This is a genomic window from Gandjariella thermophila (genome assembly GCF_005405885.1).
GTDB lineage: Bacteria > Actinomycetota > Actinomycetes > Mycobacteriales > Pseudonocardiaceae > Gandjariella > Gandjariella thermophila.
In genome coordinates this window covers 1-57671 of the sequence record NZ_BJFL01000017.1, presented here as the reverse complement: position 1 = coordinate 57671, position 57671 = coordinate 1, and the positions used below count along the sequence as shown (strand labels likewise).

Genomic DNA, 57671 nt, shown 5'->3' with positions numbered 1-57671 from the left:
CCGCTCGGCCATCCCGGTCAACAGCTCGACGTGCCCGCCGCGCCACTGGTAGATCGCCTGGTCGTCGTCGCCGACCACGGTGACGGTCGCGCCGAGCGCGGCCAGCCGCCGCACCACGGCGTCCTGGGCCGGGTTCAGGTCCTGGTACTCGTCCACCAGCACGTGGTCGATCCGCAACCGCTCGGCCAGCCGCCCACCCTCGGCAAGCTCGTCCACCGCGCGGGCGATCATCAGCCGGAAGGGCAGCAGCCGCATCTCGTTGAGCAGCCACTCGTAGCGGTCCAGCGCGGCGGCGAAATCCGGCGCCTCGGCACGCAGCCGCTCCGGGTCGATGCGCTCGTTGTGTACCACCTCCGCGCCGCGCAGGAACGCGGTCACCGCGGGCGCGGTGGCCACCTTGGCGGTGCGCGCCTGCAGCTCGACGATGCCCAGCCGGCGAGCCATCCGGTACAGCAGCGCCCACTCCCGGGCCTCGGTCAGCGCCTCGACCTGCTCGTACCGGCCGCCGAGCGACTGCAGTTCCTGCAACGCCCACCCGTGCATGGTGCCGACGAACATGCCCCGGCTGGTGGGCGGCAGCTCACCGAACCGCGTTGGGTCGTCCTCGGCGGCGCGCCTCTCGATGCGGTCCCGCAGCTCGCCGGCCGCCTTCTCGGTGAAGGTGAACGCCACCATCCGCTCCGGCTCGGCGCCCGCGTGCAGCAGCCGCACCGCGCGCCGCGCCAGCACCTCGGTCTTCCCGGAACCGGCGCAGGCGAGGATCTTCAACCGCGCGGCAGGGTTATCGACCGCACGCCGCTGATCCGGGTCGAGGGTGATCACAGCGCCGCGGGGTCGACCCGGAATCGGGCGACCAGCTCGTCGAACTCGGCGGGGTGCTCGTCCCGGTCCGCGACGGCCACCGCCCGGGCGGCGTGCAGTTGTCGCGCGCGGTCCACCCAGTCGGTGAGGTAGGCCAGCGGGACCCGCCGCGGGTCGGCGAGCGCGGCCGGATCGGCATTCGCCAGGCCGGTGAGGTCGCGCACGCCCCGGTCATGGAGGTAGCGGGCGCGGGCCCGGCGCAGTTGCGGGAAGTTCAGCGCCATCAGCGGCACGAGTTCGGGGGCCACGCCGTAGCACACCGCGCCCGCCGCGTCCCGGGCGGCCGCGGCAAGTTGCTCGCGTCCCAGCCGCCGGGCGGCCTGCTCGTACAGCCGGCACACCTGGGCCAGCCGGTCCACGCCCTGCTCGAAGTCACCGCGATACCTCGTCGGCAGGCCGCCCTCGCGCAGGTTCTCCTCGGCGAGCCAGCGCTCGATCGCGGTGGTCCAGCGGTCGCGCTGCTTCGCATCGGCGTACAGATCCGCCACCGCCCATCGCGCGATCTCGCGGTGATCAGCGCTGCCGGTGTGACGCAGCCGCTCGGCCACCTGGTGCACCAGCAACAGGTCGAAACCGGAGGCCGAGGCGACCTCGCCGAGCCCGGTGGCCCGCCACCCTCCGGGGATCTGCTCCACCAGTTCCCACCGCACCAGCAGGTGGAGCGCCTCGGCCAGCCGCGTGCCAATGTCGAGCACCCCGCCGAACACGTGGCCGCACAGGTACAGCGCCCGTGCCCGGGACTCGGCGTCCACGTGCTCGCCGAACAGCAACTCGTGCACCACCAGGGCCTGGTGCTTGCAGACCTGTTCCCGGTAGTACCGGCTGCCGGCGGGGCAGTCGCAGCGGCACCCGGTGATGCGGAGTCGCACGTCGTACTGGCGGCCCTTCGAGTCCACCACGGCATCGACGCCCTCGGCGGTGAGCTGGTGGTCGACCATGTGCACACCGTCCCGGCGGGCGCGCTCGTAGGCCCGCAGGTCCTCCATCAGGTCGTCGCGCAGGGTGCGGTCGAACGACACCTCGGCCGGGTCGCTGTGGTGCGCCAGCGTGCGCCGGAACGTGCCGACGATGTCGTCGCGCGTGGTCTCCCCGCGGGCGACGACCACCGCCAGGACGAACCGCATCAGACTCTCGAACCTGGCGGTCAGCCGGCTGTCCACGCGGCCGCCCCGGCCGGCCCGGATGGCGGTGAGCAGGTTCCCGACCTCCGCGACGTGCGCCCGCTCCACGAGCACGGTGGCGCGCCCGCCCGTGACCTGCCCTGGCCGGCCCGCCCGGCCCAGCATGTTCAGCACCTCGCCGGTGGGCAGCAGCACCGGCCGGTACCGGCCACGTACGGCCTCCCGCCGGAACACGTCGCGCACCACCACGGCCCCGGACGGCAGGTTCACTCCGGCCGCCAGCGTGGGCGTGCAGGCGATCACCCGGATCGTCCCGTCGCGGTATAACCGCTCGACATGCTGGCGCACCGGCCCGGGCAGGCCCGCGTGGTGGTAGGCGACGCCGCGTGGCAGCAGGTCCAGCACGGGATCGGACTCCTCCTCGAGCGCCGGCATCGTGCGCGCCGGCAACCCGAGCCGGTCGGCGAGCAGCGCGGCGGTGCGTTCCGCACCCGGTCGCGAACTGCAGAACACCAGCGCCTGATCCGGGCAGTCCCGCAGCAGGTTCAGCACGGCGTCGTCGAGATCGTCGACCACGCGGTCGCCCAGTTGCAGCCCGACCGGCCGGTCCGCCACCGTGCCCCGCACCACCGGCACCCCGAGCCATTCGGCGAGCTCGTCGGCGTTGTCCACCACCGCGGACAGCGCGAGCAGGCCGCGCGCCCCGTGGTCGGTCAGCAACTGGGCGAGCAGGCCCTCCACCAGCGGCCCGCGTTGCTCGTCGGCGAGCAGGTGCACCTCGTCGGCGACGACGATTCCCGGCCGCACGGGCTGGCTGCGGACCAGCGCCGCGAAGCTCTCGTAGGTCGCCACCACCAGGTCGGCCTGGTCGGGTCGCAGCGGATCGCGGTGGTCGCCGGTGAGCAGCCGCGCCCGGACGTGGCTGCCGTCGAGCATGCGCAGGAAGCCGTCGTAGATCTCCCTCGCGAGCGCCCGGTACGGCACCAGGTAGGCATGCAGCTCGTCCCCGCCACCACCGCGCAGCGCCCGGCGGATGGCCTCGTGGCCGATGTGGGACTTGCCTGTCGCGGTCGGCGCCACCACGAAGGCGCTGCGGCCGTCCAGTACCCCTAGCCTGTCGGCGCGCTCGACCAGCGGGAACGAAAGCGCTGAGATCGTCACAACCGCACTCATCGCCACGTGGCGGACATCCGTGACCGCGGTCACCCGACGTCGCCTCGGATCGATACGCGATCGAAATATGTGCGCGCAGGCGGCGGTGGCCGGGCAGCCGCAACGTCAGGGTTTGCGTGCGACCCCGGCCAGCATCGCGGACTCGTTGGGGCTGGCGAAGTCGACGATCGGGGTGTTCGGGCCGGTCTCCTCCGGATGCCAGGAGGCCGTCCAGGTGACGCCCGGGTCCAGGAGTTCGAAGTCGCCGAACAGCGCGCGGAACTCGGCGTGCGATCGCAGCACGTGCTTGGTGACGTTGCTGTCGTACAGCCGGATGATTTCGCCCAGCTGCTTCGCGATGCTCTCCGGCAGTCCCTCGTCGGTGATCTGCGAGAGCACCAGGTAGGAGCCGGAGGGCAGCAGGTCCCGGTACCGCGCGATGGCCCGGGGACCGATGTCCTCGCCGTCCGGGCCGGGCTGCTGGATGTGCAACACCGCCGTCACCAGCAGGGCCAGCGGTTCGTCGAGGTCGACCACGCCGGTGTCGGCGGCCAGTTCCCACAGCCGGTCGGGATCGCGCAGGTCGGCGTTGATGACCGCGTGCCGGCTGGGGTCGCCGTGCTGCTCCAGCAGAACCTGCGAGTGGGCCACGGCGACGGGTTCGTAGTCGGCGTAGACGACCCGGGAATCGGGCGCGACCTCGTCGGCCACCTGATGCACGTTGCCCATCGTGGGCACACCGGAACCGATGTCGACGAACTGCCGGACACCCCGCCGCACGAGATGCCGCACCGCACGGTGCAGGAAGGCGCGATTGGCTCGGGCGCAGTACAGCCCGGCCGGAAACACGGAAAGGACCTTCTTGCCGAACTCCCGATCGATGGCCCAGTTGGCGGTGCCGCCGAGATACCAGTCGTAGACCCTCGCCACGCTGGGACGTTCGAGGTCCACTCCCGGCGGGGCGGCCTCCTGCTCGGGCTCCTGCGCCATCTCGCCCTCCCCGATCTCACCGCCGATCGTATCCCAGCGCCCCTGGTCGTCGCCGGGTGTCCGGTCGGGGTGGGGCCGCCGGTTCGGGCAGCGACTCGGGCAGCCCGGACCGGGGGTAGAGGGCGTCGGTGTGGAACCGGGTGATCGCGTGAATCCGGTCACGGGCGATGGCGAGCACGATCAGCCCGGCGGGCATGGCCACGGGCCGGGTCGGGTCGCCGAGACAGGCGCCGAACGCGGGCTGGGTGTTGGCGCGCGCCGGGAGCACGGTCACCCGGCGCCGGCCGCGCGGCGGCGTGGGCCGGGGTCACCGCGGGCCTGGTCCGCGTCCTTGACATCGGCAGGACGGTCTACCATCCTGCCTGGAAAGCGCTTTCCAGACGAGACGGTGCCGATACCCGGTGCGGGCAAGCCGAACCGCGGCACCAGGAGGGTGGACCGATGGTGCGACCACCTGCGCGCCTGCTGGGTGCGGTGCTCGCCGGCAGCCTCGCCGTCGCGCTCGGCGCCTGCGCGCCGGGTTCCGGTGGCGAGGACAAGGCGGCGGCCCCGACCACGGTCAACTGGTCCGGTTTCCGGGGCAAGACGCTGACCTACGTGTACTTCACCGACGGCCCGGACGAGCAGGCGACGCGGGAGCGGATCGCCGCCTTCGAACAGGAGACCGGCGCGAAGGTCAACCTGCAACTGGTGCCGTTCTCCGACCTGGAGAAGACGCTGCAGGCTCGGGTGTCCGGCAGCAGCGTGCCCGAGGTGGCCCGGGTGCAGGACTGGCACCCGTACGCCGACGCGCTGGTCGACTTCACCCGTTACTTCGGCAAGGACTATCCGAACGAGTTCATCCCCGGCGAGGCGAAGGCGTCCGACGACGGCCAGGGGCACATGTACGCGGTGCCGAGCGACCTGACCATGAACGGCCCGTTGATCAACGTGGACGCGTTCAACCGCGCCGGAGTGCCCGTGCCGGCCGCGGGATCGACGTGGACCTGGGACCAGATGGTCGCCGACGCGAGGAAGGTGGCCGAGGCCAACCACATGGAATCCGCGCTGGCGATCGACAAGTCCGGGCACCGGGTCAGCACCGTGCTGAGCCAGTTCGGCACCACCATGATCGGCCAGAACGGCCAGGAGGCGTTGGATTCCGGCAAGGCGGCCAGGGCGCTCGGCGCGCTGACCGACCTGATGAAGTCCGGCGTGATGTCGAAGGACTTCTGGCTGGAGTCGGGCACCAGGTACAAGGGCGCCAACGACATGTTCCTCGCCCAGGCGGTGCCGGTGTACATCTCCGGTAACTGGCAGGTGGCGCAGTTCGCGAAGAACGCCAGGTTCACCTGGGCGGCGGTGCCCAACCCCTGCCAGGAGCGCTGCGGTGGATTCCCCGGCGGCAAGTACATGGTGGCGTTCAAGAACAGCGCCAACCCGGATCTCGCCGCCGCGTTCGTGCAGTGGATGAACCGCACGGAGAACCAGCGCGCGCTGGACCGGCAGTCCGGCTGGATGCCCACCCGCAAGGACCTCACGGCAACCGGGATCGACTACCCGCAGCGCGCGGCGGACATGAAGGTCTTCCTCGACGACGTCGCCAAGACACCGGAGGACACCTACGCCGCCGAGGCCAGCCCCGCGTTCACCGGGTCGGCCAGCTTCCTGGTGGCCGAGATCGCCAAGGTCACCGCCGGCCAGGAGGACGTGAACACCGCGGTGTCCAACGTCAAGCAGCAGGTGGCGAAGCTGGTCCGGGAGACGACCAGATGACGGCCGGGTCCGGTGGGCGGACCGGCCATGGTGAGCTGGCGCCGACCACCCGGCGACGGCGGCGCCGGCTGACCTCGCGCGCCGTCGCGCCGTACCTGTTCATCCTGCCGAACATGGTGGTCTTCGGCCTGTTCACCATCTGGCCGGCGCTCAACAGCTTCAACATCAGCCTGTACGACAGCGGCAACGGCCGGCGGTTCAACTGGGTGGGCACCGACAACTACCGGGAGATCCTCAGCGATCCCGAGTTCTGGGGGGTCGCCAGGCACACCGCGGTGTTCGTCGTCGGGTTCGTCGTCCTGGTGACCGTCGCCGCCACCGCGCTGGCGCTGCTGCTGAACGCCCAGGTTCGCGGGCGAGGGCTGTTCCGTGCGGCGTACTTCCTGCCGGTGCTGATCTCACCGGTGGTGGTCGGCCTGATCTGGAACTGGGCGCTGGAACGGCAGAACGGGCTGGTCAACACGGTGCTCGGCGCGATGGGCCTGGGCGCGCCGGGCTGGCTGCTCAACCCCAACCTGGCCATGGGAGTGACGATCTTCGTCGGCCTGTGGACCCACCTGGGCTTCTACGCGATGATCCTGCTCGCCGGCCTGCAGGGCATCGACCCCAGCCTGTACGACGCGGCCCGGATCGACGGCGCCGGCGCGTGGCAGCGGGTGCGCACGATCACCCTGCCGCTGCTCCGACCCACCACGCTGGTCGTGGTGGTGCTGGCGACCATCGCCGGCTTCCAGGCGTTCGACTTCATCTACACCCTGACCGGCGGCGGCCCGGTCGGCGCCACCACGCTGATCGTGCAGTACATCTACCTGAAGGCCTTCGAGTCGCCGATCCGGTACGGCTTGGCCAGCGCGGCCGGCGTGATCCTGTTCCTGACCGTGTTCGGCGTGACCCTGCTGAACTACGCGATCGGCCGCCGGCGGGAGGCGATCTGATGCGACCACCCGCCCACGGCACCCGGCGAGAGGCGGCTCCCTGATGCGTGCGTCAAGCCGCGTCAGCCAACGTGACCACGGTCGCGCGCGAACTCGCGAGAAGGGATGCACGGTGAGCACTCTGGCCAACGACGTGCCGGCCGACGCCGCGGGAGCGCGCCCGACCAGCGCGCGGGTGGGGCGTCCCGCGCGGCGACCGGGGCGGTGGACCTCGATCGGCGGCCGGCCGCCGTCCACCGGCATCGTGGTGCGCACCACCGTGCTGACCGCCGGTGCGCTGGCCGTGCTCGCTCCGGTGGTGTGGGCGCTGCTGAGCAGCTTCAAGTCCCCGGACGAGTTGGCCCGCCGGCCACCGACCCCGTTCCCGGCGCACCCCTCGTTCGGCAACTACGCGCAGGCGCTGACCTCGTTCGACTTCGGCCGCTACTTCCTGAACAGCGTGCTGGTCACCGCCGGCGCGACCGCGCTGACCCTGGCCATCAACGCGATGGCGGCCTACGCCCTGGCCAAGTACAACTTCCGCGGCCGGGACGCGCTGTTCGTGGTCACCCTGGCCACCATCATGATCCCGCTGCAGGTGATCTTCCTGCCGGTGTACCAGATGGTGTCCTCGCTGGGCCTGGTGAACAGCCTGTGGGGCATGATCATCCCGCCGGCCGCCACCCCCACCGGGGTGTTCCTGCTGCGCCAGTACATGCTGACGCTGCCGGACGAGACCATCGAGGCGGCCCGCATCGACGGCGCCGGCGAGTTCGCCATCTTCTGGCGGATCGTGCTGCCGCTGTGCCGACCGGCGCTCGCGGTGGTGGCCATCTTCTCGGTGATCTGGCGGTGGAATGACTTCCTGTGGCCGCTGATCGTCGCTCAGGACGAGTCGGTGTACACCCTGCCGGTGGCCCTGGCGCGCTTCTCCAGCCAGCTCGTCATCCCGTTCAACCTGGTGCTGGCGATGTCCGTGCTGTCGATCGCCCCGGTCGTGTTGATCTTCCTGGCGTTGCAGCGCCAGATCGTCAGCGGTATCGCGCAGACCGGGCTGAAGTGAGGGTTCATGCCGAACGACCATGCTCCGTCCACATCGGACGGCCTTCCTGCCGCGGTCACCGGCCGCACCACGCACGGGCTGGACGAGCGCGGGTTCGTCCGGGACTGGCTGGCCGGCCCGGCGTGGTCCGCGCCGTGCACCGACCTGGACCAGGTGCTGGGCGCCGGGGGCAGCCCGTGGGGGCCGGGCGGCCGGTGGACGCTGACCAACGGACCGGACGTGGCGCCGCTGAAGCGGCGGCTGTACGCGCGGCGACCGCTGGTCACCGATCAGCCTCTGCCCGATCCGGTGGAGGGTGGCGAACTGCGCTGGGTGGCGCCCGGCGGCGGGCGGGTGGACACCGGCCGGTGGGGCAGGGTGCACACCGGCGCGGACGGGCTGGTGGACTGGAGCCGGTTCTGCTACACGCCGGAGTACCGGCACGCGGTGGCCGGCACGGTGCTGGAGGTGGACCAGGCCGAGTGGCGCACCCTGGAACTGGCCTGCACCGGGCCGGGCGCGCTGTGGGTGGGTGACACGCTGGTCGCGCAGTTCGACGACGTCAGCTACATGGAGCCGGTGCGGCACCGGGTACCGGTCCGGCTGGAGTCCGGCACCACCCGGATCGTGCTGGCCACCTGGCAGGTGGCCTTCCGCGAGTGCCGGCACGTCGCCGCCCTGCGGGTGCTCGGGCTGCCGGTGCGGGTCGTGCTGCCCAGCCCGGGTGCCGACGAGTACGCCTCCGCCACCGCCGAGCAGATCCTCGACCGGGTCGGCTCGCCGCGCTGGGCGTTGACCGAGCCGGTGGCGGAACTGACCGGCCCGCCCGGGGCCGCGCTGGCCGTGGCGGTGGCCGGTCCCGGTTCCGGCCGCCGGGTCACCCGGCTCCGGCTGGACGCCACCGGCCGCGGCCGGATCCCGCTCGGTTCGTCCACCGTGGACGGTATGCCCGGCGACGCGGCCCTCGACGGGGACGCCACCGCCTCGATGCTCACCACCGGCGAGACCCGGCTTTCCGTGCGGGTGGACGACCCGCGCTGCCCGGTGTTCCGGACCCTGCACGTGGCCGTGCTGCCGCACAAGCGCCGTGAGGCACCGGTCGGCGACGATCCCGCCGCCTGGCGCGACGAACTGCTCCGGCACGTCGCCGCCGGCCAGCCGGGCGCGGCGCGGGCGCTCGCCGCGACCGCACTCGACCCGACCGCCCCGGTCCGGGCCGAGGACGTGGCTCCCGGACTGGCCATGGTGGACTCCCGCGCGGACTGCGCCGACTTCGAGGCCGTTGGGCTGCTGCACCTGTGGCACCGGCTGGCCGGTCGCGCCTGGCCCGAGGGGCTGCGCGAGCGGGTCGCCGAGTCGCTTTCCGGCCTGAAGTACTGGATCGACCAGCCGGGCCTGGACGCGATGTGTTACTTCACCGAGAACCACCAACTGGTCTGGCACACCGCGGAGATCCTCGCCGGGGAGGCATTCCCCGAGCGGGAGTTCCGCAACACCGGGTGGACCGGCGAGCGGCACGCCGAGCACGGGCGGGCGCTCGCCGGGGAGTGGCTGCGGCGCAAGCTCGCCGGCGGGTTCAGCGAGTTCGACTCCAACGCCTACCTCGCCATCGACTCGCTCGCCCTGGTGTCCCTGGTCGAGTACGCGGCGGACGAGCGGCTGGCGCGGCTGGCCGAGGCGTTGCTGGACAAGGCGTTGCTGTCGCTGGCGAGCAACTCGTGGCGCGGCGTGCACGGCGCGGCGCACGGCCGGTCCTACACCCAGACGCTGCGGTCCTCCCGCCTGGAGGAGACGGCCCCGATCATGTGGCTGCTGTGGGGTACCGGCGCGCTGAACGCGGCCGTGCTGCCGGCCACCGCACTGGCCACGGCGCGGGTGTACCGGCTGCCGCCGCTGGTGCGGGCGGTCGCCACCGAGCCGCCGGCCGAGTGGGACGGCCGCCAGGTGTACCGGGGGACCTACCGCGACCGGCACGACCTGCTGGACCGGCCGTACGCCTCGGACGTGCGCATCTGGCGCACCCCGGCGGCGATGCTGTCCAGCGTGCAGGACTACCGCTTCGGCCTGCCCGGGCTGCAGGAGCACATCTGGGGCGCGACGCTGGGCTCGGAGGTCCAGGTGTTCGCCACCCACCCGGCGGCGTCGGCGCACACCTCGTCGGCGCGGCCGAACGCGTGGGCTGGCCACCGGGTGTTGCCCCGCGCCCGCCAGCACCGGGACACCGTGCTGGTGCTGCACCGCTTCCCGCCGGACGATCCCGACCCGCGCACCCACCTGTGGTTCCCCGCGTCCGGAATGGACGAATGGGTCGTGGCCGGGCCATGGCTGGCCGGGCGGGTCGGCGACGGGTTCGTCGCGGTGGCCGCGCAGGGCGGGTTCGAGCCGGTCACCGCGGGGGAAACGGCGTGGCAGGAGTGGTGGCCGCGCGGTGACGGCCGGGCGTACGTGGCCACCGTCGCCGACGCCGGCCACGGCTTGGTCGGCGACCTGGCGGAGTTCGTGGCGTCCCTGGCCGAGCCGGAGTTCGGCCCCGGGCCCACGGTCGGTTGGATCACCCGGGACGGTAGGTCGCTGCGGCTGGACTGGAGCGGACCGTTCACCGTGGACGGTCGACCGGCCGACCTGGACGGGGACGGCCGGCCGGAGACGCCGCCGCACCTGGACAACCCCGCCTGCCGGGTGGAGTTCGGCGTCGCCCGGTTGGAGGCCCGGTGGGCCGGGCACGCGCTGGTCCTCGACCTGGCCGCCGGGTGCCGGGTCGAGCCGGCCAGCGGCGTGCCGAGCGGCTCCCGGCCGGCGCTCACATCGGCCGGGTGAGAACGGCTGAAATTTCGTGTCCTTCCGGCTTGAAAAGCGGTCCACCATCGCTGGAGAAAGAGGCAGGAGTCAACTCCGCGTGGTTTGACTCGCACGGTGCCCCTGCCACACTGTCGGCGGGTGCGGCGGAGCCGGGTTCTCCATTCGTCATGGAAATTGCCCGCGCGCGCCGAGCCGTCACAACCGAAACTCCACCGCGAAGATACGGCCGCCACCTGGAGGGACCACAAGAATGGCTGGACAGACGGACAACGCCGTCGTGATCGACGCCCCCATGGACGTGGTATGGGATATGACCAACGACGTCGAATCGTGGCCCAATCTGTTCACCGAGTACGCGAAGGCCGAAATCCTGGAGCGCCGTGGCGACACGATCCGGATGCGGCTGACGATGCACCCCGACGAGCAGGGCCGGGTGTGGAGTTGGGTTTCCGACCGCACACCCGACCCGGAGACCCGCACCGTGCGGGCGCACCGTGTGGAGACCGGACCGTTCGAGTACATGAACCTCAGGTGGGAGTACCGCGAGGTCGGGGACGGCGTGGAGCTGCGGTGGATGCAGGACTTCCAGATGAAGCCGGACGCGCCGTTCAATGACGAGCAGATGACCGAGCGCCTGAACCGCGCGACGCGCGAGCAGATGAGCGCCATCAAGAGTCGCATCGAGGCCGCGCACAAGGAGCGCGACGTGTCCGCCTGAGCACGGTCCCGGCCACGGCGAGGCAGCGTGGCCCGTCGCGGACGTCCCGGAAGTGCCTGTCCCGCACCGTGGGCCCAGCCCCCGGCACCGGTGCGCGACAGGCACTTTTTCGTGTCCCGGCGCGCCATGGTCACCGACTTCGCATATCGGATGGCTTCAGCGGTTTTCACTGCCGGCTAGACCGTGGCCGGGCAGAGTGGGTTCCCGAACGCAGCGCCGCGCCGGTCGCCTTCCGTGACCCATCCGAAAGGGAACTCGCATGCCAAAGCGTTCGATCAAGGTCGCGATGAGTGAGGTGACGCCGAGTCGCCGGCAGGGCGGGAAGACGCGAGCCTTGCTGACGCCGACCTCGGTCAGTGCCATCTCCGGCTTCATGGGAACGGTGACCCTGGAGGACGGGGAACGCGTCGCGGAGTGCTATCACCCGTACTCGGACAAGTTCCTTTTCGTCGTCCGCGGTTCGCTGCTGTTCCGCATTGACGGCGAGGAGGTCACCGCGGGGGAGAACGAGGCGCTGCTGATAACTCGGGGTCAGCGTCACTCTATCGAGAATGTCGGCACTACGCAGGCCTTTGTCGTCTACCAGATCACGCCGCTCGCGCCACGCCCGGAATGGGGACACGTCGACACGGAACCGGTTCCCTTCCCGGACGACGCGCCTCCGCGTGTGGGAGGTACCGAGTGAGTAGGAAGGCTGTCATCACCGGACTGGGCGTCCGTGCTCCCGGTGGAGTCGGGACCAAGGCGTTCTGGGACCTGATCAGTTCTGGGCGGACCGCGACCAGGATCATCTCCTCGTTCGACCCGTCCCAGTTCCGGTCCCGCATCGCCGCCGAGATCGACTTCGATGCGGAACTCGAGGGGTTCACCGCCGAGCAGGTGGACCGGCTGGACCGGGTGGTGCTGCTGGCGCTGGCGTCCGCGAAGGACGCACTGGCCGACAGCGGCCTCACGGTGGCGGACCTGGTTCCGGAGCGCACCGCGGTGAGCATGGGCAGCGCGGTCGGCTGCACCATCGGGCTGGACACCGAGTACGCGCGGGTGAGCGAGAACGGCCAGCACTGGCTGGTCAAGCACGAGCTCGCGGTGGATCACCTGTTCGAGTACCTGGTCCCGACGCCGCTGGCGGCCGAGGTCGCCTGGGCGGTCGGCGCGGAGGGTCCGGCGGCGGTGATCTCCACCGGCTGCACCTCCGGTCTGGACGCCGTCGGGTACGGCGCCGACCTGATCCGCGAGGGCAGCGCGGACGTCATGCTGGCCGGCGCATCGGACGCGCCCATCTCGCCGATCACCGTGGCCTGCTTCGATGCGATCCGGGCGACCTCGCCGGACAACGACCGCGCCGAAACGGCGTCGCGGCCGTTCGACCGGACCCGCAACGGCTTCGTGCTCGGCGAGGGAGCGGCCGTGTTCGTGCTCGAGGAGTTGGAGCACGCGCGGCGGCGCGGCGCGCACATCTACGCCGAGATCGCCGGGTTCGCCGCGCGGAGTAACGCCTACCATATGACCGGCCTGCGGCCGGACGGCCGGGAGATGGCCGAGGCGATCAGGTCGGCGATGGACCAGGCGCGGGTGGTCGGCGAGGACATCGACTACATCAACGCACACGGTTCCGGCACCAAGCAGAACGACCTGCACGAGACCACCGCCTTCAAGCGCAGCCTCGGTGACCTCGCCTACCGGATTCCGGTGAGCTCGATCAAGTCGATGATCGGGCACTCGCTCGGTGCGATCGGTTCCATCGAACTGGCCGCGTGCGCGCTGGCCATGGAGCACGGCGTGGTGCCGCCGACCGCGAACCTGCACGAGAAGGACCCGGCGTGCGACCTCGACTACGTGCCGCTGACCGCGCGCGAGCAGCGCACCGACACGGTGCTCAGCGTGGGCAGCGGCTTCGGCGGCTTCCAGAGCGCGGTGGTGTTGGCCCGACCGGCGAGGGACGAGCGATGAGCGGCGGCGCGCAGGACCAGCGACCGGTGGTGACCGGCCTGGGTGTGGTGGCACCGAACGGCGTCGGCGTCAAGGAGTTCTGGGCGGCGACGCTGGACGGCCGCAGCGGCATCGACTGGATCAGGCGGTTCGACGCCTCCGGCTACCCGGTGCGGATCGGCGGCGAGGTTCTCGACTTCGTCCCGAAGGAGCACATTCCGAGCCGGCTGCTGCCGCAGACCGACCGGATGACGCAGCACGCGCTCACCGCCGCCGGGTGGGCGCTGCAGGACGCGGGCGCCGACCCGGCCACGCTGGACGAGTACGAGATGGGTGTGGTCACCGCGAGTTCCGCCGGCGGTTTCGAGTTCGGCCAGCGCGAGCTGCAGAAGCTGTGGGGCCAGGGGGCGGAGTTCGTCAGCGCGTACCAGTCCTTCGCCTGGTTCTACGCGGTGAACACCGGGCAGATCTCCATCCGACACGGCATGCGCGGGCACAGCTCGGTGCTGGTCACCGAGCAGGCCGGCGGGCTGGACGCGGTCGCGCACGGGCGGCGCCTGCTGCGCAGGGGCGCGGTCCGGTTCATGGTCACCGGCGGGTTCGACGCGTCGCTGTGCCCGTGGGGCCTGGTCGCGCAGATCCCGCACACCCATCTGAGCAGGCGCGACGATCCTGAGCGCGGCTACCTGCCCTTCGACGCGGACGCGTGCGGGTACGTCGCGGGGGAGGGCGGCGCGATCCTCATCCTCGAGGATCGGCACGCCGCGCGCCGGCGCGGGGCGGGGCAGGAGTACGGCGAGGTCGCCGGCTACGCGGCCACCTTCGACCCGCCGCCCGGGTCCGTCCGTGGCCCGGCGCTGGCCAGGGCGATCCGCGGCGCGCTGGATGACGCCGGGATGAACCCCGGCGAGATCGACGTCGTGTTCGCGGACGCCTCGGGCGTGCCGGAACTCGACGCGGTCGAGGCGGCGGCGATCGCCGAGGTGTTCGGGCCCCGGAGCGTGCCGGTGACCGCGCCGAAGACCATGACCGGACGGCTGTACTCGGGCGGCGCCGCCCTCGACGCCGCCACCGCGCTGCTCGCCATGCGGGACGGCGTCATCCCGGCCACCACCGGTACCACCAACGTGGCCTCCGGCTACGACATCGACCTGGTGATCGGTCAGGCCAGGGAGACGCCGGTCCGGGCCGCACTCGTCGTGGCGCGCGGCTGCGGCGGCTTCAACTCGGCTCTGGTCCTGCGCCACACGGACTGAGCCGACCAGGCGCAATCCCATCCTGCCGGACAGACAAGGGAGTGAGCGATATGAGCGAGTTCACGATCGACGAGCTGGTGCGGCTCATGCGGATCTGCGCCGGGGAGACCGAGGGCATCGATCTGGACGGTGACATCACCGACATTCCGTTCGACGAACTCGGCTACGACTCCCTGGCGCTGCTCGAGGTGTTCAACCGGGTCAAGCACGAGTTCGGCGCGGAGATCCCCGAGGAGATGGTGGGTGAGCTGAAGACGCCCCGGATGGCGCTGACCGCCGTCCGGGATGCGCTCGCCGCCACCGCGGGGTGAGCGGGTCCGGACGTGCATGGACGAACCCGCCAGGCATCTCTGCGGGTTCGAGGAGAGTCCTCGACGCGCGATCGGCCGCACTGAACGACACGAAGGAGAGAACTTCGCGATGACCACGACCGAACCCGGCGCGACGAAGTCCGGACTGCCGAAGACCAACCTCCCGGACGAGTTGCACGCGCACCACCTGCTGCTGCTCGCCAGCGGTGGGCGGCTGATGCGGATCGTGCAGGTACTGGTGGAACTCGGCCTCGCCGACATGATCGGTGACGGCACCATGACGGCCGACGAGATCGCCGACAAGACCGGGATGCACGCGCCGTCGCTGTACCGGGTGCTCCGGGCCGCCGCGGCGGTGGGCATTCTCGTCGAGGAGCCGCTGAAGACATTCGGTCTGACCCCGCTGGGCAACGGTCTGCGGTCGAACCACCCGGACGGGATTTTCGCGCTGGTGAAGTACAGCATCATGGATCTCACCATGCGGCCGTACGCCGAGATCATGCACAGCGTGCGGACCGGGGAGCCGGCCTTCGAGAGCGCCTTCGGTGTGTCCTTCTACCAGTACCTGGAGGACAACCCGGAGATCAGCCGGTTCTTCGAGCGCTTCATGCGGCACTGGAGCCGCCAGACCATGCAGGAAGACGTGTGGCAGCAGTTGCGGCCGCAGCGGTTCAACCGGATCGCCGACCTCGGCGGCGGGGACGGCTTCTTCCTGTCCAACGTGCTTCGTGAGGCCCCCGACACCACCGGTTACCTGCTCGACCTGCCCGGTGCCGTCGCCGCGGCACCGCCGATCCTCGAGGAGCACGGCGTGGCCGACCGGGTGACCGTCATCCCCGGGGACTTCCTCACCGACGACATCCCCCAGGGCTGCGACGCGTACCTGTTCAAGGGCGTGATGCACAACCTGTCCAACGACAAGCTGGACCTCGTCCTGGGCAAGGTTCGCGACGCGCTGGACGGCAACCCGGAAGGGCGGCTACTGATCTTCGACCACGTGCTGGAGCCGCCGAACCAGTGGGACTTCGGCAAGTTCCTCGACGTGGACATGCTGGTCCTGTTCGGAGGGCACGAGCGGACCCTCGAGGAGTTCCGCGAGGCGTTCGACCGGTGCGGCTTCGAACTGCTCGCGGAGCCCACCGACCACTGGGCGCTGCTGGAGTGCCGCGTCAGGTGACCGGGCACAGACACGCCAACACCGTCCGATGAGGTAGGTCGTCGTGCGCAACGAGGCTTTCACAGCGGCGGGTAACGGCGCCGCAGAGTGGATCACGTGCGCCCGGTGCCGGCAGCTGGTCTTCCACCGGAAGTGGGCGCGTGCGCTCGGGGTGTGCCCGCAGTGCGGCAGTCATTCCCGCCTGAGCGCGCCGCAGCGGGTCGCGCAACTGCTCGACCCGGAATCCGCCGAGATCATCGAGTTCCCGGTGAACAGCACGGACCCGCTCGAGTTCGTTGACTCCAAGCCGTACCCGCAGCGGCTGGCGGCGGCCCGAGCGGCCACCGGGCTGCGGGAGGGGCTGGTGTGCGCGCGGGGCACGATCGGCGGCGAGGCCGTGATCGTCGCGGCGATGGACTTCAACTTCATGGGCGGCAGCCTCGGTGGGGCGACCGGGGAGCTGGTGACGCTGGCGGCCGACACCGCGCTCGCCGAACGCACCCCGCTGCTGATCGTGTCGGCGTCGGGTGGCGCCCGGATGCAGGAGGGGGCCATCGCGCTGATGCAGATGGCGAAGACCAGCCGCGCACTCGGCCGGCTCGACGAGGCGGGCGTGCTGACCATCTCGCTGGTCACCGACCCGACATTCGGTGGGGTCGCCGCGTCGTTCGCGTCGCTGTGCGACGTGACGATCGCCGAGCCGGGTGCGCGGATGGGCTTCGCCGGCCGCAGGGTCATCGAGCAGACCATCAAGGAGACCCTGCCGGCCGATTTCCAGACCGCGGAGTTCCTCTTCGCGCACGGTCTGATCGACGGCGTGCACCGGCGCGACCAGCTGCGGCCGGTGCTGGCGCGGCTGCTCAGGGCTGGCCGGTCCGATCGGCGCCGGCTGGCGCCGGCCGGTCCGGTTCGGCCCGACGTCGTCGTGGCGCCCGAGGAACTGCCCGAGCAGGAACCGTGGACGGCCGTGCAGCTGGCCCGCCGGCTGGAGCGACCCACCACCCTGGACTACCTCCGGTCGGTGTTCGACGACTTCGAGGAACTGCACGGCGACCGCGCGTCCGGCGACTGCCCGGCCATCGTGGGTGGCACCGCACTCCTGGAAGGGCGACCCGTGGTGGTGATCGGCCACCAGAAGGGTCACTCCGTCAACGAACTGTCCACACGCAACTTCGGCATGCCCACGCCGGCCGGATACCGCAAGGCCGCGCGGCTCATGCGGCTGGCCGGGAAGCTCGGGATCCCGCTCGTCACCTTCATCGACACCCCGGGAGCCTTCCCGGGGGCCGAGGCGGAGGAGCACGGCCAGTCGATCGCCATCGCGGAATGCATCCGCACCATGGCGGGCATACCGGTGCCGGCGGTCGCGATCGTCACCGGCGAGGGCGGCAGCGGCGGGGCGATCGCGCTCGGCGTGGCCAACACGGTGCTGGCGCTCTCCAACGCCATCTACTCGGTGATCAGCCCGGAGGGGTGTGCGGCGATCCTGTGGAATGACCCCGCCGCGGCGCGGCGGGCGGCGGCCGCACTCCGCGTCGACACCCCGAACCTGCTGCGTTTCGGCGTGGTCGACGGAGTCGTCCAGGAACCCGAACCGGGTGCCGACCGGGACCACCCGGGTACCGCCGACCGCGTCCGCGCGGCGCTGTCCGCGACGCTCCAGCAGTTGGCCGGCACGGATCCCGCCGAACTCGTCCGACAGCGGGAACGGCGGTTCCGGCGCTTCGGCGCCAACAGTCAGTCCCCTACCGGGGAAAGGTCCGTGAGCGAGGAGGCTATCGATGAGCGAACAGCCGTCAGTCGGGCTGGATGACCGGTTCGACGAGCGTTTCGAGCGGGACTTCGTCGGGGAGCGGTCCCGGGAGCTCGAGCACGCCCTGGACAGGGTGACCCGCGCGGTGTCGGAGGTGACCCGGTGCGCGCACCTGCCGAGCGCGCTGCGGGTCCGCGGCGGTGACCTGTCGGTGGAGATCGAGTGGCACAACCAGGCGCCGGTGGCCACGGTGACCGAGACCGCGCCGGCGCTGGCCGGGGCACCGGTCGCCACGCTGCCCACGAACGGTGGCGCCGCCGCCCGCACGGATGCGGAGCACACCGTGACGGCGCCCACGGTGGGCGTGTTCTACCGCGCCCCGGAGCCGGGGGCCGCGCCGTTCGTTGAGGTCGGCGACGAGGTCACCGCCGGCCAGCAGATCGGCATCGTCGAGGTCATGAAGCTCATGGTCCCGGTGGAGGCGGACCGGGCAGGGCGCGTGACGGCCGTGCTGCAGGAGAACAACACCGCCGTGGAGTACGGGACACCGCTGTTCCGGATCGCGCAGGAAGGCTGACGAGGCTGATCCGCCCGGCGGGCCGCTTTCGTGGCCAGCTCGTCTCAGGAGGTCCCATTGCTCAGGACGGTTCTGGTGGCGAACCGTGGAGAGATCGCGTTGCGGGTCGCGCGCGCCTGCCGGGAACTGGGTATCCGCGTCGTGGCCGTGTATTCGACGGAGGACCGGGATTCCGCGGTGGTCCGGTTCGCCGACCAGGCGGTGCACATCGGACCCGGCCCGGCGAGCGCCAGCTACCTGAACATGCCGGCGATCATCGAGGCCGCCCGGCAGGCCGGGGCGGACGCGATCCACCCCGGCTACGGGTTCCTCTCCGAGGACCCGGACTTCGCCGAGGTGTGCCAGAGCAACGGGCTGGTGTTCGTCGGCCCGCCGGCCAAGGTCATCGCGCAGCTGGGGGACAAGATCGCCGCCCGGTCGCTGATGGCCGCGGCCGACGTGCCGCTGCTGCCGGGCAGCATCGAGCCGCTGCGCAACGAGACCGAGGCGCGGGCCTGCGCCGAGGAGATCGGGTACCCGGTCATCATCAAGGCCGCCGCCGGCGGTGGCGGGCGGGGCATGCAGATCGTGCGGGACTCCGCCGACTTCCTCGCCGCGTACCGGGAGACCACGGCGCGGGCGCAGACCCTGTTCGGTGACAACCGCGTCTACGTCGAGCGGTACGTGGACCATCCGCGGCACGTCGAGGTTCAGGTGCTGTGCGACCAGCACGGCAACGCCGTTCACCTCGGCGAGCGGGACTGCACGGTGCAGCGCAGGCACCAGAAGCTCGTGGAGGAGACGCCGGCCCCGGGGCTTCCCGAGGAGGTGACCGCGCGGCTCGGGGAGACCGCGCTGCGCGGGGCCCGCGCGGTCGGCTACGTCGGCGCCGGAACCTTCGAGTTCCTCGTCGACGGCAACGGCAACTTTTCCTTCATGGAGGTCAACTGCCGCATCCAGGTCGAGCATCCGGTCACCGAGCTGACCACCGGCATCGACCTGGTGCAGCAGCAGTTGCGGATCGCCGGCGGCGAGCCGCTGGCGATCGGCCAGGCCGACGTCACGCCCCGCGGCGTGGCGATCGAGTGCCGGATCAACGCCGAGGACCCGGAACGGAACTTCGCCCCGGCGCCGGGAACACTGGAGGAGTTCGTGCCGGCGGGCGGCCCGTTCGTACGGGTCGACACGCACGGCTTCACCGGTTACCGCGTTCCGGGAACGTACGACTCGCTGCTGGCCAAGCTCGCCGTCTGGGCACCCACCCGGGACGAGGCGATCGCCAGGATGCGCCGCGCCCTCGGCGAGTTCCGGATCTCCGGTCCGGGGGTGCGCACCACCGCGGACTTCCTGGCGCAGGTGGTGTCCAGTGCGCCGTTCCGGAACGCCACGCACAGCACCGCACTGGTGGAACACATGCTCAACGGAACTGTCCGCTCCGGCGATGCGGCGAACGCGGACTGAACCATCTGTCCGGCCGGAAGAGAGGCGGAGATATGCAACCGGAGGTTACCGAGTCGGGCGGGCCCGGGGAGATCCTGCGGCAGGTGCTCGCGTTCTACGGATCGCGCGCGGTGATCAGCGCCGTGGAACTCGATCTGTTCACGGTCCTGGCCGAGGGGCCGCTGGACGCCACGGCGATCTGCGGGCGCGTCGGCCTGCATGCCCGTGGCGCGCGTGACTTCCTGGACACCCTCGTCTCCCTGGGCCTGCTGGCCCGGGACGGCGAGGCGTACCGCAACAGCGCGGGCGCCGACCAGTACCTGGACCGGCGCAAGGCCAGCTACCTCGGCGGATACGCGCTGATGGCCAACCACCTGCTGTTTCCGGTGTGGAGCAGGCTCACCGAGGCGCTGCGCACCGGCGCACCGCAGGTGCCGACCGGCGGCGGCTTCTTCGACGGGTACCGCAACGAGCACGAGGTGCGCAGCTTCCTCGGCGCCATGGACGCGATCAACGGAACGGTCGGCGACGACATCGCCCGCGAGTTCGACTGGGCCGAGTGCACGTCGTTCGTCGATCTCGGTGGCGCCCGGGGCAACCTGGCGGCACGGCTGGTCGCCGAGCACCCGCACCTGCGGGGAACCTGCTTCGACCTGCCGCAGATCGAGCCGTTCTTCCACGAGCACGTGGCGAAGCTGGGGATGGACGGTCGGATCACGTTCCACGTCGGCGATTTCTTCGTCGACGACCTGCCGCGCGCGGACGCGTTCATTCTCGGGCACATCCTGCACTACTACGACCAGGAGCAGCGCGAGGGCCTGCTGAAGAAGGTCTTCGACGCGACCAACACCGGCGGCGCGGTACTGATCTACGACCGGATGATCGACGACGACCGTCGCGGCGCGCCGCTGAGCCTGCTCGGCAGCCTGAACATGCTGCTGACTTCGGATGGCGGCCGGGAGTACACGCCGTCCGAGTGCCGGGGCTGGCTCACCGCGGCGGGATTCATGGCCGCCGGGACAGTCCCGGTCGGGGAGACCGACACGCTTGTCGTCGGCCGCAAGGTGCTGAACTGACCGCCGACCCCGGAAACGTTGCCCGATCCGGATATCACACGGGGAGAGAAGATGGCCACGATCTCGGCCGACCGCGAGGTTTTCACGCTGATCAACGTGTTCACCGTCGACCCGGAGAACCAGCAGCGGATGTACGACATCCTGTGCGAGGCCACCGACATCATCAAGGAGTTTCCCGGCTACCTTTCGGCCAACCTGCATCTGAGCCTGGACGGCACCAAGGTGATCAACTACGTCCAGTGGCGCAGCGAGGCGGACTTCAAGGCGATGCGTGACCACCCGGACGTGCAGCCGCACTTCGCGGAGTGCCGGGCGATCGCGCAGGTGAACCCGATCTTCTGCCGGGTCGAGTTCAGCCACGAAGCCCCCGCGGAGGCGTGAGCCTCGTTTCCGCACGAATCCGGAAGAACGAGGACGGTCTTCGGTCGCTGCCCGCCGAAGGCCGTTCTCTCCGCTGTGCCACGCTGTCGATATCGTGCGTGAGCCCGGTCGATCGTAGCCACGAGGTGGGGAGTACCAACACATGCGTCCGGAACGCCGGACCCCGGTGCCGAAGAACTCGTCGACGTCCGCCGAAACCCGATTGCTCGAAGCGTTTCTCGCCGCCACCGGGTTCGCGCTCGGTGCCGGGCTGTTCGAGATTCGGGTGGTCATACCGCAGTGGGCGGCCGTGCCGACGCCGAAGGAGTTGCCCGCGGCCATGGAACGTTCCGGCCACGTCGCGTCCGGCAAGGCGTTCTGGCCGTTTGTCGGGGCCACGGTACTGCCGCTGACCGCGGCCAACCTGGTCGCGGCGCTGCGCTGTCGGGGACCGCGCCGCCCGTGGTGGTTGGCCTCCTCGGCGACGATGGCCGCGACCACCGTCGCCACCGCCACCTACTACGTCCCCACCCTGCACAGGCTCATGGCCGCCGAGGAACTTCCCGAGGAGAAGGTGCGTGCCATGGTCCGCTGGCGCGTGCGGTTGGACTACGTGCGCCTCGCCGTCGGCATCGGTGGCTGGTTCGCGGGGTTGCGGGCGCTTTCCCGGTCGTGACGCCGAGCATCGGAAAGCGGGCCTGTCGCTGGGACAGGCCCGCTTTCGCGGTGATCCGCCGGGTCAGGTCTGCCCGCCGTCCACCACGATCTCCTGGCCGGTGATGCCCGCGGCGCCGTCCGAGGCGAGGAAGCCCACGGTCGCGGCCACCTCCTCGGGTGTCGCCAGCCGGCGCAGCGGCGTGTGGGCGATCACGTCCCGCACCGCCTCGCCGAACCCTCCGGTGGCGGCGAGGACCCGCTCGGTAGCGATGATGCCCGGTACCACCACGTTCACGGTGACGCCCTGCGGGCCGACCTGCCACGCCAGGCTGCGGGCCGCGCCGTGCAGCGCGGACTTCGACGCGCTGTAGGCCACCCGGCCGGCCATACCCAGCCGCACCACCGCGCTGGAGACCAGCACCACGCGTCCCCACCCGGCGGCGGCCATGTCCGCGACCGCGGCCTCGGTGAGCGCCAGGGTGCCCTCCACCGTGCCGCGCAGCGCGGTGCGCCAGCCGCTCTCCAGCAGCGCGCCCGCCTCGGGCCCGCCGATCAGGTTCTCCGGCCAGGCGACCGCGTTGTGTACCGCGACGGACACCGGGCCCAGCCGGTCGTGCACCCGGTCCAGGAGGCCGGCGACCGAATCCGGGTCCTCCAGGTCGAGCGGCAGCGCGGTCACCTCCGCGCCCGAGACGCGCAACTCCTCGACCAGGGCCCGTGCCCGGTCCTCACCCCGGTAGTAGGTGAGCGCGACCCGGTGGCCGGACGCCGCCACGGCCCTGGTGATCGCGCTGCCGATGCCACCGGCGCCCCCGGTCACCAATGCGGTCCTTGCCTGTTGCGCCATCAGTCTCCCCACTGAATGCAACGTTGCTGGTGCGCGTTCACCGGGTAGCCCACCGGGCTCACCGGAAGTCCGCCGCGTGGTCGACGGCCCACTCCGCGAAGGTGCGCGCGGGGCGGCCGGTCACCTCCTGCACGGTGGGAGTCACGGGACCCGGCTTCGCCACCGACGCCGCCAGATACTCCAGGATCATCTCGATGATGGGACCGGCCATGTGCGCGCTCATCTGCTCGCGCCACTGCTCGGGCGAGACCTCCTCGAAGCGGACGTCCCGCCCGATCGCCTCGCCGATCAGCCGTACCTGCTCGACCTGGGTGATCGCCTCCGGCCCGGTCAGCTCGTACTTCTTGCCCGCGTGGCCGTCCTCGAGCAGCGCGCGGGCGGCCACCGCGGCGATGTCGGCCTCGTGGATCAGCGCTCGCGCGGCGTCGCCGTAGGGCGCCCGGACGATCCCCGCGGCGCGGATCGACGGCGCCCACTTCCACAGGGTGTTCGTGGCGAACTCGTCGGGCCGCAGGAACGTCCACTCCAGCGTGGTGTCCTCGACGGCCCGCTCCACGGCGAGGTGGTGTTGGGCGCTCGGGTTGTGTTCGGCGTCCTCCTCGAGCACCGAACTGGAGGACAGCACCGCGACGCGTCGCACGCCGGCCCGCTGGATGAGGCCGACGACCTCGCGCGCGGTGTCGGGGATGGGGAACAGGTACACCCGGTCGACGTCCCGCAGCGCGTCCCGCAGCGCCGAGGGCTCGGTGAGATCGCCCGGCACGACCTCGACGTCCGCCGGAAGGTTGGCCGAGTCCGGGCGGCGGGTGATGGCGCGCACCCGCTCACCGGCGTTGCGCAGTTCCTCGACGACGTGCCGCCCGACGTGTCCCGTCGCTCCAGTCACCAGGATGGTCATCGCTGTTCCTTCTCTTCGCGACCTCGCCTCAGTAGGCCTGACCGACAAAGTTCCGGACCGTGCCGTCGTCCGTCAGTACACGGAGAATCGCGTCGGCGACATCCGCGCGGGAGATGCTCCATCCGTTGGGCACGTGCTGCCCGATGGCCAGCCGGTACCGTCCGGTGCGCGGGCCGTCGGTCATCCTGGCGGGCCGCAGGATCGTCCAGTCCAGCGAGCTTTCCCGGACGTCGTGCTCCATCCGCTTCAGGTCCTCGAACGGCGCCCTGAGAATCTGACCGAGGATGAGCTGGACCAGCCGCCGGGGCACGGTGTCCCCCCGCTCGGCGGTGTGCGCGGAGTTGCTCACCACGACCAGCCGCTTGACCCCGGTGGCCGTCATCGCCTGCATGATGCTGCGCGCGCCCGGCTGGCAGACCGGTGGTGCCTTGGGCGAGGTGCCACCAAGCGCGGAGGCGACGGCGTCACAGCCGCCGATCGCCGGCGCGACGGCCTCCGGATCGAAGATGTCGGTCTCGACCACGTCGAGGCGGTCGTCGCTGATCTGCACTCGTGACGCGTTCCGCACCACGCCGGTGACCCGGTGGCCGCTGTCCAGCGCCTGCCGGATCAGGTGGTGGCCGGTTCGGCCGCTGGCTCCGAAGACGGCGATTCGCATGAGCGTCTGCTCCCCTTCCGTGTGCGTACGACACGCGCAGCGGCCGGCGGGACCACGCCGTGGCCGGCCATGATCCCGCCGTGCGGAACCGCCGCGCCGGACGACCTCGCGGGCTCAGGCCGGAGCCGGCGAGTCCTGTGTGGACCTCTCGCGGGGAGCCGCGCCCCGGCCGGCCGGCTTCCGGATGGTGAGCAGCGCGACGAGCAGCGAGGCGGCCGCGATCCCGGCGGCCACCAGCAGGCCGCTGCCCCAGGCGTGCGCCAGCACGTCGGCGCCGGGCCGCGCCGAACTCGAGCCGATCCGGTGGACGAACACGGTGACCATCGCGGCGAGGCCGAACGACCCGCCGACCTGCTGGCAGGTGTTGAGAATGCCGGTGGCCATGCCGGTGTCCTGCGGCTTCACCCCGGCGATGCTGGTAACCGTGACGGTGACGATCATCCCACCGAAGCCCAGCGGCACCAGCAGCAGCGCGGGCAGCAGCCGGCCCGCGTAGGTGGAGTCCGCGGACATGAACGACGCGTACAGCAGTCCCGCCCCGAGCAGGATGGTGCCCGCCACCAGGATGGGCAGCGGCCCCACCCTGGCCAGCAGCCGGGAGGCCAGCTGCGCCGAGAGGATCACGCACATCGGCGCGGGCAGCAGCGCCAGCCCGGTGAGCAGCGGGTCGAAATGCAGCACCTCCTGGGCGAACTGGCTGAGGAAGTAGTAGAAGCCGATGATCACCGCGTTGTTCAGCAACTGCATGAGGTACGCGCCGGACCGGTTGCGGTTGGTGAACAGCCGCAGCGACATCAGCGGCTGCGGGTGGGTTGCCTGGATGGCCACGAACGCCGCGAGGAGTACGACGGCGACGCCGAAGGAGGTGAGCGTGGCCGCCGACGTCCATCCCCGGTCCGCCGCGCTGATCGCGCCGTTGACCAGCGCGGCGGACCCGATGGTGACGGTCAGCGCGCCGAAGATGTCCAGCTTCTTCGGCAGCCGAGGCGACTCGGAGAGGTAGATCGCCGCGCCGGCGAGCACCAGCGCGCCGAGCGGCACGTTGATGAAGAACACCCAGCGCCAGGAGATCAGCTGGGTGAGCAGGCCCCCGGCGATCACCCCGAGTGCCGATGCGGCGCCGGACACCGCGCCGAAGACGCCGAACGCGCGGTTGCGCGCCGGTCCCTCCGGGAAGTTGGTGGCGACCAGGGAGAAGGCGGTCGGGGACAGCAGGGCGGCACCCACGCCCTGGCCGACCCGGCTGGCGATGAGCCACGTCTGGCTCTGGGCGAGCCCGCCCAGCAGGGAGGACAGCACGAACAGGGCGGCCCCGATCTGGAAGATGCGGCGCCGGCCGTACAGGTCGCCCAGCCGGCCGCCGAGCAGCAGCAGCCCGCCGAACGGCAGCGTGTAGCCGTTGACCACCCACTGCAACGCCGTCGGCGTGAAGTGCAGGCCGCGCTGGATGCTCGGCACGGCCACCGTGATGATGGTGATGTCCAGCACCACCATCAGTTGGGCGCCGGCGAGGACCGCGAGCACGAGTCCCACGTTGCGTGGCGCGGCGGCCGGTTCGTCCTCTCTCGGCCTGGCCTGCGTCACGTCCGTCTCGGACATCGACCCTCCAGTCTGGTCGAAGATGCGAGCTTTAAGAGACGGTAGTGTCCCTTAACGTGACGCGAGCCTAGCTGTACCGTATTAGGTACGCAAGCGTCCCCTATGGGAGTGCGGGTGAACAGGAGATGAGCAGTGAGCAGCGTGCGCGCCGGCCGGGCGGGGCCCGCTCCCGCCGCCGTGGCGAGGCGCTGGAAGAGGCCATCCACGGCGCCGTGCTGGCGGAACTGATCGAGCGCGGCTACGCCGGCCTCACCATGGAACGGGTCGCCGAGCGGGCCCGGACCGGCAAGTCGTCGCTGTACCGGCGCTGGGAGTGCCTGGAGTCGCTGGTGCTCGACACGCTCGGCCACACACTGCCCAGTCTGGACAGTCCGGCGCCGGACACCGGAAGCCTGCGCGGCGACCTGACGTTCATGCTCAACCGGATGGCGCGGGTGCTGCACGAGCCGGCGGGGCAGGCGATGTACACGCTGGTCGCGGCGGGGGACCGGCAGCCGGCGATCGTCAGGGCCGTCGACGAGCGGCTGATCCAGCCCCGCATCGAGCTGCTGTGCCAGGGGTTCCGGCGCGCGGCCGAGCGCGGGGAGATCGAGCCCAGTGACGCCTGGCCGGTAATCGCCAGGGTGGGCCCGGCGCTGATCATCCAGGAGTTCCTGCTCACCGGGAAACCCACCGACGAGGACGGCATCGCGATGATCATCGACCACGTCATCCTGCCGGCGCTCGGGCGCCGGTAACGGCTACTTCAGCAGCCGCCGGACCTGCGCCCGCCAGGCGTCCACGTCGCCGCCGCGGTCGGCCAGCAGGGCGGTGAGGTCGTCGAAGTCGCGGTGCACGCTGTCCGGCAGCGCGTCGGCGGCGGCCTCCCACGCCGCCAACCGCGCCCGATCCGGGCGGCCCGGCAGCAGGTGCTCGCGGTAGTAGTCGTACATCGCCAGCATGACCGGATACCACGCCGGACCCTCGGTGGCGTCCAGCGAGGCACGGAACGCCACGTACCCGTCGTGCTCGGTGAGCAGCAGGTACTCCAGATAGTTGAGGGCGGCGAAGCGGTTGCCCGGCGTCCGCTCGGCGGTGGCCCGCAACAGGTCCCGTGCCCGTTCCGGGCGGCCGAGGCGGTGCAGCAGCATCGCGTAGCGCTTGCTGGCCCACGTGTAGCCGGGCTGGCGGGCCAGGACGTCCTCGTAGGCGCGGCACGCGTCCTCGACGCGGCCCCACTTCTCCAGGAACCACGCGTGGTGCGACCGTGCCCACGGGTCGTCCGACTCCGCGCCGCCGAGTGCATACCGGTACCACCGGTCGGCCTCGTCCATCCGCCCGAGGCGCTCCAGGACGTACGCGTAGTAGCTGGCCCCCGCGCTGCGCCCGGGATCATCGGCGAAGGCCCGTTCGAGGTGGGCGGCGGCGGTGTCGAAGTCGTAGAGCTTGCCGTAGCACTGGCCGAGGCCGAACCGGGCGTCCGGCGACTCGCCGCCGTCCAGCAGCCACTGGTAGACCTCGATCGCGGCGTGGTAGATGTCGTCCTCGCGCAGCCGGTCGGCGACGGCCATCACCTCCTCGCGCGGACGGTCACGGAAGCGGGCGAGTACGCCTTCGGCATCCTTGGCCTCGGCAAGTTGCATCAGCGTGGGCATGGTTCCTTCCTCCCCGTCGACGACTCCGGCCGCCCCGGCGCCAACCGCAGCACGACCGGGTGAAGCAGCGACGCGCAACTGGCCCGAAGCAGGCCGGCCAGCGAACGGATCGCCAGCGGGACACCGCCGCACAGCACGACAAGCTGCTCGAGGTTCGCGCCCTCGGCGGTCGGCTCGTCCAGGAGCGCGCAGAGCAGGGCCGCGCCCTCGTCGACGCGCAGCGGCACCGCGGCGACGGTGGTCGATCCCGGAAGATCCAGCCGCTCGGCCCGGGTCGTCACGATCACCGCGGACCGGTCGGACGCCGGCAGCAGCGGCTGGAGCTGGTCCGGCGACGCGGCGTCGTCGAACACGATGAGCAACCGGCGTTGGGCGGTGTTGGCGCGCCATAGCGCGGCGCGCGCGTCGGGGCCGTCGGGCAGGTGGTGCACCGGTGCGCCGATGGCCCGCAGGAAGCCGCCGAGCACGTCGTGCGGCTCGGCCGGCCGGCGACTACTGCCGCGCAGGTCGGTGAACAGCTGACCGTCGTCGAAGTGCGGGCGCAGCCGGTGCGCGGCGCGGATCGCCAGCGCCGTCTTCCCCATCCCGGGCCGACCCGTGATCACCAGCACCCGGCAGCTCCCGGTGCCGCGTCCCTCGCCGACCAGCGACCGCCCGCACCGGTCCAGCTCCTCGCCCCGGCCGACGAAGTCGGCGGGGGCGGCGGGCAGTTGCGCGGGCGGGTCGCCGAGCCGACGCGGCAGGTGGGACGGCGACGGAGCCCGGTCCGGCGCGGCGCTGGTGACCAGCAGTTCCTGGTGCAGCCGTTTCAGCGACGCGGAGGGCTCCACGCCGAGCTGCTCGTGGAGCAGCCCGCGCAGCCTGCGGTACTCGGCGATCGCTTCCGCGCGGCGGTCGCACCGGTCCAGGGCGACCATGAGCTGCCGGACGAATCCCTCGTGGGTGGGATGGGTCCGGGTGGTCTCCTTGAGTTCGCTGACCAGGTCACGGTGCTGCCCGAGCCGGAGCTGGGCCTCGAACTTCGTCTCCAGAACGTGCAGCCGCGCCTCCTCCAGCCGAACGACGTGCGCGGACAGTTGCGGTCCGGTGGACACGCCGGCCAGGGCGGCGCCCCGCCACAGCGCGAGGGCCTCCAGGCACCGGTCCGCGGCCCGCTCCGGGTCGTCCCGCCCGAGCGCGGCCCTGGCCTCCTGCGCCAGGCGGTCGAAGCGGTGCACGTCCACGGCGTCCGGCGGGATGCGCAACACGTAGCCCCGCTGCTCGGTCCGGAGCACCTCGCCCGAGTCGTCCTCGGACGCGCAGTTGGCGAGCAACTTGCGCAAGTTGTAGATGTGGGTGTGCAGCGTGGGTATCGCGCTGCCCGGCGGAGCGTCACCCCAGAGTTCGTCGACGATTTCGGGTACCTGGACGGGCGTGTTGCTGCGCAGTGCCAGCAACGCGACGAGCGCGCGTAACTTCTGCGCATTGGGAGTGATGTCCGTTCCCCCCCACATTATCTGAAGCGGGCCGAGTAGCCGAACTTCCTCACGCACGGTAGCCCCCAGCGGCTGGCAGGTGCGGACCGGTTCGTCGCGTGCCCTCGACGCCGGTCCTGCCACGTGCGGGAAGCTACCGGGTGTTGATAACGCGAGACAACAGGGCCAACCTCGGTTAAGTCAGCGGTCGCCTCTGGTACACGCGGAGTTCGTATGGCGGCCTATTACGGCGGTCGCGCCAACCCATATTCACTTGGTCCTCAAGGAGCGTGGCGGAGACTGGCATCGACCGCGCATGAACCAAGGGGCGAGCGAAGGGATACGGCGTGGGATTTCGAGCTCTCATGGTCAGGCGTATGAATCCCGAGGACGCCGAACTGGTGGCGAAGATCTTCGAGGAGCACGACCAGACGAGTCTACCGCGGGAAATCGGCGCCACCCGGCGCGTACTTTTTCGGTTCCACGATCTGTATATGCATTTGATCGAGGCCGATGAAAACATCATGAGCCGGCTCTACGAGGCGCGGAATCACCCGATCTTCCAGAGGACCGACGCGCAGCTTGCGAAGATTCTGACGCCGTACTCGCCGGAGACCGTCGACATGAGGGACTCGCGGGCGGAGATTTTCTACAACTGGGAAGCCCGCTGAGCGGGAGCACGGACTCCGTGCCCGCCCACCACCACCTTCGCATCGCCGCGAGCCCTGGAAAACCGTCGTCCTTCAGCGAAGGAGAGCTGCGACCGTGTCCGAGAGCGACCTGCCAACCCTGACCCGTGCCCGCCTGTTCCAGATGATGCAGGCGTACAAGGAAACCAGCCTCGTCAAGACGGGTATCGAGCTGGGTGTGTTCGACCACCTCGCGGCCGGCCCCATGGACGTCGAGGCGGTGAGCGACGCGTTCGGCGGTGACCCGCGGGGCACCAGGATCCTGCTCAACGCGCTCGCCGCGCTCCGGCTCGTCGGCACGGACGGGCGCCGTTACTGGCTGGCGCCCGGCGCGGACGAACTGCTGGTCCGGGAGAGCGCCGGCTACGCCGGCGACATGGTGCACGTCTTCGCCAGCGACTGGGAGTGGAACGCGCTCAACCGGTTCGCGGAGGCGGTGCGCAAGGGCGGCACCGTACTGGACGAGCACGCCGAGACCCCGGAGTACAAGTACTGGGAGGACTTCGCGGCCTATGCCCCGGTGGTCGCGAAGCCGACCGCCGACGTGCTCGCCGACGCGATCGGGCGGTGGGCCACCGGCCGCGAGCACCTCGACGTCCTCGACCTCGCCTGCGGGCACGGCGTCTACGGCTACACCGTCGCGGACCGGTACCCCCAGGCCACCGTCGCGTCGCTGGACTGGGAGAACGTGCTCGCGGTCGCGGCGTCGCACGCCGAGCGGATGGGCGTGCTGGACCGCACCCGGTTCATCACCGGCGACATGTTCGAGGTTTCCCTCGGCGGACCCTACGACCTCGTCCTGATCACCAACGTGCTGCACCACTTCTCGGAGGAGCGCGCGACCGAACTGCTCACCCGGGCGGCCTCGGTGGTCAAGCCGGACGGGCGGGTCGGCGTGGTCGGCTTTACCACCAGCGACGCGTTGCCCGCCGACGACCCGGCGCCCCACCTGTTCTCGGTGCTGATGCTGGCCTGGACGGCGGAGGGCGAGGTCCACTCCGAGGCCGCCTACGAGAAGATGTACCGGGCGGCCGGGCTCGAGCAGCCCACCATCCACACCGTGGCTGGCCTGCCCTTCCGCGTCCTGCTCGCCGGGCCGGCGTGAGTCCTGTTTGGAGTCTCTGCCGTGCTGACTTCGGAACTCCGTCCGGGTGGGCGCGAGACGGCGCCCACCCGGTTGGATGACGACGATCTGGAACTTCTCCTGCTGATCCGGCATTTCGAGCGGAACCTGCTGGACCTGTTCTCCGCCGGAAAGCTCAACGGAACGACGCACACCTGCATCGGTCAGGAGTACGTTCCGGTGGCACTCGCCAGGTTGCTCGACGACCGCGACTACGTCTTCAGCAACCATCGCGGTCACGGGCACTATCTGTCCCGGTTCCGCGATCCGGCCGGTCTCCTCGCCGAGATCATGGGCCGGGACGGCGCGGTGTGCCACGGCGTGGGCGGAAGCCAGCACATCTTCCGCGAGCGGTTCCTGTCCACCGGCGTGCAGGGCGAGAGCCTGCCCGTGGCGGTCGGGGTGGCACTGCATCTGAAAAGGCACGAGCCCGGAGCCCTCGCCGCCGTGTTCGTCGGTGACGGCACCTGGGGCGAGGGCAGCGTCTACGAGGCGCTGAACATGGCGCGACTGTGGCAGGTGCCGCTGCTGGTCGTGGTGGAACACAACGAGATCGCCCAATCCACGCCCACCACGCTGCAGATGGCCGGCACCATCGCGGCACGGGCGGCGGCGTTCGGGGTGGAACACCGGCGTGTCGAATCGGCGGACGTCAACGCCATCCGCGGGCTGGTGGCGCCGGCCGTCGAGCGGGTGCGGCAGGCGAACCGGCCGCTCGTTCTGGAGTTCGCGACCACCCGGATCGGCCCGCACAGCAAGGGCGACGACACGCGTACCGAGGAGGAGCTTCGTTCGGTGCGTGCCCGCGACTGGTATCTCGCCTACCAGAAGGTCTTCCCGGACCAGTTCGCCCGGCTCGACACCCGCCAGCGGGAAGCGATCGAGCGGATCACCCGTGATGTTGACGCCCGGACCCCGTCCAGGTGGGAAGGCTCATGCCCAGGTCAGAGCGAATCGTAGAGAACCTGAACGCGGCGTTGCACCGGCTGTTCGCCGAGGACGAGTTGGTCTACCTCATCGGAGAGGACCTGCTCGACCCCTACGGCGGCGCCTTCAAGGTGGCCAAGGGGCTGTCCAGCAAGTACCCGGACCGGGTGCTCACGACGCCGCTCAGTGAGAGCGGCTTCGTGGGGGTCGCCAACGGGCTGGCGCTGTGCGGGAACAAGGTCGTCACCGAGATCATGTTCGGTGACTTCGCCCTGCTGAGCTTCGACCAACTGTGCAACTTCGCGGCCAAGTCGGTCACGATGTACGGGTCGAGGCTGCCGCTGCGGCTCGTCGTCCGATGCCCGGTCGGCGGCCACCGCGGCTACGGGCCGACGCACAGCCAGTCGGTCCAGAAGCATTTCATCGGGGTGCCGAACCTGTGGCTCTACGAGATGACGCCGCTGCACGACAACGGCGCCGTCTTCGCCGAGATGCTGGCTCGCGAGGAACCCTGTGTGTTCTTCGAGGACAAGACGCTGTACGGGCAGCGCCGCTGGGTGGACGGTGACGACGACGTCTTCCGCTTCGACTTCCTCGGCGAGCGCGGTCAGTACGGCCGGGCCACTCCCGAGGACGTCGACCGGCCGGACTGCGTGGTGATCGCCACCGGCGGTACCGCACCGCTGGCCCTGGAGGCGGCCCGGCGCCTGTTCCTGGAGTCCGAGATCGCCTGCCACGTGCTGGTGCCCTACCGGCTCTACCCGTTCGACATCGACCCGATCAGCTCACTCCTCGAGCGGGCCGACCACATCGTGGTGGTGGAGGAGAGCGTCGCCGGCGGAACGTGGGGCGCGGAGGTCGCCCAGCACATCTACGGCCGGCTCTGGGACCGGCTCAACGACCGGATCCGGCTGGTCCACTCGGCACCGAGCATCATCCCCACGGCACCGCATCTGGAACGGCAGGTACTCGTGCAATCGGAGTCGGTCTACGCGACCGTGCGGGAGGCGATCCGTGACTGAGATCGTGGTGCCCAAGCTCAACAACAACGACGCCTCGTACGTGCTGGTGGAGTGGATGTTCGAGGACGGCCAGCAGGTGCCTGCCGGCGCCGCGGTCGCCCTGGTCGAGACGGCCAAGGCGGTCGAGGAACTGGTCGCGGAGAAGGGCGGCGTGCTGCACCGGGTGCGCCGGGCCGGAGAGGAATGTACCGACGGCGACCTCGTCGGGCACCTCTTCTCCGACGCGGCGGAACGCGACCGGTTCCTGGCGGACGCCGAGCGGAGCGCCCTCCCGGGGGACGCGTCGGCGGATCCCGTCATCACCGAGCCCGCCCGGGCGCTGATCGAGCGGCACGGGGTGGACCTGGACCGGGTCCGCGCGCTCGGCAAGCGGACGATTCGCCGCAGCGACGTGGAAGCGCTCCTGGCCGGCGCCGGCGCCGGCGACGAGGGCGTCCGGCGGCTGTCCCGCAACCAGGTCGCCATCGCCGACGTGGTGTCCGCCTCGCACCGGGAGATCCCGGCGGCGTTCGCCGCGATGAAGGTCGACGCGCGCGCGGCGCTGCACGTCCGGCGCGACGTGCTCGCCAGCGGCCGGGCCGGCTTCGACATCCTCGAACTGGTCATCGCGGCGGTGGCGCGGCTGCGCGCTGACTTCCCGGTGTGCTTCGCCTCCCTGCTGGAAGGGCACACCCTCGCCGTACCGGAACGGGCACACGTGGGCGTCACCGTCGACACCGGCAACGGCCTGTTCGTTCCGGTCGTCCACGACGCCGATCGGAAGACACCGGGTGAGATCGCGGGCATCCTCTCCGACTACCGGCGCAGGGCCGGCCGGGGGACGCTGCGCGAACAGGACATGGCCGACGGAAATATCTCCGTCTCGGTCACCGCCTACGCCGACGTGGTCCTGTCGGTTCCGGTGGTGCTGCCGCCGCAGGTGTGCATGCTCTCGCTGTGCGGTATCGAGCACGAGCTGCGCCGGGAACGAGGCGGCGAGATCGGTCAGCGGCCGGTGTTCACCTTGGGTATGTCCTACGACCACCGGGTCATCAACGGTCGTGACGCCGTGCTGTTCCTTCGGGCGGTCAAGGGGTTTCTGGAGAGCTCGCAACGGTTGGCCGAACTGGTCGGCGGCGAGGACTGAGTCGCCGGCCGCGTCCTCCCAGCGGACCGCGGGCTGCCCCGCAGCAGCGTCGATGCGGGTGTGGCCGCGGTGCCGGAGCCTTCGGCCGCGTGCGGATCGCGCGCCGGCCGGCTGAGGTGTGCCCTACGGTTCGGATGCGAGCACCCGGGCTGGTGGCGCGGGCGGTGTCGGGGCCGGCGTGCTGGCCAGCCCGGGATCGGAGGACAGCATGGCGCGGTGCAGCGCCTGGAGCGCGGCCGACGGCTCGATACCCAACTCGTCCATCATGCGCTGCCGGAGGCTGCGGAAGACGGTCAGCGCATCGGAGACGCGTCCGGCCCGGTAGAGCGCGATCATGTACTTGGCGTGCAGCGATTCGTGCAGGTGGTGCTCCACGACCAGGGAGGCCAGCTCGCTCAGCATCTCCCGGTGCCGTTCCAGCGCGAGGCATGCCTCCAGGCGCTGTTCTAGGGCGTAGAGACGCTGCTCCTCCAGGCGAGCGACGTGGGCCTGGATCGCGCGGCCGCTCTGCCAGTCCAGCGCGATCGGACCACGCCAGGTTTCCAGGGCACGCTGGAACAGTTCCGCGGCGCCGACGTGATCGTCGTTGTCGAGCGCGTCCCGACCCCTGTTCATCAGGTCCTCGAACTCGCAGACGTCGAGTTGGTGGCATCCGCCCCTGAGGATGTACCCGGCGGTGTCGGTGATGAGAATGTCCCGGGCGACCTGCGCGGTTTTCACGCCCAAGGCGTCAGCGATGAGCTTGCGTATCTGGAAGATGTAGGTCTGGAGGGTGTTGAGGGCCGTGCTCGGCGGGTTGGCCGCCCACAGTTCCTCGACCAGCACCGAGTTTGGCACCACCCGGTTCACCCGGAACAGCAGAAGCGCCAGAACCGCTCGTGGCTTGGGTGCGGTCGGTGTGATTCGGCGGCCACCACACTCTATTTCCAGTGGGCCGAGTATCCGGAAACTCAGGGATGAAGAACGGCAGGCGGATGCTGCCATTGTCATTTTCGCCATCCTCCTCGATCGCTACCATCGTTCGCGACCGCTCACTTTGACGAAGAACCTCTGTCGCAGGAACCCCTGCCGAAGTGGAAACGACCCCTCCCCAGTCACCCGCCGGGGCACCGTGGCGGCCCGCCCGCGCAGGCCGCCCGACCCCTCACACTGCCGCTGGAACATCGCGACGTCAGCCGGTATGTGATGGACGTCGCGACTTTTTCGGTAGCTCGATACTGTGTCATCCTGCGGTTGCGTGTTCGTAACTGAAATGTCGTCGTGACGGGTGACCATGCCGTTGTGCGTCGCTCCGCCCCTGGTTGTGGTCGTCCTCGGTCCGCCAGTCCTTGAGGCCTGGCGCGAGCGACGCTAATGGGACTCACTCCACGCTCACTAGAATAGACAGTGATTGCCGGCCGAGGCGGCCGAGGATGGTGGTGGGTAACGCGCGGGCCCGGCGCCGGGCGAGGCGCTGACCTGCGGATATCTCCGGGTAGTTAAAACCCGCCGAAAAATGGAACAGCGTGATCAACAGTTGACAGCTGAGCCTTGTTGTCTGAACGTTCAAAGTCTGGCAGCGTAGAATTAACGCCGACCATGTTTGAATGCTGTTCTCGGGGGAATGAGCCGCGCTCGGTGTGACCCTACCGGAACGGCGCGGTTCCGGGCGATACCCGTCGCTGAACCCTCACCCGGTCGGCGTCGCCGCCTGGTCGCCCTCGACCGCGCGTCCCCGGGCGAGCAGGAGTCGCCGGTGGCGAAGCGCCTCCAGCCCGGCGAGCGGATCGCCGGCCACGACCAGCAGATCGGCGCGGTAGCCCGGTGCGAGGCGCCCCACCTCGTCGCCGAGGCCGAGCGCGGCGGCGCTGGTCACCGTGGCCATCTCGATGATCCGGCCGGGCGGGAAGCCCAGGTACTCGTACAGTTCGAGGGCCCCGACGAAGTCGTCGAACACCGAGCCGGGCAGGCCGGCGTCGGTGCCGGTGATCAGCGGCACGCCGAGGGAGTCCAGCCAGGTCAGCCGGCCGTAGATGGCCCCGGCCCGGTCCGGGCCGAACTTCTCCACCATGGCGCGCCAGTTCCGGGAGGACGCCGCGCAGGCGTAGATGCCGCGCGCGGCCATCCGCCTGGCGACGTCCTCGCGCCGGTCCTGGCCCTCCGGACCCATCCACGTGCAGTGCTCGACGGTGGTCACGCCGGCGTCAACGGCCGAGGCGATCGCCTCGGTGCCGTGCGCGTGCGCCGCGACGCGCAGCCCGGCCCGCCCCGCCTCCTCGACGACCACGCGCAGGTCCTCGGTGCCGAACTGGGACTGCCACATCGGCGGGGAGTTCGGCGTCAACTGCCCGCCGGAGGCCATCACCTTGATCAGGTCGGCGCCCGCCTCGGCGGTGCGCCACACCCGCTCCCGGATCTCCGACTCGCCGGTCACCACACCGCCGAGGAACCAGCAGTGGCCGTCGCGGATGGTCAGCGGCGCTCCGGAGGTGAGCAGCCGGGGACCAGTGACCTCGCCGCGGTTGATCGTGTCGCGCAGCCGGGCCGCCAGCCCGCCGCGGTCACCCAGGTCCCGGGCGGTGGTGACGCCGCAGCGCAGCAGATCCCGGGCGCGCTCGGCCATCGCCGGCAGCAGCGTCTCGTCGTCGCTGGCCCGCAAGGTGCCCACCGGGTCACTGCCGGCGTCGAAGGCGAGGTGCACGTGGCAGTTGATCAGACCGGGCAGCACGGCGCAGCCGGGAAAGTCGTGGCGCCGCGCGCCGGGACCGGCCCGGTGCTCGACCTCGGCGCGCGGCCCGACCTCGGTGATGGTGTCGCCGTCGACCAGCACGGCGCCGTCCGGAATGCGCTCCCCGTGCGGGCCGGGAAGCACCTGGTCGGTGATGATCAGTTGGCGCATGCGGCACCCCCGATCGGCTCCAGCCGGAACACGGCGATCTCCGCGGTGTGCCGGCGGATCCGCTCGACCGGCGCGTCCGACGGGAACGGCCACAGCGTCGAGGGGCGGCCCAGCGCGGCCAGGTAGGTCGCGACCGCGGCGGCCGCCTCGTCACCCTCGACGAGGGTGGCCCGGCGATCGGGCTGCTCGTCGCGCTCGACGGAGCAGCGCCCGGCCGCGAGCAGGTTGCGGACCCAGTCCCGCCGCCGGTTCGGCGCCGCGACGTAGTGCCGGCCGTCGACCTGGGTCACCGCGATCGGCCACGGCCGCGGTTCGCCGGTGACCCGGCCCGGCGCGCTGAGCACCCGGAGCACGTGCCGGCCCTCCTGGTAGGGGGCATGCTCGCCGCCGCGGATCCGTTCGATCATGTGGGCGTTGCGTTCCCGCGGTGTCATCTGCTCGAAGGAGGTCATGAAGCTCCGTCCTGGAGTTGCCGTGCCTGCAGTGCCCTGGACAGGGCAAGGAGTTGCTCGACGTCGGCCTCCGGGGCCGCGGTCGCCGGCGCGGCGACCAGCACGGCGGCCGACGAGGTGGGGCGCACCCCGGAACGCTGGCGGCGCACCGCCTCGGTGAGCTTGCGGATCTGCTCCTGCCGCGGTTCCTCGGCGCTGAACGCGACGTCCGCCAGGTGCGGGCTGAGCTGGACCAGGCCGTCGCGGATCTCGACCACCCGGCGCCAGAACCGGCGGTGCACCCGCCAGAGCGCGAACCGGTCCCGCCGTGGCCCATAGGGACCGTGCAGCGCGTCCTGCGGGTACACCTCGTGGAACAGTTCCCACAGCGGCGCCAACTCCCGGTAGACCCGCCGGTGGTCGGACCACGCCCGGATCGCGGCGGCGCGGGTGAGCACCGCCGGGTAGATCACGCCGAGCATGAACAGCAGGCCACCGAGCACCAGCGCGAGCGCGGCGGCACCGGTCGCCGAGGCGGGAACCGCGCCGCCGGCGAAGCGGACCACCACGAACCCCACGCGGACCGCGCTGGCCAGCGCCGAGACGCCGAGCCCGACCGACGCGGTGCGCAGCCCCCACCGCATCCTGGGGTCCGACTCGTCGGCGTACTGCCAGGCCCACCGGCCGGTCTGGACCAGCACGTAGAGGAAGTACAGCCCGCCGAGGCCGTAGAACGCGGCGACGCCGGGCACCCGCATGTCGGCGCTGGCGAAGGTGTGGTCGCGCAGGCCGGGCGGCGTGGCGAACATCGCGGCGGTCAGCGCGACCGCGGCGGCCGCCAGCGGCAGGATCTCCCGGCGGGCGCGGCCGCGCGCGGCGGGGCCGAACCCGGCGAACAGGAAGAACAGCATCAGGCACCACAGCGCGATGTACTGCACCAGGTTCTGCACCAGCTTCAGCACACCGGGGGCGACCGAACCGTGCCCGGCGGCGTCCGCCGCGGCCCACTGCAGGCCCAGCCCGACGGCCGCGAACGCCAGGCAGGCGGTCACCGCGCGGGTGGCGAGATCGTGCGGTGCCCGGACGAGCCGGGGCACGCGCCACGCCAGCGCCGCGAGCAGCGCCGCGACGCTCGCCGCCTGCAGCACGATCACAGCCAGTCCTGCCGGTCGCCGAGGGCCCGCTGGGCGCGCTTGGCACGCGGCGTGTGCGCGGTGTCGGGCACGTAACCGGCGACGGCGGCCGACTCCAGCAGCATCGTCGCCACCGTCTCCGCCTCGCGCTCGTGCTCGGTGTCGTAGGAGGTGCGGCGCAGCGCCCGGCGGATCAGCTCGGGCGGGATGTCCGGCATGAGTTCCCGCCACACCGCGTCGTCGTCCTCGTCGGAGGGATGGTCGGCGAGCAGGTGCCCGAGTTCGTGGGCGATGATGTGCTCCTGGTGCAGCCGGGTGGTCTCCGCCTGGTAGAGGACGTAGTCGGCGGACGGGGTGTTCAGCCACAGGCCGAACGGCCCGGGCACCTCCAGCGGGTAGGCGAGGAGCCGGATCGGCTTGCCCCGCCGCTCGCTCAGCCGCGCGCAGACGTCGGCCATGTCGGTCGGGCCTTCGATGTGCAACGCGGCCAGCTCACGGCGCAGGCGGCGCCGTAATCGTGACTCGGTGGCTCGTCGACGCAGGGACTGCCCGAGGCGGCTCACGGTCGGTGTCCTCCGGTCTGGTCGGTCATGGGGATCGCCGTCGCGGATCGGCGCCCGGCTCAGTCCGGGTCGTCGTCCCCCGGGGTGTCCTGGCGGCTCGCCTCGAAGTCGATGTAGGCGAGCACGCTGCGGATCTGGCTCGGGGAGAGCTGACTCGCACGATACGCGATCTTGCGAACGTTCTTCTCGCCGAGGGAGGCCAGGATCTCGAACTGGCGGTTGAGCTCCCGGCCCCGCTCGGAGTCGCTGAAGTAGTCCAGCGGAACGCCGAAGAACTCGGCGAGCGCCTTCACCACCGCGTGGCTGGGCTCGCTCTCGCCATTGAGCAGCGCGTACAGGTAGCTCTTGGACAGCTTGTGCCCGCGCTGGGTCACCTGCTCGGCGACCTCGCGGGGGGAGTACCTCGTCCCGTCCTCGCGCCGGACACCGTCGAAGAGGCGGCGAAGCTGCGTCGCGAACGTCTCACCGCCGTCGGTCATGTCTTGCTGGGAACCGGACACTGCGCCACCCCTCACGGCTCCGGACCGTCCACTATGACGGACTGTCTCGCCTTTGATGTCCACCGTAGTTGACAGATGGTCCAGTGAAGCATACCTTGACGATACGTAGTCCACTATAACGGACTGGGTCAGCCGGCATGGCGGCCCGGCCGGACCCGCCCCGGGGAGAAGAGCGAAGGGGTCTGGACGCGCCGCCCGGCGGCTGGGGGTCGCCGGGCGGCGTGCCCGGCCAAATGTCTCATCGACGCGGTGACCGCGGGTGACCGGTCCCCGCCGAGCATGCCATGTGCGAGCACCTGGCCGGCGTGATCGCCGCGCTCCGGCGGACGCGTGAGCGCGACCCGCGAGGCGGCCGGCGCCATGGGGATGACTACCCACATGGGTACGCAGGACGGCGGCGCCCGATCCGGTGCAGGGTGGGACCTCCTACCGTGGTCCTACCCTGCCCGGGGCTTCATACCCTGCCCGCATGGGTGCTATGGGCCCTGCTGGGTGTCCGTACCACCCGGACGACCAGGGTTGCGGCGACGACCGCGAGATCTGGCGCGGGCTGGCCGTGTTCGTCGCGCACCATCCGGTGCTGGCGCCCACGGTGCGGCCGATCGACGCCGAGACGCTGGGGCTCGCCCGCGGGTGGATGGCGCACACCGTGCGAGAACTCCGTGCGTTCGCCGACGCGCTGGAGGCACGCGCCTCGCAGGGCGACCCGGCGACTCCGGGCAGCGCCAAGGCCGTGGCGCTGTCGGTGGTGATGATGTGCCGGGCGTTCATCCGCAACTGGGCCGACGCCCGCTGGAGCACCCCGGCCCAGGTGCTCGACTTCAACCGCGACGTGGACATGCTGCGGCGGATGCTGGACGGGCTGGCCAGCCGCGAGTTGCCGTCCTGACCAGCCCGTCCCGCGCTCAGTCAGGGCAGCCGGGTACCGGGGTGGGCACGCAGTTGGTGGGCAGGTTGCCGGTCACGGTGGTGTCCGTCAGCGTGGTGCTGGCGCCGGCATTGTCCAGGCCTCCGGGCGCGTTGGTGGCGCTGTTGTCGCGCACCACGGTGTTGGTCAGCGTGGTCGTGCCGCCGCCGGTGGTGGCCACGCCGCCGCCCACGCCCGTGGGCCCGGAGGCGGTGTTGTTGGCGACGGTGCTGTCGCTGATCTCCAGGGTGCCGTCACTGGCGATGCCGCCGCCCTTCTCGCCGGCGGTGTTGTTCGAGACGACGCTGTGCCGGACGGTGAGGCTGCCGTCGCTGGCGATCCCACCGCCGTTGATGCCGGCGCTGTTGGCCGCGACGGTGGAGAACAACACCGTGGTGGTCGCCCCGCTGGCGGTGCCGATGCCGCCGGAGAAGTCGGCGGTGTTCCGCGTGACCGTGCTGTTGACCACGGTGAGCGTGCCGAAGTTGCGGATGCCGCCGCCGAAATCGCCGGTGGCGTCGCCGTGGCTGACGGTGAGGTGGTTCAGCGTCAGCGTGCCGCTGGTGTCCACGTCGAAGATCCGGAACGCGGACGCCGAGGGGGACCTGGTGACGGTCGCGTTGTTGCCGAAGATCGAGATGGGTGCGGTGACGGTCGGCAGTGGGCCGCTGCTGTCGTCGAGGACGTAGACGCAGTTCGGAGCCAGGCTGAGCGTGTCACCCGTGGGTGAGGCGTTGGCCGCGGTGATCGCGCTGACCAGGTCGTCGGCACTGCACGGCACCGGTGTCTGCGCGCTCGCCACGCCGGGCACGGCGGCGAGGCCGATGGTGACGGCGGCCGCGGTGAGCGCGGCGCGCACGGCAGTGATGGGTCGCACGGTGGTGTCCTTTCCGAGGTGAACGGAAAATTCCGCTGGCTCGGCCCCGCCGCCCGTGGCCATCGCTCACTGTATTTGGCCACATACTGTCCGTGGCGGTGAGCCGGCGGCGCCGGTCGGGTGGTCTTTGCGCCGCTGTCACTGCCGGTGTCGCCTGGCCGTGGCGGGCGGGGAAGCTCCGCCCCGGATGTCGAGTCGGGGCAGGCTCGGTCGTCATCCTCTTCGGCGGCGCGCCGGGCGCCGAGTTGGGAGGGACGTCGTGCGGTACATGCTGCTGATCTACGGCTGCGAGCGGCCGAAACCCGGCGATCCCGGGTTCGAGGACGCGTTGCGGCGGGTGAACGCGTTCGCCGAGGAGGATGCTGGCCGCGCTGGTGCGTGCGCTGGGCGACTTCGAGTTGGCCGAGGGCGCGCTGCGGGACGCCTGCGCGCAGGCGCTGCGCCGGTGGCCGCAGGCGCGGGTGCCCGACGATCCCGTCGCGTGGCTGCTGACCGTCGCCCGGAACCGGGCGATCGACCGCGGCCCCCGCTCAGTGTGCAACCTGTTCTCGCGCGGTCGCTGCTGGTGCCGGCGAGGACAGGGCGCTGATCGGGAATCGGGGCTCGCCCCCGCCCGTCCAAAACTGTAACGTGTTCTCGTCCTGTCGTGACGAGCCCCGAGGACGGTGCCGCGTGACCGGTCAGCTAAGCAAGGAGACGGCCGCCGCCACAACCCCGACGTTCGACCTGACCAACCCCGCCACTGGGGAACTGGTCGGCACCTACCCGGTGCACACCGCCGAGGACGTGGCGGAGGTGGTGGCCCGCTCGCGCGAGGCGGCACGGTGGTGGGCCGGGCTGGGGTCCGCCGAACGCCGGCGCCGCCTGATCGCCTGGACCAGGTGGCTCGCCGAGCACTCCGACGAGATGTGCGAACTCGGCTTCCAGGAGACTGGCAAGCCGCGCGGCGACGTCCAGTTCGAACTGGTGGCCTCGCTAGAGGACATCAAGTGGGCGGCGAAGAACGCCGAGCGCGTGCTGAAGCCCCGCAGGGTCGGCCCGGGCGCGGCGATGATGAACTTCGCGGCACGGCTGGAGTACCTGCCGCTCGGCGTCGCCGGCATCATCACGCCGTGGAACTTCCCGCTGTACACCCCGTTCTGTGGCATGGCCTACGCCCTCGCCGCCGGTAACGGCGTGGTCGTCAAGCCCAGCGAACTGAGCACGGCCACCGGCGTGTACGCGGTCGAGTCGTTCGCCAGGGCCAATCCCGACGCGCCGGACGGCCTGGTCGGTTGGGTCAGCGGGTTCGGCGAAACGGGCGCCGCGCTGTGCCGCTCCGGGGTGGACAAGATCGCGTTCACCGGATCAGTGCCGACCGGCCGGCGGGTGATGGCCGCCTGCGCGGATAACCTGGTGCCGGTGCTGCTGGAACTCGGCGGGAAGGACGCGGCGGTCGTCGCGGCGGACGCCGACCTCGACGCGGCGGCGGACGCCGTGGTGTGGGGCGGCTACTGGCACGCCGGGCAGGCATGTGTCGGCGTGGAACGGGTGTACGTCGTCGAGGCCGTGCGGGACGCGTTCCTGCGCCGGGTGCGGGAACGCGTCGAGAAGCTCACCGTCGGGCTGGACGAGTTGAGCGACTACGGCCCGATGACGATGCCGGGCCAGATCGAGATCGTGCGCCGGCACGTGACCGATGCGCTCGAGCGCGGCGGCACCGCGCTGGTGGGCGGGCTGGAGTCGATCAAGCCGCCGTACATCTATCCGATCGTGCTGGTGGACGTGCCGGAGGAGTCGTCCGCGGTGCGCGAGGAAACCTTCGGTCCTGTCCTCGTGATCAACACCGTGCCGGACACCGACGAGGCGGTGCGCCGCGCCAACGCCACCAACTTCGGGTTGGCGTCGTCGGTGTTCTCGGCGGCGCATGGTCCGGAGATCGCGGCCAAGCTACGTGCCGGCGGTACGACGATCAACTCGGTGATGACGTTCGTGGGTATCCCATCGCTGCCGTTCGGCGGCGTGGGGGACAGCGGATTCGGCCGGTTCCACGGCGACGACGGCCTGCGCGAGTTCAGCCGGCCCAAGGCCACCACCCGGAAGCGGTTCTCGATAGGCAAGGAGATGCAGGCGTTTCCCCGCACCAGGGAGCAGTTCACGACCGTGCGCAGGGTCCTCAAGCTGAGGTTCGCCCGCCGCTGGAACTGACGCCGAGCGGTCGACACCCGGCCGGCGCCGTTCAGAGCACGCCCGGCTGATCCGTGCCGTGCACGCGGCGACGATCCGCACCCGCTGGCAAAGCGGCGTGGGCACTGCGGTCGGCTCAGTGCCACACTCGTTCCGGCCCGGCACCGCTCTGGACCATGGAGGGGACATGGCACTGACCGACCGCAAGCCCACCGGGTTGCTGCGCGGGCTGCTGCGCGCCCCCATCTGGCTGTACCGGGCGCGGTTGGGCTGGGTTGCCGGCCACCGGCTGCTCTACATCGCCCACCGCGGCCGGCGCACCGGCGCGCGCCGCGAGGTCGTCGTCGAGGTGGTCCGCTACCGGCGGGAGGTTCCCGAGGTCGTCGTGGTGGCCGCCTGGGGAAAGAACCCTGACTGGTACCGGAACCTGCGGGTGGCGCCGGCCCTCGAGGTCCGGATCGGCGCACAGCGCTGGCAGCGGCCACACCACCGGTTCCTGGACGACGCCGAGACGCTGCGGGTGCTGCACACCTACCAGCGTGCGCACCCGCACGCGTGGAAACGCATCGCGCCGGTGCTGGGCTTTCCCAGGGACCTCGCGGACCCGCGCTGGTCCGAGGTCGTCGGCTCGGTCCGGGCGATCGCCTTCACGCCGCAGCGCGCCTCAGGCGACGTCCACCACGGGTGACCCGCGGCGCTCAGGAGGTTTGCGGGTTGGGCACCGGGAGTTTCGTGTAGTTGACCTGGCCGGTCTGCTCGAGCATCTGGATGTGCATCCGGATGAATCCGCCCGCGACGTCGGCGAAGGAGCGCACCAGGGAGTTCTGCGTGTCCGCGCGGACCTTCGCGATCAGGACGAGTGCCTCGCCGTGCGCCTGGCGCAGCGTGTTCGTGTAGTCGTTCTCGAACTCCTTGCCGTTCTCGGTCTTCATCCGGTCGATGCCGACCTGCATGTCCGGGGCGGGCTCGTTCGGCAGTTGCAGGCCGAGCTTCTGCGCCACGTCGAGGTCCCGCTGGTTAAGGTCGATGTGCTGGTTGATGATCATTTGGGCAGCCTGCCTGATGCGCGGATCGGACGAGCGCTGTAAGGCCATCTGCGACGTGGTGATCTCCCGCAGGCTGGTCTGCCGCACGAGCGTCAGCAGCTTCTTGTCGGCCGCGCTGAGCGGGCCGAACGGCGACGGGCTCAGGCTCAGGTCGGCGGCCGGCACCGCCGCCTGCTGGGAGGCGCCGCCGGGCTGCGCGTTGTTCCGCGGGGCCGCGCCGGTGCCACATGCGGCGCTCGAGCACGCGACGACGAGTGCGCAGATCGCGGCCAGGGTGATGCGGATGGTTCGGGAATTCACTGCCGTCCCCTCATTTCGGGATTTCCGTGACGCCTCCTCGTTGTGGCCGGCCGATCGAGGGATACGCGAGGCACCGGTCGGCGGTTCAACGCCCACCACGGAAACCAGTGATAATCCCGTTCTTCCGTTGTCGCGGGACTGTTCGGCTTGGTCCGGAATGCTCCGGTCGTCGGGAATCACCCGCGGCCGCCGAGCGAAGCCCCGGCGGCTGCCGGCAGGGCGCCGGCTAGCCGGGGCTTCTCGGCCATGCGGCCACCAGACGGAGATCGGCTATTCGCCGGCGTAGGCCCTCTCCAGGGCGGCGATGTCGAACTTGCTCATCGAGAGCATCGCCCGGGTGGTGCGGGCTGCCTTCTCCGGGTCCGGGTCGCTGATCATGTCGATCAGCACGGTCGGGACGACCTGCCAGGACAGCCCGAACTTGTCCTTCAGCCAGCCGCACGGGCCCTCCTGCCCACCCTCGGACAGCCGGCTCCAGTAGTAGTCCACCTCGTCCTGGTCCGCGCACGGGATCTGGAACGAGATGGCCTCGTCGAAGGTGAACTGCGGACCGCCGTTCAGGCCGACGAACTTCTGGCCGTTGATCTCGAACTCGACCACCATCACCGAGCCGGCCGGTCCGGGGCCCGCCTCGGTGTAGCGGCCGACCCGGAGGATCTTGGAGTCGGGGAAGATGCTGGTGTAGTGGTTCGCCGCCGCCTCGGCCTGCCCGTCGAACCACAGGCAGGTGGTGAGCGCCTTGTCGGTCATGGCTTCTCCTCACGCGTAGGCCGTCCATCCTCCCGTACCGACCGTCCGCGCGCCGGAAACTCATCGGAGGCCCGCCGACCCCGGCTACAGCGGGATGTTGCCGTGCGCGCCGCGGCCCTGCGGGGCGCCGGCGAGCGCCCGGGCGAGCGCCGCGCGCGTGTGCGTCGGGTCGACGACCTGGTCGACCACGCCGATGGCGACGGCCCGGCGCACGCCGCCGGCGAGCCGCTCGTGCTCGTCGGCCAGCCGCGCGTGCAGTGCCTCGCGCTCCTCCTCGGGCGCGGCGGCCAACCGCCTGCGGTGCAGGATGCCGACGGCCGCGCGGGCTCCCATCACCGCGATCTCCGCCTGCGGCCAGGCGAACACCGCCGTGGCGCCGAGCGCCCGGGAGTTCATCGCGACATAGGCGCCGCCGTAGGCCTTGCGGGTGATCAGCGTGACCCGCGGGACGACCGCCTCGGAGAACGCGTACAGCAGTTTCGCGCCGCGCCGGACCACGCCGCCCCATTCCTGGCCGACGCCGGGGAGGTAGCCCGGAACGTCGACCACGACGACCAGCGGCACGCCGAACCCGTCGCACATGCGCACGAACCGCGCCGCCTTCTCCGCGGACAGCGAGTCCAGGCAACCGCCCCGGCGCAACGGGTTGTTGGCCACCACGCCGACCGCGCGACCGCCGAGCCGGCCCAACCCCACCACGATGTTGGCCGCCCACCGGGCCTGGAACTCCTCGAACGTCGACCGGCCCGAGGGCTCCGTGTCGAGCAGGGCGCGGAGCAGGGGTTTGACGTCGTAGGCGCGGTTCGGCCGGTCGGGCAGGAAGCGGCGCAGGTCCCGGGGTTCCCGCAACGGCGCCATGTCGAAGATCCCCGGGCGGGCGAGCAGCCCGGTGAGGCGGCGCGCGCGGTGGTACGCGTCCGGCTCGGAGTCGGCGAGCAGGTGCACCACCCCGGACCTGCGGCCGTGCGCGTCCGCCCCGCCGAGCCCCTCCTGGTCGATCTGCTCGCCGGTGACCGCGCGCACCACGTCCGGTCCGGTGACGAACACCCGGCCGGCCGGCGCCATGATCACCACATCGGTGAGCGCCGGCCCGTAGGCGGCGCCGCCGGCGGCCGGGCCGACCACCACGGAGATCTGCGGCACCCGGCCGGACGCCCGGATCATGGCCGCGAACACCTGCCCGACCCCGTCCAGCGACTCGACGCCCTCGGCCAGCCGCGCGCCGCCGCAGTGCCATATCCCGATCACCGGGCAGCGCTCGTGTACCGCGGTGTCGATGGCCGCGACGATGTGCCGGCAGCCGTCCGCACCCATGGCGCCGCCCATCGTGGTGGCGTCCGTGCAGAAGGCGACGACCCGGGCGCCGTCGATTCGTCCGCGTGCCGCGAGCACTCCCGAGGAGTCCGCCGGAGCCAGCGGGACAACCGAGTCCTGGTCCATCAGTTGCGCGATTCGGCTCGCCGGATCTCGGTGGTCGATCGGCCGCGGCGTCAACTCGTCAAGGACGTGCGTGGCCAGTGTGGTCATCGTCAATTCCCCAGTGGACTTCGGCAGGAGTCTTGGGGGCGAACATACCGGAATGCGCGGGACTTTCGCGCATTTTGTGATTTCATATAGGTGCGCCGATGCCGCTGGCCTGTTTCTGACGATACCGGTACTGGTCGGGCATATGGCGGTGGCCGCCACCGCAGCGGGTGGCGGCCACCGCATTCCGGAACGGACTGTCAGTGCCGGTGCCCGGTGCCGCCGTGGCGGACGTGGAACTTCGACACCGGTGCCGGCATGACCACGAACGGCCGCATCATGCCCTCGTCCTCGTGGTCGAGGATGTGGCAGTGGTACATGAACTCGCCGGTGGCACCGGCGAACCGGCCGGCCACGCTGACCCAGTCCCCGGCGGCCACCCGGAACACGTCCTTCCAGCCCTTCTCGTTCTCGTCCAGCCCGCGGTCGCCGCGCACCCGCAGCGGGTTGCCGGCCGTGGTGCCGCCCACGGTCGCGTCGAACTCGGGGATGCCGCCGTCCGCCGCGGCGACGGTCCTGCGGGACAGCGCCTGGAACTCGGCCAGGTGAATGTGCATCGGGTGGGTCGGGCCGCCGAGGTGGATGAGGTTCCACACGGCCCAGCGGTCGTGGTCGATGAAGACGTTGACCGTGTCGTCGAACAGGTCGGCGACCCGCTGGAAGGTCCGGACCTCGCCGGTGCCCGGGTCGGTGACCTGGATGACGCCGGCCGCCGGCAGCGGCGGGATCTGCGCCGCGTCGGTGATCTCGGCCAGCTCCCACAGTTGCGGGTGGGCCTCGCCCGCCGTTCCCGGCGGTACGAGGGCCACCCACACGTGGTCGTGGTCCTCCGGCACCGTGGTGCCGTGCTCCAGCCGCACGTAGGAGGGGGAGATCGTGGCCGGCGGCGTGAACCGGTCGTGCTCCGCGGTGCCGTCCACCCGGAACTCCATCAGGTCGGGTTCGGTGACCGGCTGCCCGGCCGCCTCCTTCGGCACGCTCGTGTCGGTGAGCCGCAGCCGCTGGCCACCGAACCGGCCGAAGTCGACCAGCAGATCCGCCCGCTCGGCCGGCGCCAGGGTCAGCCCGGCGGCCGGTAGCGGGGTGGGCACCGGCAGCAGGCCACCGTCGGTGCCGATCTGCCGGACGGCGTCGTTGCGGGTCACGCCGGCCTCGTCGACCAGGTTCAGCGTGTAGAACCGCGAGTTGGCCGCGTTGAGCAGCCGGAACCGGTACCAGCGCGGCTCGACCTCCAGGTACGGCCAGATGGTCCCGTTGACGAGGTTGAACGGCCCGGTGAACGGAATCTGCGCGCCGGAGGGCACGTAGGCCACCTTGTAGAGCAGTTGCCCGGTGAGCGCGCCGCCGGGGTCGGTGTCCAGGTTGCGGTCCGCGATGATCAGCGGGATCTCCCGGTCACCGTGCGGCAGGTCGTGCGCGGCCTCCTCGCCGTCGCGGATCAGGTACATTCCGGACAGTCCGGTGTGGACGTTGAACCGGGTGACGGCCATCGCGTGGTCGTGGTACCAGAGCGTGGTGGACGGCTGCGCGTTCGGGTACTCGGCGAGCTGCGAGGCGCCGCGCAGCACGGCGTTGTGCGCCCAGCCGTCGTTGCCGCCACCGGTTCGCGCGCCGTGCAGGTGCACGACCTGCCATGCGGGCACGTCGGTGACACCATCGATGATCGACACACCGTCCGGCAGCGACCCGTCGGGGTTGCGGTAGCCGGGAGTGTTCCCCGGGCGGGTCGCGATCGGCGCCTGCACCGCCACCAGCGGCAGCGTGCCCTCGATGTCGTTGGTCCACGACACCCGAAGCCGCTGCCCGCTCTTGACCTCGATGGTCGGGCCGGGGAAGTGGCCGTCGTAGGCCCACACCGTGGTCGGCGGTAGCTGCGAGTGCAGCGCGACCGCCGTGGCTCTCGAGGTGATCGTGATCTCGTCGTGGTGCCACCACGAGTGCGGCCGCAGCACCGGCGGAACGCGGAGCGGGTCGACGAACTTGGTGAGCCCGAAGGTCCGACCTGTCGCCGCCAGAGTGGGATTCTCGATGGTGTTCGTCAACGCGACTGCCCCCTTGTCTGTGTCGGGTCCGCGAATCGGCGGTCGCCGTGCGCGCACCCGGATGTCAAGGAGGCCGCCCACCCGGCCGGGGATACATCCCGGTGGCTGGCGGGTGGTGGGTGGCCGTCGCGGCCGGCGATGATGGCCGGGTGGACGACCTGCTCGACGGTGTACTGGCCGACCTCGGCATCGCGGCTGCCGGGGAGCTGGAGGTGACCGGCGATCCGCGCCCGGCGGCGCTGGCCGCGCCGCTGGCGGTGGCCGACTGCGCGGTGGCTTCGGTGGCGGCGTGCCTGGTGGCGGCGGCCGACCTGGCGCTGGCGCGGACCGGGCGGTGGCCGGCGGTCGCGCTGGACACCGGCCACGTGGCGGCGGCGGTGCGCGGTGAGGCGTTGCTGCGCGATCCCGCCGGCCGCGCCGTGGCCGGCTTCGCCGCGCTGTCCCGGTTGTGGCCGGCCGCGGACGGCTGGGTTCGGACGCACGCCAACTATCCGTGGCACCGGGAGGCGCTGCTCGCCGCGTTCGGTGTGCCGGACGGACCGGACACCGAGGTGGCTGGCCCGCTGGCGGAGGCGATCGCCGGGCGGCCGGCGCGGCACGTGGAGCGCCGGGTGGACGAATCCGGTGGCCTGGCCGTCGCGGCGCGCACCGAGGCGGAGTGGCGGGCCGGCGACACCGGCCGGGCGGTGGCGGCCACGCCGCTGGTGACCGGCGAACCGCTGGGCACCGCGGCACCACTGGGCCGGGCGGCGGCCGGCGCGCTGCCGGCGTCCAGGCTGCGGATACTCGACCTGACCCGGGTGATCGCCGGACCGGTCGGCACCCGGATGCTTGGCGCGCTGGGCGCCGACGTGCTCCGCGTCGACCACCCGCACCGGCCGGAACTGCCGCTGCACACCGTGGACGGGGTGGTCGGCAAGGCCAGCGCCGTCGTCGACGCCGGCACCGAGGACGGCCGGCGGACCCTGCACGCCCTGCTGGACGAGGCCGACGTGCTGGTCACCGGATACCGGCCGGGGGCGCTGCGCCGCCTCGGCCTGGACCCGGACCAGGTGGCGGAGCGCCACCCGGGCACCGTCGTGGTCACGCTGTCCGCGTGGGGCACCACCGGGCCGTGGGGCGGCCGGCGGGGTTTCGACAGCCTGGTGCAGATCGCCACCGGCATCGGCTGGGCCACCAGCCGGGACGGCGCGCGCCCCGGCGCGCTGCCCTGCCAGTTGCTCGACCACGCCACCGGCTACCTGGTCGCCGCCGGCGCGCTGGCCGCGCTGGCCAGGCGGGCCCGCACCGGGGAGACCACGCACGTGCGGCTGTCCCTGGCCCGCACCGCGCAGTGGCTGCTCGACCAGGGCACCCGGGCCGGCGACGGGCCACCCGGCGCGGATGACGGCGACGCCTACCGGGTGCCGCTGGGCGACGGCTGGACCGGCATCGCCCCGCCCGGCCGGCTGGACGGCCGGCCGCTCACCTGGCCGCACCTGCCGCCCCGGTACGGGCAGGCCCGGCCCGCGTTCGCGACCTGAAGCGCCACCATAGGTGGTCGACGCCCCGTCGCATGCTGGTACCGGCGATCCGACCACAGTGGACCGCCGCGTCGGACCGGGGAGACCGTGACCAGGTGGTCACCGGTCGAGCCGGCCCGACTTCACCGCCCGCACCAAGGCCAACACGTCGACCCGCAGCACCGGCCCGTCCGGGTTCTTGGAGTCACGAATCCCGTCGAGGTGACGGGACACCTCCACGCACGACGCGCCGGTCTGGCTCCGGCTGGACTTCCGCCACGCGCGTCCGACTGTCATCTCGCGTCCTCTCCATCCTGCCGAGAATTATGGACGATGTAGGCGATCGACTCCTCCGCGGTCAGCGCCACCTCACAGACCCGCTCCGCGGCGCGCTGGTACTCGGTGACGACCGCCGCGTCGGAAACCAGGAGCGACTGCGTTCGGCCCTCCAGGTGCACCATCGGCCTGGAGCGTTCCGCGTCGACGATGACGAACGGACCGTCCAGCGCCGGATGCCAGTCGGTGCGGAACGGGAGGATCCGCAGCTCCACCTTGGGATGGCGGGCGCTGGCGATCAGATAACGAAGCTGGTCCCGCAGCACGTCGGGCCCGCCGACCTGCTGGTAAAGGGCGGCCTCGCCGATCAGGGCGAGGTAGGCGGTGAGTTCCGGCCGTTTGAGCACGGCACGGAGCCCGACGCGGATGGCGGTGCGGGCGGCGCTCTCGTCCGGCGGAAGGCCGTCGGCCATGACCGCCCGGATGTAGCCGTCGGTCTGCAGCAACCCGGGAACCAGCAGCGGCTCCACCTGGACGATCCTCGTGGCCTTCTCGACCAGGTCGACGTACGCGGTCAACTGCTGGCGTTGGGCGGCCACGGTGGTGGCAACCCAACTGGGCTCGCCGTTGTCGTACGCGAGCGCGATGATCTCGTCGTAGCGCTCGCCGTTGACGCCGAGCACGGTGAGAAGCTGTGCCACCTGGTCGGGCCGCGGCGTCCGCTCGGCGGTTTCCCACCGGGAGATCACACCGTGGTCGCGGTTCAGCTTGGCGCCGAGTTCGCGGCGGGTCAGCTTTTTGTCCTCGCGTGCCTGACGCAGTGCCCGCCCGAGAGCGCGTGCCTTCGGAGTCCCTGCCATGCCCGTCTCCGTTGTTGTCGTGGTCAGCATAGGGCAGCGAGATCACCTGATGCGCCCACGATCACAGCGTTGCCGCTCCGACCGGATGGGCGCATCGTTCCCGCTGTCGTCGCACCACGACAGGCACCAGGAACCACCCCGCTGGGAGGCGTATTGATGACAGGCAACGGCATCATGCCAGAGCCGGCGATCACCGTGTTGCGTTGCCTCGTGCGAAGCGCCGATGACGTCTGAGCGCGCGGTCCTGGCGGTGTTCCTCCGCGAGGCCGAGTGGTTGTTAGCCGATGCGGCACACCGCATACCGCAGGGAACGTTCGCCCTTGACGAGCGCCACGCTCTCGCCGACGTACTTGACCGGCTTGCCGCCGCGCTACGCCGCCCCTCCGCTCACGACGCCCACCGGCCTCCCAACCACAGAGGACCAGTGGAGTCGCCACCCCGGTGACGCCCCTCGATGCCCACTCGCCGAAGGTGTGAGCCACCCCCGGAGTCGTCCGCGGGGTGCCGGCCGCGTCGCCACCAGGACGAGGCGGCCGGCGCCGAAAACCGTTCAGGCGGCCGCGCGCAGGGTGACCGGGAGTACGCGGTGGCCGTTGGAGATGAACGAGTCGATGTGGCTCAACTCGGCCTCGGGCACGGCGAGGGCCATGTCCGGGAAGCGGTCGAACAGCGCGGGCAGCGCGACCGCGGCCTCCAGCCGGGCCAGCGGGGCGCCGAGGCAGTAGTGCGCGCCGTGGCCGAAGGAGAGGTGGTTCTTGTTGGCCCGGGTGAGGTCGAACGTGTCGGCGTCGGCGCCGTGCAGGTCGGGGTCGCGGCCGGCGGCGGCGTAGCCGGCGAGGATGGCCTCGCCCTTGCCGATCCGGAACCCGTCGATCTCGATGTCCTCGACGGCGTAGCGCAGCGGCAGGTGCGCGACCGGCGCCTGCCAGCGCAGCGCCTCCTCGATCACGTCGTCCCAGGACACCCGGCCGGTGCGGACCAGGTCAAGCTGGTCGGGGTGGGTGAGCAGCGCGGTGATGGCCTGGTCGAGCAGGTTCACCGTGGTCTCGTGGCCGGCGGAGATGAGCAGGATGAGGGTGTCCACCATCTCCGACTCGGTCAGCCGGGAGCCGTCGTCGGCGTCCCGTGCGGCGATCAGGTCGCTGGTCATGTCGTCACCCGGCGCGGCCCGCTTGGTGGCGACCAGGTTGTCCAGGATGGCGTACATCTCGACCTGGTTGGCTTGCGCCTCCTCGGGGGTGATCGTGGTGTTGAACACCACGTCGACGGTGCGGCGCAGGCCGGGCCGCGCGTCGTCGGGAATGCCGAGAAGCTGGCAGATCACCTCGATGGGCAGCGGGTAGGCGAAACCCTCCCGCAGGTCGACCGGACCCTCCGGGGCGGCGGCCAGCGCGTCGAGCAGATCCGCGGTGATCCGCTCGACCTGCGGCCGCAGCGCGGCGACCCGGCGCGCGGTGAACGCGCTGGACACCAGCCCGCGTAACCGCCGGTGCTCGGCGCCGTAGGCGGTGAACATGTTCTGCACCGACACCCACAGGTGCAGCGGCCACTCCTCGTTGACCTCGCCGTTGATCAGTTGCGGCCAGTGCTGCCGGGCGTCCTTGGAGACCCGGGGATCGCTGAGCAGCCGGCGCAGCAGGTCGTAGCTGGTCACTGACCAGGCCACCACACCGCCGGGTAACTCCACCTGGGTGACCGCGCTCCGGGCGCGGATTCTCGCGTTCTCGCCGTGGATGTCGCGGCCGGTCGGGTCGATGACCAGCGGGCGGGACGAGTCTGTCATCAGCGTGATCCTCCGGGTTCGTGCCCGTCCAGCCGCCGGTGTCGGTCGCGGGCGCCGGGTTGCCGGTCGGACAGTACGGCCAGGAAGGCGTCGACCGTCAGAGCCAAAAGGGCGGCCGTCGCCACGACGGAGCGTGATCATCAACACCGCCACCACCTGTCCGGGGGAACAGTCTGATCGCCGCCACCCGTTCGGGTGCGATCAACCGGCGGTGGTCGCGACTTTCCGCGAACGTATGCGGTGTCGCAGGCGGATCGGGTGACGCGAAGACGTGGGGGGCGTGCGCTGTGCGTCGGCAGCTTCGTGTGCTGATGGGGTTGTGTGCGCTGGCCGGGGTGCTAGTCGCGGGCGTGATGTTCCCGGTCGCCGGTGGGCTGGGCGTGCTTGCTGGCCGGATCAGCACCTCGGTGGCCACCCTGTCCAGCCAGTTGGCCAACGTGCCGCCGCCGCTGATGACCACGCTGACCGACGCCGACGGCCGCCCGGTCGCCACGCTGTACGAGCAGTTCCGGATACCCACCACCTGGAACCAGATCTCCACCACGATGAAAGCGGCCATCGTCGCCATCGAGGACCGGGGGTTCTTCTCCGAGCCGCCCCTGAACGCCCGGGGGATGCTGCGCGCGGCGGTGAACAACGCCACCGGTGGCGCCCGCCAGGGTGGCTCGACGATCACCCAGCAGTACGTGAAGAACTACCTGATCAACGTGGTGGACCGGCACGACCGGCTGGCGCAGATGCGGGATCAGGACCCCACGTTGCTGCGCAAGCTGAAGGAGGCCAAGCTCGCGGCGAACGTCGCGCAGACCCGGAGCAAGGAGGACATCCTCACCGGCTACCTCAACGTGGTGTCCTTCGGCAACCAGACCTTCGGGGTGGGCGCCGCGGCGCGCTACTACTTCAACACCACGGCGGACCGGCTCACCGTCGAGCAGGCGGCGCTGCTCGCCGGGATGGTGGAGAACCCGAACTACGAGAACCCGTACCGGTTCCCGGACCATGCGTTGCAGCGCCGCAACCTGGTGATCGACGCGATGCTGGACACGCACGCCATCACCGCCCGGCAGGCGGCCGAGGCGAAGGCGAAGCCACTGGGCATCGTCACGCCCCGGCCGCCGCTGCCGCCGAACAGTTGCTACGCGGCGGCGCCGGAGTCCGGGTTCTTCTGCGACTACGTGGTCAGCTACCTGCAACAGGCCGGTATGACCCGAGAGCAGTTGGCCTCCGGCGGCTACACCATCCGCACCACGATGGACTCGCGGATCAGCGCGCTCGCCAAGCAGGCGGCGAACCACCGGGTGCCCACCAACCAACCCGGCGTCGCCAACCCGTTCGTCATCGTCAAACCCGGGCCGGACGGCCACCGGGTGCTGGCGCTGGTGTCCAACCGGGACTACGGCACCGACGCGCACGCCGGGCAGACCAGCTTCAACCAGGCCGCCGACGTCAGCGTGCCGTTCGGCGCCGGATCGGTGTTCAAGATCTTCACCGCCGCGGCCGCGCTGGAGCAGGGCAAGGCCGGCCTGAACACACCCCTGCCCAACCCGTTCGCGCAGTGCTTCCCGCAGCCCCGCGGCGCCCCCTGCGCGGTGATCCACAACGCCGGCCCGGCCTACCCCAACCCGATCAGCCTGCAGCAGGCGCTCGCCACCTCGCCGAACGTCGCGTTCACCGACCTCGAACTGCGCGCCGGGCTGCCCAGCGTGCTGGAGATGGCGTCCCGGCTGGGGCTGCGGCACACCATGCGGTCGAACATGTTCGGGCAGAACCCCGGCCCCGCGCCGAAGGGCGCCACCAACACCGCCGCGTACACCGAGCCGCAGAGCGTCTACAACCTGAACAACATCGTCTTCACCCTGGGCTTCAGCCCGTTCAGCCCGCTGGAGTTGGCCAACGTCGCGGCGACCGTGGCCGACCACGGCCGGTGGTGCCCGCCGAACCCGATCCTGTCCATGACCGACCGTGACGGCCGGCCGGTGCCGCTGCCGGAGTCACCCTGCGAGCAGGTGGTCGCCCCGGCGCTGGCCGACGCGCTCATGCACGGCCTCAGTGACGACATCACCGGCGCCGGTACCTCCGCGGCGGCCGCGTCGGCCGCCGGGTGGAAACGACCCACCGCCGCCAAGACCGGCACCACGGAGAACAACGAGTCGGTGGCGTTCCTCGGCATCACCGACGGCTACGCCGCGGTGTCCGCCGTGTACGCCGACGGCGACCATCCCGGCACCATCTGCGCCACCAACCCGCCGGTGATCGGCGCGGGGTGCGCCGGCGCGTTCGGTGGCATCATCGCCGCGCCGACCTTCTTCGAGGCCTTCAACGAGATCCTCAAGGGCCAGCCCGACCTGCCGATTCCCGCCCCCGACCCGAGCTACCTGGAGGCGGCGAACCACGGCCCGATCGTGCCCTACACCGTGGGCAGGCCCGTGGGGCAGGCCGAGGACGCGCTGACCCGGGCCGGCTACCCGGTCCACGTGCAACGCGTCCGCTCCGACCGCGCGGTGGGCACGGTCGCCGGCCAGACGCCGCAGGGCAACGTGCCGCGCGGCCAGCCGGTGACGCTGTACGTCTCCACCGTCACCTGACGCCGCTCGCACCCCGACCGGGCGCCCGAACCTTCAGGGCGCCCGGTCGGCATGTGCGCACCCGCACCTGGGCACGGACGGTCGAATCGGGTGAGGCGAATGGGCCGGGTCCGCGAAGTCTCATACTTTCTGGGTGAAATCTGATCGAGAACCGGGTCCGGGCACCGTCTGAATGATGTTGCCTCCCCGTCTTCCGGTGTCTGGTCCAGCCCGTCAGCGAGTCGGCGCGGGCGACGTTTTCGCAGCTCATCAGCCATCGGATTGGTTGCTACCCGAATATCGCAGTTATCTGGTGGCGACGAATAGATAGGGGAGTGTTTCCGTTCCCGGCGGTCCGCGAAGTCGTGCCGTTTTTCCTTGACAGCCCTTTTGGTCTGGGTAACGTGGTTGGCGTCCGTACAGGGCAGTAATTGCACCTTTAGGGACTGAGGGGATCGAATCATGATTGGAAAGATGTTCACTCCGGGCCGTGCCGTCCACCAGCAGTGGGGCTGGGGCGGCGGCTGGGGCTGGGGCTCCGGCTGGGGCTGGGGCGGTTGGTGGGGCGGCTGGTGGGGTCGCCGCCGCCACCACCGCTGCGGCTGGGGCTGGGGCTGGTGGTGACCTAGCGGCCCACCACACGGCCCGTTGAGGGACGGCGGTCCGCGGCCCGGGCAGGGCCCGGACCGCCGTCCGCCGCGTCTACCGGAAGCGAGTGCCATGTTGAGGAAACGACTTCGCGCGTCGTCCGGGTCACCGGCCGCGCGACCCGAGGGACTGGTGGAGGCGGCGCCACAGGTTCTTGTGCGGCAGGCGTTCCGGCGGTTCTGGCCGGACACCCGCCCGATCCGCCCCTGGTTGTGGGGCAGCCTGGTCCTGCTCGTGTTGGGGCCGGGCCTGGAGACGGTGGCGATCTGGCTGTTCAAGGTGCTCATCGACGACGTCCTCACGCCGAGGAACTTCCACCTGCTGCTCGTGATCGCGGGCGTGTTCCTCGGGGTCACCGTCCTCATGGGACTCGTCGGGTTCGCCGACCACTACCTGTCCGACTGGATGGGCGAGCGGTTCGCGATGGACCTGCGCACCCGGGTGTTCGGCCACCTGCAGACGCTGTCCGTGGCGTTCTTCGAGCGCCGCCGGCTCGGCGACGTGCTGGCCCGGCTCACCGGGGACATCGCCGCGATCGAGAGCCTCGTGCTCAGCGGGGTGGCCGCCATCCTCGCCAACGCCTTCAAGATCGTGTTCTTCACCGCGGCGCTGTTCTACATCCGCTGGGAGTTGGCCGTGGTGTCGCTGGTCGCGGTGCCCGCGTTCTGGCTGCTGGCCAGGCACTTCGCCCGGTTGATCAAGGACGCCAGCCGGGAGGCCAGGCGGCGCAACGGGACGATCACCACCGTCGCCGAGGAGAGCCTGGGCAACATCGCCCTGGTGCAGGCCTACAACCAGCAGGACGCAGAGACCCAACGCTTCCACCGGGAGAACCTGGGCAGCTTCGCCGCGGAGATGCGCTCCACCCGGCTGCGCGCCCTGTTCGTCCCGCTGGTCGACCTGCTCGAGATGGCCGGCGTGCTGCTGGTGATCGGGCTGGGCACCTGGGAGCTGGCCCGAGACGCGATCACCCTCGGCGGGCTGCTGGTGTTCCTGGTCTTCCTGCAGCAGCTCTACAGCCCGGTGCGGGCCTTCGGGCAACTGTCCAACTCGATGTTCGCCGCCGCGGCCAGCGCCGAGCGGGTGATCGAGCTGCTG

General features: G+C 71.1%; 54 protein-coding genes (1 of these 54 running past the window's edge). 30 read left to right on the top strand and 24 right to left on the bottom strand.

What is annotated here, in order from left to right; genetic code table 11:
- The 4 genes from FFT21_RS16765 to FFT21_RS16750 all read right to left on the bottom strand — a co-directional run.
- Positions 1-822 carry the 5' portion of an ATP-dependent helicase gene (locus tag FFT21_RS16765; RefSeq protein ID WP_192909585.1) on the bottom strand. The gene continues 1968 nt to the left of window position 1, outside the view, so 822 of the gene's 2790 nt are visible here — the first part of the coding sequence; it begins with the start codon at positions 820-822; its stop codon lies beyond the left edge, outside the window.
- A complete protein-coding gene (locus FFT21_RS30305; protein ID WP_192909584.1) occupies positions 819-3143 on the bottom strand; it encodes a DEAD/DEAH box helicase in 2325 nt (774 codons plus the stop codon). The genes FFT21_RS16765 and FFT21_RS30305 overlap by 4 nt, the downstream gene beginning before the upstream one ends.
- A 117-nt stretch (positions 3144-3260) precedes the next feature.
- Positions 3261-4124: an SAM-dependent methyltransferase gene (locus tag FFT21_RS16755; protein WP_192909583.1), complete on the bottom strand. Its 864-nt coding sequence runs from the start codon at positions 4122-4124 to the stop codon at positions 3261-3263.
- Between the two features lie 16 nt (positions 4125-4140).
- Positions 4141-4398 carry a hypothetical protein gene (locus FFT21_RS16750; protein ID WP_192909582.1) on the bottom strand — a complete coding sequence of 86 codons (258 nt, stop codon included), beginning with the start codon at positions 4396-4398 and terminating at the stop codon, positions 4141-4143.
- A gap of 167 nt (positions 4399-4565) precedes the next feature.
- Between FFT21_RS16750 and FFT21_RS16745 the strand changes: the two genes are divergently transcribed.
- The 16 genes from FFT21_RS16745 (at position 4566) to FFT21_RS16670 (ending at position 21865) form a co-directional block, all read left to right on the top strand.
- On the top strand, positions 4566-5879 hold the full coding sequence (locus tag FFT21_RS16745) for an ABC transporter substrate-binding protein (RefSeq protein WP_137814819.1): 1314 nt from the start codon (positions 4566-4568) through the stop codon (positions 5877-5879).
- Complete coding sequence (locus FFT21_RS16740) at positions 5876-6814, top strand: carbohydrate ABC transporter permease (protein ID WP_137814818.1); 939 nt, start codon at positions 5876-5878, stop codon at positions 6812-6814. The genes FFT21_RS16745 and FFT21_RS16740 overlap by 4 nt, the downstream gene beginning before the upstream one ends.
- Before the next feature lie 112 nt (positions 6815-6926).
- Positions 6927-7856, top strand: coding sequence for a carbohydrate ABC transporter permease (locus tag FFT21_RS16735; RefSeq protein WP_225978477.1), 930 nt, complete (start codon positions 6927-6929; stop codon positions 7854-7856).
- Between the two features lie 6 nt (positions 7857-7862).
- Complete coding sequence (locus tag FFT21_RS16730; protein WP_153816557.1) at positions 7863-10652, top strand: hypothetical protein; 2790 nt, start codon at positions 7863-7865, stop codon at positions 10650-10652.
- A gap of 232 nt (positions 10653-10884) precedes the next feature.
- A complete protein-coding gene (locus tag FFT21_RS16725; protein WP_137814815.1) occupies positions 10885-11352 on the top strand; it encodes an SRPBCC family protein in 468 nt (155 codons plus the stop codon).
- Between the two features lie 259 nt (positions 11353-11611).
- On the top strand, positions 11612-12037 hold the full coding sequence (locus tag FFT21_RS16720; RefSeq protein WP_137814814.1) for a cupin domain-containing protein: 426 nt from the start codon (positions 11612-11614) through the stop codon (positions 12035-12037).
- Complete coding sequence (locus tag FFT21_RS16715; protein ID WP_225978476.1) at positions 12034-13302, top strand: beta-ketoacyl-[acyl-carrier-protein] synthase family protein; 1269 nt, start codon at positions 12034-12036, stop codon at positions 13300-13302. The genes FFT21_RS16720 and FFT21_RS16715 overlap by 4 nt, the downstream gene beginning before the upstream one ends.
- Positions 13299-14537 carry a ketosynthase chain-length factor gene (locus FFT21_RS16710; protein WP_137814812.1) on the top strand — a complete coding sequence of 413 codons (1239 nt, stop codon included), beginning with the start codon at positions 13299-13301 and terminating at the stop codon, positions 14535-14537. The genes FFT21_RS16715 and FFT21_RS16710 overlap by 4 nt, the downstream gene beginning before the upstream one ends.
- A 50-nt stretch (positions 14538-14587) precedes the next feature.
- Positions 14588-14848 carry an acyl carrier protein gene (locus tag FFT21_RS16705; protein ID WP_137814811.1) on the top strand — a complete coding sequence of 87 codons (261 nt, stop codon included), beginning with the start codon at positions 14588-14590 and terminating at the stop codon, positions 14846-14848.
- A 109-nt stretch (positions 14849-14957) separates the two neighbouring features.
- Entirely contained in the window at positions 14958-16025 is a 1068-nt protein-coding gene (locus tag FFT21_RS16700; protein ID WP_192909581.1) for a methyltransferase, read from the top strand.
- A gap of 43 nt (positions 16026-16068) precedes the next feature.
- On the top strand, positions 16069-17817 hold the full coding sequence (accA, locus tag FFT21_RS16695) for an acetyl-CoA carboxylase carboxyl transferase subunit alpha (protein ID WP_137814809.1): 1749 nt from the start codon (positions 16069-16071) through the stop codon (positions 17815-17817).
- Complete coding sequence (locus FFT21_RS16690; protein ID WP_137814808.1) at positions 17786-18334, top strand: acetyl-CoA carboxylase biotin carboxyl carrier protein; 549 nt, start codon at positions 17786-17788, stop codon at positions 18332-18334. The genes accA and FFT21_RS16690 overlap by 32 nt, the downstream gene beginning before the upstream one ends.
- 57 nt (positions 18335-18391) lie before the next feature.
- Positions 18392-19774, top strand: coding sequence for an acetyl-CoA carboxylase biotin carboxylase subunit (locus FFT21_RS16685; protein ID WP_137814807.1), 1383 nt, complete (start codon positions 18392-18394; stop codon positions 19772-19774).
- A 32-nt stretch (positions 19775-19806) separates the two neighbouring features.
- The gene (locus FFT21_RS16680) at positions 19807-20829 is read left to right on the top strand and encodes a methyltransferase (RefSeq protein WP_137814806.1); all 1023 of its coding nucleotides are present in this window, start codon (positions 19807-19809) and stop codon (positions 20827-20829) included.
- A 51-nt stretch (positions 20830-20880) separates the two neighbouring features.
- The gene (locus FFT21_RS16675) at positions 20881-21210 is read left to right on the top strand and encodes an antibiotic biosynthesis monooxygenase family protein (protein WP_137814805.1); all 330 of its coding nucleotides are present in this window, start codon (positions 20881-20883) and stop codon (positions 21208-21210) included.
- A gap of 142 nt (positions 21211-21352) precedes the next feature.
- Positions 21353-21865 carry a DUF1772 domain-containing protein gene (locus tag FFT21_RS16670; RefSeq protein ID WP_137814804.1) on the top strand — a complete coding sequence of 171 codons (513 nt, stop codon included), beginning with the start codon at positions 21353-21355 and terminating at the stop codon, positions 21863-21865.
- 63 nt (positions 21866-21928) lie between these two features.
- Here the strand turns inward: FFT21_RS16670 and FFT21_RS16665 are convergent, their stop codons facing one another.
- From FFT21_RS16665 to FFT21_RS16650, 4 genes are all read right to left on the bottom strand, one after another.
- Positions 21929-22666, bottom strand: a complete 738-nt coding sequence (locus tag FFT21_RS16665) for an SDR family NAD(P)-dependent oxidoreductase (RefSeq protein WP_192909580.1) — start codon at positions 22664-22666, stop codon at positions 21929-21931.
- Between the two features lie 85 nt (positions 22667-22751).
- On the bottom strand, positions 22752-23591 hold the full coding sequence (locus tag FFT21_RS16660) for an NAD(P)H-binding protein (RefSeq protein WP_137814802.1): 840 nt from the start codon (positions 23589-23591) through the stop codon (positions 22752-22754).
- Positions 23592-23619: 28 nt separating this feature from the next.
- Positions 23620-24249 (bottom strand): NAD(P)-dependent oxidoreductase, encoded by a 630-nt coding sequence (locus FFT21_RS16655; protein ID WP_137814801.1) that lies wholly within the window; start codon positions 24247-24249, stop codon positions 23620-23622.
- A 114-nt stretch (positions 24250-24363) separates the two neighbouring features.
- A complete protein-coding gene (locus FFT21_RS16650) occupies positions 24364-25848 on the bottom strand; it encodes an MFS transporter (RefSeq protein WP_137814800.1) in 1485 nt (494 codons plus the stop codon).
- Positions 25849-25973: 125 nt separating this feature from the next.
- Between FFT21_RS16650 and FFT21_RS16645 the strand changes: the two genes are divergently transcribed.
- A complete protein-coding gene (locus tag FFT21_RS16645) occupies positions 25974-26585 on the top strand; it encodes a TetR/AcrR family transcriptional regulator (RefSeq protein WP_137814799.1) in 612 nt (203 codons plus the stop codon).
- A gap of 3 nt (positions 26586-26588) precedes the next feature.
- Here FFT21_RS16645 and FFT21_RS16640 read toward each other — a convergent pair whose 3' ends face one another.
- Positions 26589-27482, bottom strand: coding sequence for a tetratricopeptide repeat protein (locus tag FFT21_RS16640; RefSeq protein WP_137814798.1), 894 nt, complete (start codon positions 27480-27482; stop codon positions 26589-26591).
- Positions 27470-28975 (bottom strand): AfsR/SARP family transcriptional regulator, encoded by a 1506-nt coding sequence (locus FFT21_RS16635; RefSeq protein WP_137814797.1) that lies wholly within the window; start codon positions 28973-28975, stop codon positions 27470-27472. Before FFT21_RS16635 ends, FFT21_RS16640 begins: the two co-directional genes overlap by 13 nt.
- Before the next feature lie 326 nt (positions 28976-29301).
- Between FFT21_RS16635 and FFT21_RS16630 the strand changes: the two genes are divergently transcribed.
- From FFT21_RS16630 to FFT21_RS16610, 5 genes are all read left to right on the top strand, one after another.
- Positions 29302-29607 (top strand): TcmI family type II polyketide cyclase, encoded by a 306-nt coding sequence (locus tag FFT21_RS16630; RefSeq protein ID WP_192909592.1) that lies wholly within the window; start codon positions 29302-29304, stop codon positions 29605-29607.
- A 94-nt stretch (positions 29608-29701) separates the two neighbouring features.
- Complete coding sequence (locus FFT21_RS16625; protein WP_225978475.1) at positions 29702-30730, top strand: class I SAM-dependent methyltransferase; 1029 nt, start codon at positions 29702-29704, stop codon at positions 30728-30730.
- Positions 30731-30751: 21 nt separating this feature from the next.
- Positions 30752-31708: a thiamine pyrophosphate-dependent dehydrogenase E1 component subunit alpha gene (locus FFT21_RS16620; RefSeq protein WP_137814795.1), complete on the top strand. Its 957-nt coding sequence runs from the start codon at positions 30752-30754 to the stop codon at positions 31706-31708.
- Entirely contained in the window at positions 31684-32697 is a 1014-nt protein-coding gene (locus FFT21_RS16615) for an alpha-ketoacid dehydrogenase subunit beta (protein ID WP_137814794.1), read from the top strand. The genes FFT21_RS16620 and FFT21_RS16615 overlap by 25 nt, the downstream gene beginning before the upstream one ends.
- A complete protein-coding gene (locus tag FFT21_RS16610) occupies positions 32690-33823 on the top strand; it encodes a 2-oxo acid dehydrogenase subunit E2 (protein WP_137814793.1) in 1134 nt (377 codons plus the stop codon). Before FFT21_RS16615 ends, FFT21_RS16610 begins: the two co-directional genes overlap by 8 nt.
- A gap of 123 nt (positions 33824-33946) precedes the next feature.
- Here the strand turns inward: FFT21_RS16610 and FFT21_RS16605 are convergent, their stop codons facing one another.
- The 6 genes from FFT21_RS16605 to FFT21_RS16580 form a co-directional block, all read right to left on the bottom strand.
- Entirely contained in the window at positions 33947-34807 is an 861-nt protein-coding gene (locus FFT21_RS16605; protein ID WP_192909579.1) for an AfsR/SARP family transcriptional regulator, read from the bottom strand.
- Between the two features lie 685 nt (positions 34808-35492).
- Positions 35493-36701: an amidohydrolase family protein gene (locus FFT21_RS16600; RefSeq protein ID WP_137814791.1), complete on the bottom strand. Its 1209-nt coding sequence runs from the start codon at positions 36699-36701 to the stop codon at positions 35493-35495.
- Positions 36689-37153: a nitroreductase/quinone reductase family protein gene (locus FFT21_RS16595; RefSeq protein ID WP_137814790.1), complete on the bottom strand. Its 465-nt coding sequence runs from the start codon at positions 37151-37153 to the stop codon at positions 36689-36691. The genes FFT21_RS16600 and FFT21_RS16595 overlap by 13 nt, the downstream gene beginning before the upstream one ends.
- Positions 37150-38286, bottom strand: coding sequence for an MAB_1171c family putative transporter (locus FFT21_RS16590; RefSeq protein WP_137814789.1), 1137 nt, complete (start codon positions 38284-38286; stop codon positions 37150-37152). The genes FFT21_RS16595 and FFT21_RS16590 overlap by 4 nt, the downstream gene beginning before the upstream one ends.
- Positions 38283-38828, bottom strand: coding sequence for a hypothetical protein (locus FFT21_RS16585; protein ID WP_371856815.1), 546 nt, complete (start codon positions 38826-38828; stop codon positions 38283-38285). Before FFT21_RS16585 ends, FFT21_RS16590 begins: the two co-directional genes overlap by 4 nt.
- 59 nt (positions 38829-38887) lie before the next feature.
- Positions 38888-39307, bottom strand: a complete 420-nt coding sequence (locus tag FFT21_RS16580) for a helix-turn-helix domain-containing protein (RefSeq protein ID WP_137814788.1) — start codon at positions 39305-39307, stop codon at positions 38888-38890.
- A 490-nt stretch (positions 39308-39797) separates the two neighbouring features.
- On the opposite strand from FFT21_RS16580, the gene FFT21_RS16575 reads away from it, so the two are divergent.
- Positions 39798-40217, top strand: a complete 420-nt coding sequence (locus FFT21_RS16575) for a hypothetical protein (RefSeq protein ID WP_137814787.1) — start codon at positions 39798-39800, stop codon at positions 40215-40217.
- A gap of 16 nt (positions 40218-40233) precedes the next feature.
- Here the strand turns inward: FFT21_RS16575 and FFT21_RS16570 are convergent, their stop codons facing one another.
- Positions 40234-41112: a hypothetical protein gene (locus tag FFT21_RS16570; protein WP_192909578.1), complete on the bottom strand. Its 879-nt coding sequence runs from the start codon at positions 41110-41112 to the stop codon at positions 40234-40236.
- A 359-nt stretch (positions 41113-41471) separates the two neighbouring features.
- Between FFT21_RS16570 and FFT21_RS30910 the strand changes: the two genes are divergently transcribed.
- From FFT21_RS30910 to FFT21_RS16550, 3 genes are all read left to right on the top strand, one after another.
- Complete coding sequence (locus tag FFT21_RS30910; RefSeq protein WP_443093361.1) at positions 41472-41741, top strand: sigma factor; 270 nt, start codon at positions 41472-41474, stop codon at positions 41739-41741.
- 43 nt (positions 41742-41784) lie between these two features.
- A complete protein-coding gene (locus tag FFT21_RS16555; protein WP_137814785.1) occupies positions 41785-43299 on the top strand; it encodes an aldehyde dehydrogenase family protein in 1515 nt (504 codons plus the stop codon).
- 166 nt (positions 43300-43465) lie between these two features.
- On the top strand, positions 43466-43966 hold the full coding sequence (locus FFT21_RS16550; RefSeq protein ID WP_137814784.1) for a nitroreductase family deazaflavin-dependent oxidoreductase: 501 nt from the start codon (positions 43466-43468) through the stop codon (positions 43964-43966).
- A 10-nt stretch (positions 43967-43976) separates the two neighbouring features.
- Here FFT21_RS16550 and FFT21_RS16545 read toward each other — a convergent pair whose 3' ends face one another.
- From FFT21_RS16545 to FFT21_RS16530, 4 genes are all read right to left on the bottom strand, one after another.
- The gene (locus tag FFT21_RS16545; protein ID WP_225978474.1) at positions 43977-44723 is read right to left on the bottom strand and encodes a DUF4142 domain-containing protein; all 747 of its coding nucleotides are present in this window, start codon (positions 44721-44723) and stop codon (positions 43977-43979) included.
- Between the two features lie 171 nt (positions 44724-44894).
- Positions 44895-45374 carry a VOC family protein gene (locus tag FFT21_RS16540; RefSeq protein WP_137814783.1) on the bottom strand — a complete coding sequence of 160 codons (480 nt, stop codon included), beginning with the start codon at positions 45372-45374 and terminating at the stop codon, positions 44895-44897.
- 84 nt (positions 45375-45458) lie between these two features.
- The gene (locus tag FFT21_RS16535; RefSeq protein ID WP_137814782.1) at positions 45459-46901 is read right to left on the bottom strand and encodes an acyl-CoA carboxylase subunit beta; all 1443 of its coding nucleotides are present in this window, start codon (positions 46899-46901) and stop codon (positions 45459-45461) included.
- Between the two features lie 197 nt (positions 46902-47098).
- Positions 47099-48940 (bottom strand): multicopper oxidase family protein, encoded by a 1842-nt coding sequence (locus tag FFT21_RS16530; protein ID WP_137814781.1) that lies wholly within the window; start codon positions 48938-48940, stop codon positions 47099-47101.
- A 101-nt stretch (positions 48941-49041) separates the two neighbouring features.
- On the opposite strand from FFT21_RS16530, the gene FFT21_RS16525 reads away from it, so the two are divergent.
- Entirely contained in the window at positions 49042-50463 is a 1422-nt protein-coding gene (locus FFT21_RS16525; protein WP_225978473.1) for a CoA transferase, read from the top strand.
- A 99-nt stretch (positions 50464-50562) separates the two neighbouring features.
- Here the strand turns inward: FFT21_RS16525 and FFT21_RS16520 are convergent, their stop codons facing one another.
- The 3 genes from FFT21_RS16520 to FFT21_RS16510 form a co-directional block, all read right to left on the bottom strand.
- The gene (locus FFT21_RS16520) at positions 50563-50739 is read right to left on the bottom strand and encodes a DUF397 domain-containing protein (protein WP_137814780.1); all 177 of its coding nucleotides are present in this window, start codon (positions 50737-50739) and stop codon (positions 50563-50565) included.
- Positions 50736-51578: a helix-turn-helix domain-containing protein gene (locus FFT21_RS16515; protein WP_192909577.1), complete on the bottom strand. Its 843-nt coding sequence runs from the start codon at positions 51576-51578 to the stop codon at positions 50736-50738. Before FFT21_RS16515 ends, FFT21_RS16520 begins: the two co-directional genes overlap by 4 nt.
- A 550-nt stretch (positions 51579-52128) precedes the next feature.
- On the bottom strand, positions 52129-53361 hold the full coding sequence (locus FFT21_RS16510; protein ID WP_137814778.1) for a cytochrome P450 family protein: 1233 nt from the start codon (positions 53359-53361) through the stop codon (positions 52129-52131).
- Positions 53362-53672: 311 nt separating this feature from the next.
- On the opposite strand from FFT21_RS16510, the gene FFT21_RS16505 reads away from it, so the two are divergent.
- From FFT21_RS16505 to FFT21_RS16500, 3 genes are all read left to right on the top strand, one after another.
- Entirely contained in the window at positions 53673-55946 is a 2274-nt protein-coding gene (locus FFT21_RS16505) for a penicillin-binding protein (RefSeq protein ID WP_137814777.1), read from the top strand.
- A 453-nt stretch (positions 55947-56399) separates the two neighbouring features.
- Positions 56400-56549, top strand: coding sequence for a hypothetical protein (locus FFT21_RS29175; RefSeq protein ID WP_192909576.1), 150 nt, complete (start codon positions 56400-56402; stop codon positions 56547-56549).
- A 180-nt stretch (positions 56550-56729) separates the two neighbouring features.
- On the top strand, positions 56730-57671 hold a 942-nt coding region (locus FFT21_RS16500), incomplete at its 3' end, for an ABC transporter ATP-binding protein (protein WP_225978472.1).

Coding starts and splice junctions, on each gene's coding strand:
- FFT21_RS16755 (WP_192909583.1), bottom strand. CDS start 4,124: ATGGCGCAGGAGCCCGAGCAGGAGGCCGCCCCGCCGGGAGTGGACCTC.
- FFT21_RS16745 (WP_137814819.1), top strand. CDS start 4,566: ATGGTGCGACCACCTGCGCGCCTGCTGGGTGCGGTGCTCGCCGGCAGC.
- FFT21_RS16740 (WP_137814818.1), top strand. CDS start 5,876: ATGACGGCCGGGTCCGGTGGGCGGACCGGCCATGGTGAGCTGGCGCCG.
- FFT21_RS16730 (WP_153816557.1), top strand. CDS start 7,863: ATGCCGAACGACCATGCTCCGTCCACATCGGACGGCCTTCCTGCCGCG.
- FFT21_RS16725 (WP_137814815.1), top strand. CDS start 10,885: ATGGCTGGACAGACGGACAACGCCGTCGTGATCGACGCCCCCATGGAC.
- FFT21_RS16720 (WP_137814814.1), top strand. CDS start 11,612: ATGCCAAAGCGTTCGATCAAGGTCGCGATGAGTGAGGTGACGCCGAGT.
- FFT21_RS16710 (WP_137814812.1), top strand. CDS start 13,299: ATGAGCGGCGGCGCGCAGGACCAGCGACCGGTGGTGACCGGCCTGGGT.
- FFT21_RS16705 (WP_137814811.1), top strand. CDS start 14,588: ATGAGCGAGTTCACGATCGACGAGCTGGTGCGGCTCATGCGGATCTGC.
- FFT21_RS16700 (WP_192909581.1), top strand. CDS start 14,958: ATGACCACGACCGAACCCGGCGCGACGAAGTCCGGACTGCCGAAGACC.
- FFT21_RS16690 (WP_137814808.1), top strand. CDS start 17,786: ATGAGCGAACAGCCGTCAGTCGGGCTGGATGACCGGTTCGACGAGCGT.
- FFT21_RS16680 (WP_137814806.1), top strand. CDS start 19,807: ATGCAACCGGAGGTTACCGAGTCGGGCGGGCCCGGGGAGATCCTGCGG.
- FFT21_RS16675 (WP_137814805.1), top strand. CDS start 20,881: ATGGCCACGATCTCGGCCGACCGCGAGGTTTTCACGCTGATCAACGTG.
- FFT21_RS16670 (WP_137814804.1), top strand. CDS start 21,353: ATGCGTCCGGAACGCCGGACCCCGGTGCCGAAGAACTCGTCGACGTCC.
- FFT21_RS16660 (WP_137814802.1), bottom strand. CDS start 23,591: ATGACCATCCTGGTGACTGGAGCGACGGGACACGTCGGGCGGCACGTC.
- FFT21_RS16655 (WP_137814801.1), bottom strand. CDS start 24,249: ATGCGAATCGCCGTCTTCGGAGCCAGCGGCCGAACCGGCCACCACCTG.
- FFT21_RS16650 (WP_137814800.1), bottom strand. CDS start 25,848: ATGTCCGAGACGGACGTGACGCAGGCCAGGCCGAGAGAGGACGAACCG.
- FFT21_RS16645 (WP_137814799.1), top strand. CDS start 25,974: ATGAGCAGTGAGCAGCGTGCGCGCCGGCCGGGCGGGGCCCGCTCCCGC.
- FFT21_RS16640 (WP_137814798.1), bottom strand. CDS start 27,482: ATGCCCACGCTGATGCAACTTGCCGAGGCCAAGGATGCCGAAGGCGTA.
- FFT21_RS16635 (WP_137814797.1), bottom strand. CDS start 28,975: ATGTGGGGGGGAACGGACATCACTCCCAATGCGCAGAAGTTACGCGCG.
- FFT21_RS16630 (WP_192909592.1), top strand. CDS start 29,302: ATGGTCAGGCGTATGAATCCCGAGGACGCCGAACTGGTGGCGAAGATC.
- FFT21_RS16615 (WP_137814794.1), top strand. CDS start 31,684: ATGCCCAGGTCAGAGCGAATCGTAGAGAACCTGAACGCGGCGTTGCAC.
- FFT21_RS16605 (WP_192909579.1), bottom strand. CDS start 34,807: ATGGCAGCATCCGCCTGCCGTTCTTCATCCCTGAGTTTCCGGATACTC.
- FFT21_RS16600 (WP_137814791.1), bottom strand. CDS start 36,701: ATGCGCCAACTGATCATCACCGACCAGGTGCTTCCCGGCCCGCACGGG.
- FFT21_RS16595 (WP_137814790.1), bottom strand. CDS start 37,153: ATGACCTCCTTCGAGCAGATGACACCGCGGGAACGCAACGCCCACATG.
- FFT21_RS16580 (WP_137814788.1), bottom strand. CDS start 39,307: ATGACCGACGGCGGTGAGACGTTCGCGACGCAGCTTCGCCGCCTCTTC.
- FFT21_RS16575 (WP_137814787.1), top strand. CDS start 39,798: ATGGGTGCTATGGGCCCTGCTGGGTGTCCGTACCACCCGGACGACCAG.
- FFT21_RS30910 (WP_443093361.1), top strand. CDS start 41,472: ATGCTGGCCGCGCTGGTGCGTGCGCTGGGCGACTTCGAGTTGGCCGAG.
- FFT21_RS16550 (WP_137814784.1), top strand. CDS start 43,466: ATGGCACTGACCGACCGCAAGCCCACCGGGTTGCTGCGCGGGCTGCTG.
- FFT21_RS16540 (WP_137814783.1), bottom strand. CDS start 45,374: ATGACCGACAAGGCGCTCACCACCTGCCTGTGGTTCGACGGGCAGGCC.
- FFT21_RS16535 (WP_137814782.1), bottom strand. CDS start 46,901: ATGACCACACTGGCCACGCACGTCCTTGACGAGTTGACGCCGCGGCCG.
- FFT21_RS16520 (WP_137814780.1), bottom strand. CDS start 50,739: ATGACAGTCGGACGCGCGTGGCGGAAGTCCAGCCGGAGCCAGACCGGC.
- FFT21_RS16515 (WP_192909577.1), bottom strand. CDS start 51,578: ATGGCAGGGACTCCGAAGGCACGCGCTCTCGGGCGGGCACTGCGTCAG.
- FFT21_RS16510 (WP_137814778.1), bottom strand. CDS start 53,361: ATGACAGACTCGTCCCGCCCGCTGGTCATCGACCCGACCGGCCGCGAC.
- FFT21_RS16505 (WP_137814777.1), top strand. CDS start 53,673: ATGGGGTTGTGTGCGCTGGCCGGGGTGCTAGTCGCGGGCGTGATGTTC.
- FFT21_RS29175 (WP_192909576.1), top strand. CDS start 56,400: ATGTTCACTCCGGGCCGTGCCGTCCACCAGCAGTGGGGCTGGGGCGGC.